The following is a 57,671-nucleotide window of genomic DNA, read 5'->3' as shown; positions in this document are numbered from 1 at the left end:
CGGATGATGGTAGGGGTGGCGACGGACGACTTTGCAGTTCAGCTAACCCAAATCGTCTTTGACGAAGCAACCCAACTCCAAGATTGAGATTCGATACATGAGGAAGTGGAATGAGGAAGGGATGAATAGCGATTTGATCCGCCCTCGGCGGACTTTGATATCTGGCATCGGCGTGGCGGTGACGATGAGCCTTATGGCCGCGGGGCAGGTTGCGGGGCAATACGCTCCGTCGCCGGAAGCGCAGGAAGCTCCGGTACCCGTCGGGCTGACAGGTCTCGTTCGCTCGGCGCTCGGGACGAACTACCAGCTGATCGGCGCTCGAGAGGCCTACGAGACTGCCCAGGAGCAGGTCTCCGAAGCGTGGAGCAGCGTGATGCCGTCGATCGACTTCAACGCGTCCTATCAGCGGAACATCGCTGCTGCGGTGAACTTTCTCCCGGCCATCATTTTTGATCCGAGCGCGGGACCGGACGATTTCATCCCGGTCCAGTTCGGAGCGGACAACGTCTGGAATTCGACGATCGTGCTCGAGCAGCCGATCTTTCGGCCGAACGTCATCGTGGCGCTCGGCGCGGCCAAGCGCTTTGAGGACCTCCAGAGCGAAACGGTCCGCGGGCAGGAGCAGTCCGTCGTGACACAGGTGCGGACCTCCTATTACACCGTGCTTCTCGCCCAGGAGCAGGCGCGCCTGACCGACAACTCGTTACGGCGAGTGCGCGAGTCTCTGGCTGAGACCCAGGCGCTGAACCGAGCAGGGCTCGCGGACGACTACGATGTGCTCCGCCTTGAAGTGGAACTCGCCAACCTGGTGCCGAACCTTCGCCGTGCACAGAACGCCGTGCTGCAGGCCCAGCGTGAGCTCGCCGTCCTCGTGAATTTCGACGATCACGAGGCCCTAGTCGTGGAGGGCTCACTCGCGGAGATGGACTTGAATGACATCGAGGCGAACTCACCACAGAATCTTTCGATTCTGCGGTTTAACGGAGCGCCGATCGATGGACTCGAGGGTGTTGAGGCCGCTCTGGAGAAAGGCTTGGCACGCGGTGTCGAGATGCGGTCTGATCTTCGACAGCTCGCACTGACCGAAGAGTTGCGTCGCACCGAGATGAAGGCAGAGCAGGCGACTTATCTTCCTGAAATTAGTCTCTTCGGGAACTACGTGATCAGCGCCCAGAGTAATGGATCGCCAAGCTTCTTCGGCGGTAGTGACGGGCAGCGAGCCGATTCGAAATTTGTCGGACTCCGGGTGAGCCTTCCGATCTTTCAGGGGTTCCGTCGGGATGCGCGAATTGACCAGAAGCGGGCCGGTATGCGTCAGGCTCAGGCCAATGCTCAGCAGGGAGTCCAGGTCGCGGAGAGCCAGATTCGCACCGTTATGGAGGCCGTAGAAGAAGCGTACCTCAGAGCTAACGGGCAGGGACTTGCGGTTCAGCAGGCGCAGCGTGGCTTCGAGATCGCGAGCGCGCAGTATGCGGAGGGACTTTCGAGTCAGCTGGAGCTGGCCGATGCCGAGGGCGCTCTCCGCCAGAGTGAATTCAACTACGCGCAGGCAGTTTTCGACTACCTCGTTTCCCGGGCCCAGTTCGACGAGGCCACGGGGCAGGTACCCCTCGTAGATGTACGCCTGTATGAGAGGGGGCAATGATGAATACCAACGACGACCAACGTGTGGCGATGTGGACTGTGATGGGGATGAACGCGGAGATGTTCGACATGAGAAGCAGAGCGATAAATGTGCTGGTGGTCGGGGCCCTCTTGGTTCTGGCGGGTTGCGGGTCAGCGCAGGCTGACTCGGCGGACGACGTTGCTGCGAGCGAGGAGTTCGTCCGAGTGATCAACGTCGAAGTCGCACTGATCGCGACCGAGACGTTCGTGGAGGAAATTCGCCTCACCTCGGTCGCGATGGCCAATCAGGACGTCATGCTTGAGGCAGAAGAGACCGGCCGTATCGTCCGCATTTATGTGGACCGAGGGGATCGCGTCGGTGCAGGGGATCGCATCGCAAAAATCGACAATCGAGTGCTCCAGGCCCAAGTAAATCAGGCCTCCTCCGCGGCGCAGCTGGCCCAGCAGACATGGGAGCGTCGAAAGCGTCTGTTCGAGGAAGAGCAAGTCGGATCTGAGATCGCCTATCTCGAAGAGAAGTTCGGGGCGGAACAGGCGGCCGCCACGCTTCAGGGGTTGGAAGAGCGGCTCGCCCGGACGGTCGTCCGAGCACCCTTTGCGGGCATCCTTGACGAGCGGCATGTCGATGTGGGCACGATGGTGGGTCCAGGGAAAACGGTGGGTCGTCTTGTGGACCTCGACCCGATCAAGGTCTTCGCTGGCGTGCCCGAGCGCTACGCGACGGACGTGCACGTGGGGGCCCGGGCTCAACTGGTCTTCGAAGCGGTGGGTACGGAGGTATATGCCGCGCCAATTCGCTATGTCGGCGCATCGATCGATCCGCGCAGCCGGACATTCCCAATCGAGATTGAGGTGCCGAACCAGGACCATTCGATCAAGCCACAGATGGTCGGCAACATGGCGATTACCCGCCAGGAGGTCGCTGAGGCCATCGTCGTACCGCAGGACGCATTATTGCGCGTCGAAGACGGATACGTGGTGTATGTCGCGATTGAGCAGGGTGGCCACATGGTCGCCGAGGTCCGCGGCGTCATCCTGGGGCCTACGCGCCGGAACCTGGTCGTGGTTGAGGACGGTCTTGTGGCTGGGGAGCAACTCGTGGTAGTCGGTCAGAAGTCGGTAGCGAACGGAGATCGCGTGAACGTCGTCGCGAACCAGGGGGGCTGACATGACCAACGATGAGAATGGCTCCCGCGACCATGTCGAACGTGGAGTTCTCGAGGACTTCAAGGAATTCCGACTGACGAGCTTTGCCGTCGATCACAGGACCTCGATCGTCGTGCTCCTTTTCATCATCGTACTCATGGGGAGCTTCGCGTACCGGTCCACCCCGAAAGAGTCGTTTCCTGAACTCGCGATTCCGATCATCGCGGTCAACACGGTCTATCCCGGCGTATCGCCCGCCGACGTGGAGAGCCAGGTCACGCGCGTGATCGAGGAAGACCTGTCGACGATCAGTGAGATCAAGGAACTGACGTCTACTTCGGTCGAAGGCTACTCGAGCGTGGTCGCGGAGTTCGAGGCGACTGTGAATCTCGACGAGGCGCTGGCCAAGGTTCGTGAGAAGGTCGACCTGGCGAAATCCGACCTCCCGCAGGACTCGGAAGAACCGAGCATCGTGGAGTTCAATTTCTCGGAGATTCCGGTCCTTCAGGTGAACCTGTCCGGTGAGTACGGACTGGTCCGACTCAAGGAACTTGCCGAGGACCTGCAGGATCGACTGGAGACGCTCCCAGCAGTCTTGCGCGCAGATCTTCGCGGGGGACTGGAGCGTGAAGTGAAGGTCGACGTCGATCTGTCGAAGATGAACTACTATGGCGTCGCTCTACAGGACGTGATCGACGCGATCCGAAACGAGAACGTGAACATCCCCGGTGGATCCATCGACGTGGGCGACACGAAATACCTCGTCCGAGTCGACGGGGAGTTCGAGGATCCATCGCTCATCGAAGAGCTCGTCGTCACGACCCAGGACGGACGTCCGATCTACGTGCGTGACGTGGCGAGTGTCGACTTCGGCTTTGCCGAGCGCGAGAATTTTGCACGGATGGGTGGTCGCTCCGTCGTGACGCTCGACGTGATAAAGCGCGGTGGTGAGAACATCATCGAGACGTCAGCTGCGATTCGGGCGGAAGTCGAGGCGATGGGGGCGGTACTGCCGCCAACGACGAGAATCGAGATCACATCCGATCAGTCCGAACAGATCGAGGAGATGGTTTCGAGCCTGGAGAACAATATCATCAGTGGTCTGATTTTGATCGTCGGGGTGTTGTTCTTCTTCTTGGGTGCGAGCACTTCGATGTTCGTAGCGGTCTCGATTCCGGCGTCGATGTTCCTCTCCTTCATAGTGTTGAAGGTGATGGGTTTGTCGATGAACATGATCGTGCTGTTCAGCTTGATTCTCGCGCTGGGCATGCTGGTCGATAACGCGATTGTAGTGGTCGAGAACATCTACAGGTATCTGGAAGAAGGGTGGGATCGAAAGACCGCTGCGAAGAAGGCGACGGGTGAAGTCGCCCTCCCGATTATCGCGGCTACCGCGACTACACTGGCGGCGTTTGCACCGCTTCTGTTCTGGCCGGGACAAGTCGGCGAGTTCATGGGCTTCATGCCCAAGACGCTTATGGTCACGCTGACGAGTTCACTCTTCGTGGCACTCGTCATCGTACCAACACTGTGCGGCATGCTGATGCGGGTCGACGGCACCCCGCCTGAACCGCTGACGAAGCCCGCACGTGTGACCCTGCTGGTCGGGGCGGTGATCTTTTTCATGACCACGACTAACGCCAACCCGGTGACGGGAGGGATGCTGGCGGCCACCATCGTGGGGTTGTGGCTCCTGCACCACTTCGTGCTGGCGCGAGCAGGACGGTGGTTCCAGGATCGTTTCCTTCCTCGCCTGATGGACGGGTACGAGGTGAGCATTCGATGGTCGCTCGGGCATCGAGCAGCTTTGATCGGGATGACGGTCGTCGCGTTCATCGCGACGTTCGCGATCTATCTGGCGACACCTCTGGGGAATGGATTGGAGTACTTCCCAGAAGACATGCCTCCGCCGCAGCTCCTGGTGGACGTAGAGACACCCGTAGGCACCCGAGCAGCCGTGACGGACTCAATCGTGCGCCGCATCGAGGCGGAGCTTTCTCAAGTTGCTGGCCGGAGTGACTGGGAATCAATCGTTGCAGTCGCCGGCGGCGGCGGCGGCGGCGGCAATCCCATGGGCGGCGGGCCCTCCGGCCCAGAGGGCGGGCGAGTGACGATCTCACTCATCGACTTCCAAGACAGAGAACAGAACGCCTTCGAGACGCTTGCGAATATGCAGGCGACGATCGGGACTCAAATAGCCGGTGCTACGATCACGGTGGGTAAGGTCGAGGACGGCCCTGTCCAGGGTGCCCCGGTCAGTATCGAGCTTATCGGTGAGGATGGCGATCAGTTGAAGCAGATGTCCGATGATGTCATGTCGATCCTCGAAGGTGCGCCGGTCTATCCGAAGTTGGCGGGTCTCGATAGCGATATGGACGCGGCTCGTCCGGAGTTGTCGGTTGAGGTCGATCGCGAGAAGGCCGCGCTGTATGACCTGAATTCTCAGAAGATCGGAATGGCCATCCGAGGAGCCATCAACGGCATGGAGGCGGCCAAGTATCGGACCGGAAACGACGAGTACGACATCATCGTGCGACTGGCTCCGGAGTACCGAGATGAGCTCGAAGGGTTGCGAGAACTGACGGTCATGGCCGAGGGCGGTGTTCAAGTGCCGCTCGTGGCCGTGGCATCATGGGATGTCGAGGAAGGCGCCGGCTCAATCCGTCGGAAAGATCAGACTCGGATGGCCACCATCACGTCCAACGTGGCGGCCGGGTACGCGAACAACGATGTATTGGCTGAGGTTCAGTCGACACTTGCCGGCTATGGTGAAACGCTGCCACCTGGCTACACCATGCGCTATTCAGGGCAGTCGCAGGACCAGGACGAGGCCACTGCGTTCCTCAGTGGAGCCTTCCTGACTGCCCTCATGCTCATCGGCTTCATCTTGATCAGTCAGTTCAACTCGGTCATCAAGCCGATCATCATCCTGACGTCGGTCATCATGTCGACGGCAGGCGTTCTGATCGGTCTTATGATTTTCCGGATGCCGTTCGGAATCATCAACACCGGTGTTGGCATCATCTCCCTCGCTGGGATTGTGGTGAACAACGCGATCATCTTGATCGACTACATCGACATTCTGAGAAATCGTGACGGCATGAATCGGCGTGAGGCGCTGGTTGTGGGCGGGAAGACCCGTCTGCGGCCTGTCGTATTGACCGCGCTGACGACGGCACTCGGCATGGTCCCACTGGCGATTGGTCTGAATTTTGACTTCTTCGGGCTCTACAGCACACTCAACCCGGATGTCTACTGGGGTGGTCAGCAGGCCGCGTGGTGGGGACCGATGGCGGTCGCGATCATCGCCGGAATCCTGTTTGCGACCTTCCTGACGTTGATTCTGGTGCCGGTGATGTACTCGCTGGTCGATGACTTCTCCGACCTGTTCAAAAAGTACTTCGTCTACGACAAGGGCGAATCGACCGAGTCCGCCGCCGAGTTGGTGGTCCGGGCGGACGCGCCCGTCCGGGGTCGGCCAGCTCTGCCTCTGGCGTCCGTGCCGCAGCCTGAGGCGAGTTAACCGTTCCCGGGCTAGAGAGCCTCTATTCGGTGCGGCCTGGCTCGGCGTAGTGCGTTTCGTGAGCCAGCGGGTTTGGAGTGATCGCTAACCTCTAGGCGGCGAACCTCATCCGCTCGCTCGTGTTCGAGGTCACCGGCGGGGACCCAGGTACGTTACTTAACGCAGGGGTTGGCGCATGTGCTGCGGCCCTTCTCGCCGGCGTGCTGTTCCCCGCCGATGCGGCTCGCACCAACCCGCTCGCGCGTCTCGGGCTTGAGTAGGGTTTGCGGTCAGGGCGGTCGGAAGGGCTACTTTGTCCGTTCATGACGTTCAACCTTGATGGAGAGGGAGGGCCCGTTTGAGAAGTTTTTTTCGCACCTGGGTGCTGATCCCCGTGATCTGCGCCTGCGCCGTCCTCCCGCGACCCGATGCGGCAGAGGCACAACGCTCGGCACAGGGCATGTTCAGCCTGGACGATGCCCGGATTTTCTACGAGGTCGTAGGCACTGGCGCCCCGATTATTCTGGTGCACGGGGGTCCCGGGCTTGATCACAACTATCCTCGACCCGGCCTGGACGTACTCGCGAACCAGAACTCACTCGTCTACTACGACCAGCGGGGCACCGGTCGGTCGACGGCGGATGTGACCGCAGACGCGATCAACCTCGACGCCTTCGTGGGCGACATCAAGCAGCTTCGGCTCACGCTCGGCTACGATCAGGTCACGGTCCTTGCTCACTGGTTTGGAGCGTTGATCGGACTCGAGTACGTCATACGGTTTCCGGACAACCTGCACGCGCTCATCCTCATGAACCCGGTTGAACCAGGACAGCGGCTTCAGGACCAGACCGCAGAACGGCAGCGATCACGTTCGCGAGCAGAAGACCGAACAGAGATGGCCGATCTCACCGGAAGCGAGGCGTTTCAGGCTCGCGACCCTGCGACCCTTGGGCAGGTCTATCGCGTCGCGTTCAGACAGGTACTGCGCGACCGCGATAAGATCGACGAGCTGAACCTGGATCTTGCTGGCGCCACAGCCCGCAATGGACAGGACGTCGCGGCACTTCTGGGGGCCAGCCTCGCGCCACCGATAGACTGGTGGGATCGCCTGGCTGGTGTTCGAACTCCGACGCTCGTCCTGCATGGTCGACACGACGCGCCGCCGCTCGACATGAGTCGGGAGTTGGCCGAAGCGCTCCCGGTCGGGTCGTTCGAGTCGTTGAACACCGGTCACTTTCCGTACCTCGAAGATCGCGAGGCACTGCAGCAGGCGATCGCCTGCTGCTTCGCCACACTTCGTTGAAAGACTCACCGCTCCGCCGGGTCGTGATGGTCCTCACGGTCTACCTCATCGTGGGGTGGGTGGTTCTCGGAGTCGCCGAGTGGGCTCGTCGGGTACTGGTACTCCCCGGTCAGTTCGAGACGCTGCTGAGAGGTGGCATGTTTTTAGGGATCCCACTGGCGGCACGCTTGGCATGGAAGTACCCGACACTCGGTCAGAGCGGGGCGACAGATGGGGCGGGTGGGGAGGAACGCGAGGGCGTCACTGAGTCGAGCGGTGAGTAACCTCGAATTCCGGCCCCTCATCGCCGCCGACTGGCCGGCCGTGCGCGAAATCTACCGCGAAGGGATCGCCTCAGGTGACGCCACCTTCGAGACGGAGGTCCCGGAATGGGACGTGTGGAACTCTTCGAGGCTTCCGTCCTGCCGTATCGTGGCGACCCGACGTGAACATGTCGTAGGGTTCGCCGCGGTCAGCCCGGTCTCAAAGCGCCCGGTATACGCCGGCGTCTGCGAGGTCATCGTCTATGTCGCCGGAGCCTTTCGTGGACAGGGGGTGGGCAAGGCCCTCATGTCCGAGCTGGTTACCCAAACCGAGACTGCCGGGATCTGGACGCTTCAGGCGAGCATCTTCCCCGATAACGTCGCCTCCCTCCGAGCCCACGAGCAGGCCGGTTTTCGCGTGCTCGGCAGAAGAGATCGGATTGCGCGTTTCCACGACGGCCGATGGCGCGACACCGTCATCCTGGAGCGGCGCAGCGATTCCGTGGGCACTTCTTAGTGCTGCTCAGGTCGAGAGACGGCGGAGACCCACCGGCCACCGCACTCAGGGCGTGATACTGACGGAGTAGCTCGTGGTGAATTCGATGAACTTCGAGATCTCGGTCATGTCCTGGCCCACAAAGCGAATCGTGTGAGCGTCGACTCGGTCGACGTTGGGCAGGTACGCCATCAACTCCGCAGGCATATAGTTCTTGAAGGAGATCTCGAGTTCGAGTGGGCCGTTCATGGTATAAGGCTCGAAGTCGTCCAGTCGACCGAGTGCGGCGCGAACCCGCTCACCGATTAGGGCATACGAAGCCTCGGGCATGATCGTCCGCGCGGAGTGGAATCCGAGATTCCATTTCGTGACCGCTCCCTCCATGTCGCCGATCAGTCCCTGCGCCTCCTCGACCACTGCGTCATCCCCGGAAATCATAACAATGGGGACGCCGAAGTCCCCAGCGATCGCCGCGCTGACGCTGGCCTCCATCATCTCGATACCATTCAGTCGCACGGCTGTCAGGTTCGCACTTGAGAACGTGTGGGCGCGGACGCCCCGCATGTTCGTCGTGCTCGCATGGTATCCAATGAGGAACGCGGCATCGAAGCTCTCGTCGATCCCCTCCATCATCATGAGGGGGCGAGGCCACGAGCGGATGAGCTGTATGTCCTGGGGGAGTTCCTCGATTAGCAGATTCTCGCCGTTCCCGTGTGAGTCGGACACGAGGATCTCGGTGGCACCCATCTCTCTTGCCGCAGCGATTGCAGCGTTGACTTCATTCGTCATGAATCTGCGAAAGCGCTGGTACTCGAAACCGGTAGGTCCGAGCTGATCACCCGTGACCGCACCGACCACGCCTTCCATGTCAGCCGAGATGTAGACCTTCAAGCCGTCCTGGCCCTGGGCCGATGTCGCACATGTGAAAGCCAGTGCAGCAGCGAAGAGAGAGGATCGGGTCATCGTGGTTCTCCGAAGTCGGGGAAAGCGTGGGGAGTTATTCGGGAGCAGCTTGGTCGGCGCGAACCGCATCTGCACATTCCTGAACGATTGATGCGGCTGATACAATCGAGTCGATTCGGGCTACCGATCGACCGGCCTGCCAGTATTCCGTGGAGCCCGTGGAGTCGAGCGCGGTGCGCTTGAGTGTGCGGGCTGAGCTAAGCCAGAAGAGACTCCGCATGAGATGCTTCGTCTTCCGGCCTTTGAGCATGCGTCGGGCGATGGGGCCCGCGTGGAGACCGAGCCGCTGAACGTAGGGGGTGTTGATCACCGCGACCGGAACACCTGTGAGCCGCTCGGTCAGTACGATGTCCCGTTCCTTCGAGTCTACGATGGCCTGCTTGTAGGGAGATGACGCTTGGCATTCTTTGGTCGCAATGAAGCGCGTCCCCATCTGGACGCCAGCGTAGCCCATGCGGAGAACCTCGGCGAACTCTGTGCCAGTCGCGATGCCGCCGGCACACACCACAGGGAGACCCAAATCGCCGACGTCGTCGAGGACCGCTTCGGCCGAGAGAGGGCCGGCATGGCCGCCCGCCCGTTTGTTCACTGCGATCAAACCCTGAACGCCGGAGTCCACTGCTTTTTGCGCCCACTTCCGTTCCGTGACGTCGTGGTAGACGACGCCCCCGACTTGAGAAACCCGGTCCACTACCCATTGTGGCTTGCCGAGCGATGTGATGAAGAACCTCACCCCCTCTTCGAGCGCGATGTCGATCCATGCGCTCATCCGCTTCAGGTACGTCTCCGAAGAGGCTTCGATGAGTGCGTTCATTCCGATCGGACGATCCGTGAGTGAACGGATCTTCTGGATCCCTTCGCGGAAGTCCTGACCGAATACGTACGTAAGCGTGACGGGCTGAAGCACACCTAGTGCGCCTGCGTGAGAGGCGGCCGCCACGAGCTCGGAGTTCGAGCACGGGTACATGGGACCACAGATGAGCGGGACGTCCGTACCGGCGTCCCGGGTAAGTGGAGTGTCGATGGCGGCCATCAGCGTGTTGGAACCGGTGAGAGGCGCCAGCGAGCAGCAACTGTGGCGACCACGTCGCCTGCGGCGTCACGGATATCCGCGACGACCGTGTGCTCGATGCTTTCCGTAACCTCGGGGATCTCGATTTCTACGTGAGCCTCCAGAGGCCCTCTGGCTTTTTTTCGGTATGTCACATCGAGTCCGGTAAGAATTCCGCGGATGTCTTCCCCCATGGCTCCGAGTAGTGCCAGGCCGGTCGAAAGCTCTCCAAGATTGGCCAGAGCGATCGCATGAAATGAGCGAAGATGGTTCCGGACCTTCCTGCGATCGGCCAGTGTGATTCTTACCTCCCCGGGCTCGAACAGCTCGACGTGTGCTCCGATCGTTCCGCTGTAGGGGACCATATGGCCCAAGAGCCGGGAGAAAAGCCAGCGACCGCCCGGCAGGGGCGAGAGCCGAAGCCACGCTGAGCGGAGCCGAGTACCTGGAGATTCGTTCGGTCGAGCCATGGAGTTCGTGTCCTGAAGGATTCGCGCGGTATCATCGGCATGCGTGGGTCGGTCGGCAACGCCGAAGAACAAACCAGCCACCTCGAGCGTAGGGAAGGTTACCTCGTACCGATCCGCATCCCGGAGGATGCCGTCCCATGATCCCCTTCCTGGAGACCGTCGTCGCGGCGATCGTCTGGTTAGTCGCGGACGTGGTCTACATTGATCTGAAGCGGTAAGGAGTGCGTGGCCCTACACGTTTCGCAGCCTTCTGGGTACGGACGCCGACGACCTGGATTCCCCTCTTTGCGATTCATGAGGGCGACACCCCCACCTTTGCCCCACCGCCGGACGATGAAGACGCCCTGTTGTTGGCCGAAGTTCGGAGGGATCGTGCGCTACGGGGGGGCGACATCATGCCTGACCTGCGTCCCGCTCCCGAGGAGAGCCTTCGGGATGACGACGATCCTGATCGCGACGATCGCTGGGACCATAGGCCTGCTCCAGAAAGGGCAAACGAGTAGTTCCTCCGGCCTGATGTCGAGGCTGGCCGGGGCCCTGGTGTGAGCGATCCGGCGACCAGGGCACTGCGGGTGCGCCTGCCGGCCTATCGTCCGAGCCGGGCCGATGTGCGTACTCTCGTTGCGCTCGCGGCGCCGGTCGCTCTCGTTCAGATCGGCCTGATGTCCATGGGTGCCGTGGACACCATCATGGTTGGGCGGGTCTCCGCCACCGATCTCGCGGCGGTCGCGATCGGAAATCTTTACTTCTTCGGCATGGCCGTCTTCGGGATGGGGGTGCTGTTCGCTCTCGATCCGGTCATCGCACAGGCGGTGGGTGCGAATGATTCCGTAGGGGTTGCGCGAGGCGTGCAGCGTGGCGGCGTGCTGGCCCTGGGGCTCAGCGTCATCGCCATGATCCTTCTTGTGCCGGCTGGGCCGCTACTCACCCTCGCGCGCCAGCCGGTGGACGTCGTTCCCGTTGCGGCTCAGTACGCGCACGGTTTGATCCTGGGGATTTTCCCCTTCTACGCGTTCGGCGTGCTGAGACAGAGTCTGCAGGCAATGACTCGGGTCCGGCCCATCGTCTTCACGGTCGTGGCCGCCAACCTGGTCAATTTCTTCCTCAACTGGGTGCTGATCTTCGGCAACCTCGGCGCCCCCAGCTTTGGGGCGGCGGGGTCCGCGTGGACGACCAGCGTGAGTCGTTGGTTCATGGTCATCCTTCTCACGGTCATCGCGTGGGGGGACCTGCGTCCGGCGCTTATTCCACTGAGGCGAGAGGCGCTCGCGCTGGCCCCGCTCAAGAGATTCATCAGGGTCGGTGCCCCGATCGGTGCGCAGCAGTGGCTGGAATATGGTGTTTTTGGAGCGGCCGGACTCTTGATGGGCCTCATGGGGACGATCGCTATCGCCAGTCATCAAGTCGCGCTGCAGTTGGCGGCACTCACCTTCATGATCCCGGTCGGGGTCGCCCAAGCTACCAGCGTAGTGGTGGGGCAGGCCGTAGGCCGTGGTGATCCCCCCGGCGCCCGTCGAGCGGTCGGGGCGGGCCTGATCACGTCAACCCTGTTCATGGCTGTCACTGCGGCAATGTTTCTGACAGCGCCCGGGCTGCTTGCCCGAATTTTTAGCTCGGATCCCCGAGTGATCACGGCGGCTGCGCTTCTTCTCCCGATCGCCGGCGTCTTTCAGATCTTCGATGGATTGCAGGTTGCTGGGGCGGGTGCCCTGCGGGGTGTCGGTGACACGCGAGTACCGATGATCATGAATCTCGTCGGATTCTGGTTCATTGGTCTTCCGGTGAGTGCCTGGCTTGGATTCCGTACGGAGTTGGGACCCCGTGGTGTCTGGTGGGGACTCGCCGTCGGTATCGGCGTTGTCTCGGTGCTGCTGTTGGCGCGGATTCGACGGCGGTTCGGGCGCGAGTTGCGCCGCCTCTTAATGGACGACGACTAGACCTGATCGAGTCGTTGCCCGTGCTTCCCCCGCTAGCGAGATTTGTCTACCGGTTGATTTAGCGAGACCGGTTCGTATAACGCTTTTACTAGGTGACATGGGCTTCTCCTTTCACCCTCTTCAGATTCGGGACGTGGTTCTGGTTCGCCCGGAACGACATCTCGACGATCGTGGGTACTTCAAGGAGATCTTTCAGGCAGAGGCTTTCACGGCTGCGGGGATCGACGCCCCGTTCGTTCAGGACAACCTGACACGATCCATGCGGGGGGTGCTCCGGGGTCTTCATTATCAGCTGCCGCCTCAGGCACAGGGGAAGCTCATCACCGTCGTCAGCGGCGCGATCTACGATGTCGCAGTCGACCTGCGCATGGGGGGGGGACCTACGGGCGTTGGGTCGGGCAGGCCCTCGACGTCGATACCGGAGACATGCTCTGGGTCCCACCCGGCTTCGCTCACGGATACTGTATCCTGTCCGAGACAGCCGATGTGCTGTACAAGGTGACGGCGCCCTACGAACCAGAGTTGAGCCGAGGGCTCCGTTGGAACGACCCTGCGCTCGGGATCCAGTGGCCGGTCACGGATCCGATTCTCTCCGATGCCGACCAGCGTCAGCCAACGCTCGACGGTTGCGACAACTCCTTCCGGATCACTGATCCTTGAAGGAGCATCAGATCCAGGTCCAGCGCACGGCGAGATACTGGACCCTCGGAGATCCTGCCGTTGCCGAGGAAGTGTGGGTCGTACTTCATGGTTACAACCAACTGGGACGACGATTCCTTCGCCGATTCGAGCCGATCAATGATGGCCGCCGGCTCATCGTGGCCCCGGACGCGCTGTCGCGTTTCTACGTAGCGCACGAGCCCGGGCGACACGGATCAGCGGCTCTCGTCGGCGCGACCTGGATGACCCGTGAGGACCGTCTGGCTGAGATCGCAGACTATGTGGGATACCTCGACCGTCTCGCGGACTCTGTACGGGAAGAAGTCCGACTCGCGGGTGGCCGTGACCTTCCTCTGACCGTGCTCGGGTTCTCGCAGGGGGTGGCGACCGCCGCGCGCTGGGTTACGCAGGGGAGCGCTCGCCCGAAGAATCTCTACTTCTGGGGAGATTTCACTCCACCGGACCTAGATCTTCCGAGGGCGCGTGAGGCCTTTTCGAGTGCCGACGTGGTCATGATTCGAGGCACCGAAGACCACGCTCTTGACCCCCTGCTAGGAAAAGCGGAGAAGGCCCGACTGGCTGAAGCGGAGATTGCCTATCGGACGGTCACCTATGCGGGCCGTCACGACATCGACGCCGAAGCCCTTCGGTCGTTGGTCGCGGGCAAAATCACGCCCTAATTCAAAATTCCCCGACGAAGGCGATCTCGGTTTCGAGTGTGTGCCCTGTTTCCCGCTTAACCGTCGTTTGGGCGAGGTCGATGAGACCCCGCACCTCGGCGGCCGTGGCACCTCCGAGATTCACGATGATGTTGGCGTGATTGTGGAAGATCCCCGCGCCCCCTGACACGTGTCCCTTGAGTCCGCACTCGTCGATTAGTCGCCCGGCCCCGATGCCTTCGATTTTTTGGAAAATCGATCCGGCGCAAGGATACAGCCACAGATCCGGATGCCGGTCATCTCGCCATTTGAGATTCTCGCGCATCACCCGCCGGAGTTCATCGATCGGAGCCTCCGTCAGCCGGAATGTCGCACTGAGCACGATGTCGTCACGGTGGTGCAGGATGCTCTCATCGTAGCCAAACTCGAAGTAGTCGACCCCAACCGTGGTGCGATCTCCCTCTTCAGTCAGGATGTCGGCGGACTCGAGGACCTCCTCGATAAATACGGTCCGCTCGCGGGCAGGCCCCGGTGACAGGAAGTGCAGATTCTGCCACAGTGCGCCGCCTACTGTGCTGGGGATGCCGACGAAGTGATGCAGGCCGCCTAACCCGCGCGCGACGGTCTGATCGATCAGATCGGGGAAGGTCTCCACTCCGGCCCCGGCACGGACACTCGTGTCGTCAAGGAAGTCGATGCCCTGGACTTGGTTGTGAACCACCAGGCCGCGGAAGCCACGATCGCTAACCAGAATGTTCGCGCCACGGCCGAGCAGGAACCACGGAATTCCAAGACTTCTTGCAGTGGATACCACGGAGGCCAGTTCATCCGGTGTCCGAGTGCTGACGAAAAAATCTGCCGGCCCGCCAATACGGAACGTGGTGAGAGGCGCGAGTGGCACATCGCGTCGCACGACAAGCGGGCCTAGGGCCGCTTTCAGTTTGTCCCCGATTCCGGCTGCGTCAGTGGTCATGCTCGGAAGATAGTCGGGGGCTAGGAGCGGTCCTAGCTTCCGGTGGACAGGCCCGTCAGAAGCGACCTAGCCCCCGTCTCTCGCTCGTTGTGAGGCTTTACCATGCGTGCTGTCGCTCTCTCTGACTGCTCTGACCCTACTCTCCGGCATGTCACCGGGCGCTCGAGTAGAGATCGTGTTTGAGAGCAGGGGATCGACGCACACGGAGTCCGTTCAACTTAGTCAAGACCAGACGCTTTCTGGCCGCTGGCTTCCAGAGGGAGCCGCGAGCGCCTCCCAGAGTGAGATGCGAACCGCGTGGTGGCTCGGGATGCGGTAAGGGCAATTTATGCGCAGGCGGTCAGTTCCGCCCGCGCATAAGCACCCTGCCACTTCGTACATCGTGATATTCACCGTCTTCCACCGCGATCTCGCCGTTCACCAAGACCCAGTCGATTCCGATCGGGTATTGATGCGGGGCTTGGAACGTTGCGCGGTCATTCACCGTTTCCGGATTGAACACGACCACGTCGGCGAACCAGCCTTCGCGGAGCTGGCCCCGCTGTCGTAGCCCGATCCGCTCGGCAGGCATCGTGGTCATCTTGCGCACGGCCTGCTCGAGTGTCAGTACGCCCTGTTCGCGGGCATAGCGGCCGAGCACACGAGGGAAGGTGCCATACCAGCGTGGATGCGGATGCCCGTCTCCATTCTCGACGAGCCGACCATCGGAGGCGATCATCGTTTGTGGGTGGGCCATGATCGCCGCGACGTCGTCCTCGGACATAGCGTGGTATATGCCGCTTGCCCCGCCCCGTCTCACTGCCTCGATGACCAAGTGGGCCCCGGTGGCAGGCGTTGGGTCGAGGCCGTCACGCACCGCCCAGTCGTAGAGGGTCTGCCCTTCAAGGGACCGATCCCAGGGGACAAGGCCGAACTGCACCCGCCTGAGGTCATTTCCTCCGCGGTCGTTGATAATGTTGAATTCGATGCCGGCCAGAACGCTGTCCGAGGTGGCGGGATCGTCTGCACGGGCGAGCAGTGCGTCGGTGCCACCTTCCATGGCCCACGCCGGCACGAGAATCGTGATTCCCGAGTAACTCGCCGTGTAGGGGTACTGGTCGATCATTGCGTCCGTACCTGCCGCTCGAGCGGAATCCACCATCGCGAGCGTGCTGGCTGACGAGCCCCACATGGGCTGGCCAACCACCTTGTGGTGGGTCAGAACGATCGGGATATCGGCCATCTTCCCAATCTCCAACGCTTCAGAAACGCTCTCCAGGAGGCCCAGGCCTTCCTCGCGCAGGTGCGACGTGTAGAAGCCGCCCCGGTCCGAGGCCACGCGTGATAGCTCGATTACCTCATCAACCCCTGAGAAGGCACCGGGCAGATACTTGAGTCCGGTCGAGATCCCATACGCTCCGTCATCCATTCCTCGAGCGATCATCGACTTCATTTCCTCGAGCTCTGCCGGCGACGGGGCGCGATTCTCGAGTCCTAAGACGGCTCGGCGCACTGTGTTGTGCCCGATCATATACCCGACGTTCAGGCCGACCCCGATCGCCTGCGCCTCTTCCATGTAGTCGCTCAGGGGCCACGGGGAACTTCCGTCTGGCCCGCCGAGGGCGGACGTCACCCCCTGTCGCACATGACTTTCCGCACCGGGAAGGCGCATCAATGGGTCCAGATGGGTGTGGATGTCCACGAAGCCCGGACTGACTACCATCCCCGTCGCATCAATGACGCGAGAAGCTCGCTGTGGATCGAGCGAGGTGCGGGACACTCTCTCAACTCGGTCTCCCACAATGGCGACGTCGGCCGAGAAGCCCGGTTCACCGGTCCCGTTTATTACAGTGCCGCCCTGGATCAGCACGTCCCAGTCAGCGGAACTAGATTGGCGGATGTATCGGCGGTCGAACGCGACACGCCACGTCCTGCCGGCATCCTTTGACGCCTCCCAAAACTGACGTACCTGGTCTGGATCTCCGTCTATTTTGGACCACGAGACCCGGTTGAGCGTCACGGTGCCGTTCGGCCCGACCGTCTCGCCCTGCATGATCATAGTGTCGCCCTCATACCCTCCCTCGAGGATGAGAAGGGCACCTCCGTTGTCCATCCAGGTCTGGTGCCAGACGGCGCGGGAAGCGTCCCAGGCGTTGAACGACTGTCCCTCATGGCCCGATGGCGTGGTGTAGTGCTCACGGAGCACACACTCGCCTAGGATCATCGAGATGGTGTTGTGGCCGGCGAGTGTACCGTTCCCAGCTCTGACCATCCACCGCCCCTCCCAGAAATCGAAGTGCCGGTTCGCCTCGGCCGAGCACGGTGCTGTAGCGTTTTGGGCGGAGAGCTCGGGCGAGTAAGACAGGGCGCTCAGGATGATCGCGAGAACGGCAACGGTGGGAAGGGTCCACTCGTGTGAGCGTGCCATAGGATCTCCGACGGGGTTGTGCTGAGGTGGTACGGGACGACCGGACTCTGCCCGACGAGCTACGTGATTACGGCCGGCTCGTCCAGTTCTTGTCTATGCGGCAACTGTTCGATATCGGGGCGGCTCGTCCCGAATGCGGCCTCTGGTAAATTTAAGAGAATACGTGAGGCAATCCAGGCACACTGGAACTGGAGAACCGTGGGGAAGAACAGGGCGCGCGTGCGCGCATGATAATCCCGATCGATCAGGAAGACTGAGGCACCTCCTATCCTCCGCAACTGTTCCGAGGCCCGTTGTGTCGACCAGTTCGGAAGAAAGGACCCGGCGATCAAGTGAGCTGTTTTCCTGACAGATCCGGGTGTGGGCGATCGGTATCGGCCGAATGTCGACACCAGGAGCCGTCGAGGTGGCCGACAAAAGCGGACCGCTCGCGCAGACTCGCCAGTAACGGCGCCGTAACGGAGCGGTTGTTTGGCGTTTCTAGTGTTGAGCCGTGGCACCAAGACCGTGACATTTCTTCAGCACCGCACCTTTGCGGTGAAGCATTTTCTCACGAATGAAGGGTAGACCGGACATGCGACGCTCTCGGTTGGCGATTGCACTCTTAATTCTCACGCTTGGGGTCCCGACCTTGGTTGAGGCCCAGACGGAGATTTCTGCGCGCGGTGCGAACCTCCGACTAGGTGGTCGTCTCCATACCCAATACTGGTCATCCTCTGTGGACGGTTCGGACTCCGACTTCTTCCTCCGTCGGGCGAGGCTCATTGTCGATGCGGACTTCACCGACTTCGTTACGGCCCGAGTCCAGACGGACTTCGCATCCAGTCGAGCTACGCTGCTCGACGCCTACGTTCGACTGAACTTCAGTGATGGCTTCCGACTGTCGTTCGGTCAGTTCAAACGCGCATTCGACCTCTTTGAGCTTTCCAGCTCGACGGACCTCTCGCTGGTTGAACGCACCGGAACCGTCGTCGGGTACGACACCTGCACCGGGGTAGGGCGCCTATGCTCATACAGCCGGATGACGGAGCGCCTCCTCTACTCGAACCGCGACACGGGCATCAAGTTCGATGGCTCGTTCGGTCGGTTCGGCTACCTCGCCACGATTACCAACGGAACGCTCCCGGCGGTCACGGACGTGAACGATGCCAAGTCCTACGCCGGTCGGGTCACCTATATGGCGACGGACAACATCCAAGTCGGCGCGAACGCAACGGCCAAGGACTACCTCGACCCGGACGACGAGACCGCATTCGCTTACGCGTGGGGCGCCGACGTTCAGGTAGGGACTTGGCGTGACGGCTGGCTACTCCAAGGGTCGTTCGTGGCGGGTGACAACTGGGAGTCCCTCGATGCGGTCACGACCCCCGGCGAATACATCGCGAATGATTTCGTCACCAGTCAAATCTCCGCTTCCTACTACTTCCCGCTCTCCAACGAACGGATCGTCGGCATTGAGCCCATTGGCCGGATCAGCGCCACTGACCCTGCCAAGATGATCGACCAGGACGGCGGGCTGCTGCTCACGCCTGGCATGATGTTCTACTTCCTTGGGAAGAACAAAATCGGGTTCAATTATGACTACTACGACCCGGCCATCGGGGACGCGGTTTCCACCTTCCGCCTCGCGACCTTACTGTACTTTTGACCGGTCGCATTATGGCGATTCATCGTCTGATGGACCGATGCATCTTTCGGCGTGCGCCGGCCTTCTGTTTTCCGGACAGGGAACAACCGCCACTACCCGGTGCATATCACCTCGGCAATCGGTTTTTGGGCTCCTGGATCGGGGCACGGTTCCGATTGACACGCTACGGGGGGTGAGGCAGCTTTACAGGCTGTCAAACTCTGGGCGGTGAAGCCGCTCCTCTGGCCCCCCGTGGGGCCGTTTTTTCGTTGAACCCACGGTACATATGTTCAAGACTCTCCGGGGTCGCCTCATTACCGTCGCATTCGTGATCGCGGTGGCTGGGTGGCAACTCTACGCGCACAAAACCGAGACCGGCGACTGGCTGAAGCTCGGATTGGACCTTCAGGGTGGAATGCACCTCGTCCTCGAGGTGGATGACCCTGATGGCACCATGACGACCGACGCCAAGTCGGACATGATCGATCGTGTGGAGCGGATCATCCGCAACCGCATCGACGAGTTCGGCGTGTCGGAGCCTCTCATCCAGAAGCAGGGTCGAGAGCGGTTGATCGTCGAACTGGCCGGGGTTCAGGACGAAGAACAGGCCAAGGGCATCATTCAGAGCGAGGCTTTCCTCGAGTTCAGTTTGGTTCTTCCTTCGGCCGACTTCGAGAACGCGCTGTCGCGGATGGATCGTGCAATCGTGACCACGCTCGGCATCGACTCGATCCGCGCGCTTGGTCGTGATGTCGTGGACGATAACAATGACCTCACGGACCTCTTGTTTAGCGACGCGGTGGACAATGTCGGGCCTGACAGTGCCTCAGCCGCGGCGGACAGTGCGGCTGCGGCTGTCGCGGACTCGGTCGAGTCGGCGGCGAATGCGCTGCGACCGTTTTCGTCGCTGCTTTTGATCGGCGACATCGAAGGCACCTTCCTCGTGTCGGCGGTGGACCGCCCGATTGCTGAGCACTTTCTGGACATGTCAGAGGTTCAGCGGGCCTTCCCACGTGATCAGATCGTACGTTGGGGGAGTGACCTCGAGGCCTTCGCGGCCACCAACTACTACCGTCTCTACGTTCTTCAGGAAGACTCTTTTCTGACGGGCGAAGATCTGGAAGACGCAACGGCTGGACGGGATCAACAGTTCAATCAGTCGCAGGTACAGTTTCAGTTCTCGCGTGCAGGTGGCCGACAGTTCTCTCGCTTCAGCGGCGCGAACGTCGGAAACTACCTCGCCATCGTGCTCGACAACGAAGTGATGAGTGCGCCGGTCATTCGTGACCGAATTGGTGCCAGAGGTCAGATCGACATGGGCCAGGGCACGCCACTCGAAGAGGCGCGCGACCTCGCGCTGGTGCTTCGTGCGGGTGCGTTGCCAGCTCGCGTCAGCATCATCGAGGAGCGGACCGTGGGCCCGTCCCTCGGCCAGGACTCGATCGACCAAGGTCGTATCGCCGGCATGGTCGGAATCGCGTTTGTCATCTTGGTCATGATCGGGTACTACGGCATTGCCGGGATGCTCGCAGTCGGTGCTCTGGGTGTATATCTGATTCTGGTACTCGGCGGGCTCGCGAGTTTGAACGCGGTTTTGACCGTCCCTGGCATCGCGGGCCTGATTCTGTCGATTGGAATGGCCGTCGACGCGAACGTGCTGATTTTCGAACGAATACGAGAAGAACTCGCACTTGGACGAGCGAATCGGACGGCGGTAGACGAAGGGTTCCAGCACGCACTTTCGGCGATCGTCGATGCCAACATCACGACGCTGATTACGGCGTTGATTCTCTACACATTCGGAACTGGGCCGGTTCAGGGCTTTGCCGTAACGCTCGGCATTGGGATCGTAGCGTCCTTCTTCTCCGCTCTCTTCGTGACCCGATCCTTCTTCTTGGCATACTTGTCAACGAAGAAGCCGTCGGATCCGATCAGCATCTGAGCCTGATATGAAATTCTTTCAGAATGCCGCCTACGCCTTCATCGAGAAGCGCCGTGCGGCCTATGTCGTCTCGGCGGTGGTCCTGGCGATTGGTATCGGCGCCATGGGGCGCAACCTCTATTCACTGGGGAGTTGGCAGAACTACGGCGTCGACTTCTTGGGCGGATCGCTGGTACAAGTGCAATTCGATCAGCCGATCATGACTGCGGAGCTTCGTGAAGCCCTCGGTGGTGCGAACGGGCCGTCGATCACTCAGTTCGGCGGAGACGATACCAACGAGTTCGTGATCCGCGCCTCTATCGACCCGAACGCGTCGATAGAGGAGGTCGGGGACGGGATCGAGTCGATGGTGACGGCGAGCCTGCCAGGGCGGACGTTTGAGGTCGTCCGCACTGAGTTGGTGGGTGCGAAGGTTGGTAGTGAGCTACAGACCAAGGCCCTTATGGCCGTCCTGTTCTCCTTCCTGCTGACGCTGTCTTACTTGGCGATCCGTTTCGAGCTTCGCTTTGGAATGGCGGCAGTAATCGCGACTGCGCACGATATTCTCATCACACTTGGATTCTTGGCACTCTTTCGGGTCGAGATCGCACTCCCGACTGTGGCGGCCATCCTGACGATCCTTGGTTATTCGTTGAATGACACGATCGTGGTGTTCGACCGTGTGCGTGAGAACATGCGCGCGAAGGGCGCCCGTAAACGCGACCCGGTCGAGCTCGTGAACCAGTCGATCAATGAGACCCTGCCGCGGACGATAATGACCTCAGGAACGACGTTGGCGGTGCTGCTCGCCCTGCTAGGCCTGGGGGGTCCGGTCATCCGTGACTTCACCGTAGTGCTGATTCTTGGGGTCGTGATTGGTACATACTCTTCGATCTTTGTTGCCGCTCCTGCACTGATCGAAATTCAGAAAAAGTTCGGAGTGGCCAGCACCGAGAAGAAAGAGCGGCCTCAGCCTGCGACGGTGTGATCGAGTACTTCGATAGTCACTGCCATCTGACAGACGCCGCCTTCCGGGATGACCGAGAGGCGGTGTTTCGTAGGGCCCGCGAGGCCGGCGTCACACGCCTCGTATCCATCGCGTCGAATCTCGAGGACGCACGAGCCGCACTTCGTCTCGCTCAAGATCCGCCGGATGATGGCCCTGCGGTCTGGAGTACCGCGGGGGTGCACCCTCATGCGGTAGGTGAAGCGGATCCCGGCGACATCGCCGAAATCAGGGCTCTGGCCGGAGAACATGCAGAGGTCGTTGCGATTGGAGAAACTGGCCTCGACTACTTCTACGACACCGCACCGCGGGCAGCGCAGCGGGAATCCTTCGAAGCCCACCTCTCGCTCGGCCATGACCTCGGCTTGCCCGTGGTCGTGCACGCACGGGAAGCGGACGACGATGTAGCGGCCGCACTCCAGTCGATGCCGTCCGGGACGTCCGGTGTGCTTCATTGCTTCACCGGCGGAGCGCTGGCGTTCGAGGAGGCGATGTCTGTCGGTTGGTATATGTCGTTCTCGGGTATCGCGTCGTTCAAGTCGTTCGGCCCGGTAGATCTACTTCGAGAGGTGCCTGAAGATCGGCTGTTGATCGAGACCGACTCCCCGTATCTGGCACCTGTGCCGAAACGTGGTCGACGGAACGAACCGGCCTTGGTCGCCCACGTTGCCGAAGCGATAGCCCGTCACTTGGGCGAAGAGCCTGCTGAGATCGCACGTCGGACGATGGAGAACGCCCGCCGATTCTACCGGGTAGCGTAGTCATCATGACTCGTCGCATTCAGATCCTTCCGGACGCGGTTGCGAATCAGGTCGCGGCAGGTGAGGCTGTGGAGCGGCCGTCGTCGGTTGTGAAGGAATTGGTCGAGAACGCTCTGGACGCCGGTGCGACCCGGGTCGATGTGGCCGTCGAACGGGGTGGGAAGCGAAGCATTCGTGTGAGCGACGATGGTTTTGGCATGGGCCGCGAAGACGCGCTGCTGTGCTTCGACCGTCACGCGACCAGCAAAATCGAAGTCGCGACTGACTTGGCCGGCGTTGAGACCTTTGGATTCAGAGGAGAGGCGATTCCCTCCATTGCCGCCGTGTCGCGCCTCACCCTTGAGACTTTCGACGGAGATGGTGAGGTGGGCACTCGTGTCCAAATTTCCGGCGGGCAGATCAACGACGTGTCCGACTTCGCACGCCGTGGTGGAACGACATTTGAAGTAAGAAATCTGTTCTACAACGCCCCTGTTCGGGCTCGCTTTCTGAAGTCAGTGAGTGCCGAGGTTCGGGCGATCAGTGAAGTCGTGACCGCGCTCGCCTTAGTGAATCCGGAAGTCGCTTTCGTGTTGACTTCGGATGAGCGGACACTCCTTGATTTGTCTGGTGCTGGCGGGGTAGCGGAGCGCATCACGCAGGTATGGGGGCACGAACACGGGGCGACATTGATCGGAGCTCATGGGAGCCGCGACGGGTGGGAGGTGCGAGGGCTGGTCCAGCGTCCCGACGCTGCCCGCCCTGGAGTCCGTAGAAGCCATCTGTTTGTGAACGGACGCCCGTTTCGTTCGCCGGCACTGGTGCGAGCGGTAGAGCGAGGATATCGAACCACCCTCCCGCAGGGGGCTCGCCCATGGCTCTTTCTCTACTTGGACCTTCCGGGTGTTCAGGTCGATGTCAATGTTCATCCTGCAAAGTTGGAGGTCCGCTTCCGGGATGAGAACAGAGTCGCAGACCTCATTGAACGGACTGTCCGCGATGCGCTGGACGGGGAGGCGAGTTCGGCCACCTTTGATCGACCAGTAGATACGGGACCTCTGGCTGTGCGGGAACCTCCAACACCGGGGCGGTCGCAGGACCATTTGGACAACAACGCGGCACCTGTCGACGCGTCTACTGCGTCGGATGTCCAGATGGCGCTCTTCATGTCTGGGGCCGACGTGAGCGCTGACTCGGACAAGGTTGCAGCTCCGACGGTAGCGCCCCTTCCAGATCCTGGGGCTCGGCGCCCGCGGCTCTGGCAGGTGCTCGACACCTATGTGCTTGTCGAGACCCGCGACGGAATCCTGATCGTCGACCAGCATTCAGCGCATGAGCGAATCCTCTTCCAGCGAATAATGGACGGATTCGAGGCCGGAGGGCAGGAGAGCCAGCGACTCTTGTTCCCGATGACGATGAAACTCACCGCTCCGGAGGTCGCCATGGTAGAGGACCTGCGGAGCCTGCTGAGTCGTTCAGGGTTTGAGGTCGAGGGTTTTGGGGGCGACACCGTGATCGTCCACTCGGTCCCCAATCCTCATCGGTATTTCGACGCCGAGCGCGCTTTTCGCGAAATGATCCATGAGCTGACCCAAGGGTCTGACTTGGTACGGGCTGCGCGCAATCAGCATGAACGCATCGCCATGACGTTCGCATGCAAGAGCGCGATCAAGGCGGGGCAGAAACTCTCCGAAGCTGAGATGCAGGAGTTGTTCGATCAGCTCTTCTCGACGGAACTCCCCCATCACGACGTGCACGGTCGTCCGACGATCGTTCGATTGACCGGTTCGGAACTCGAGCGGAAATTCGGCCGGTCGTGATTCGCTGCGGATGAGTGGTGAGCCTCCGCGCTTCGTCGCGATCACAGGGACCACGGCATCCGGCAAGACTGATCTTTCCATTGCGTTATCACATCGCCTTCCGGTGGAGATCATCTCGATGGACTCGCGGCAGGTGTATCAGGGCATGGACATTGGCACAGACAAGGTCGGGACCGACGAGCAGGCCGGGGTGCCGCATCATGGACTCGACCTGGTCCCGCCAGACCAACGCTATTCGGCCGGCCAGTTCGCACGGGACGTACGGGGGTGGATTGCCGAGATCGAGGCCCGAGGCCGGATTCCACTTCTTGTGGGTGGCACGGGCTTCTTTCTTCGTGCCGTCATGGAGCCGATTTTTTCTGAACCGAAGCTGGACGCTGTCCGCCTGAAGAGGCTGCGCAACTGGCTGGCTGAACAACCCCGTGAGGTGCTCGAGCGATTCGTATCCGCAGTCGACCCCGCCCGGGCCCCGCTTGCAATTGAGGGCGGACCTCAACGCATGGCTCGCGCGATCGAAGTCGCTCTGCTGTCCGGCACCCCGCTTTCCCGTTGGCACCAGCTGGCGCCCGCCGACGGGGACGGGGTGCCCGGGGTGGTGCTTCTACTGGGTATGCCTGTCGATGTGACGAACCAGAGTATCAACAATCGTGTGGCCCGAATGGTGGACCGTGGCCTGGTGAAGGAAGTCCGGGCGCTTCTGGCTGCAGGGTTTGTCGATTCCGACCCTGGCATGACCGGGACTGGCTATCGGGAGATGACGGCGTACCTGAGAGGAGAAACCACGCTAGAGGGTGCGATGGAGGACATCCGTGGCAGTACGCGCCGCTATGCCCGGCGACAACGCACGTGGTATCGCCACCAGCTACCTGACCACACCGTGACCATTGACGCGACGGCGCCCCTCGAAGATCAGGTGGCGATCGCGCTGAACGCGATGGCGGTTGGGGGGTTCACCCTCCCAGACTCCGCTCAACCCGAAATGGAGAGCTCCGATAAGGAGCCTGAGTTCACTTGAAGATTGGCATCACCTGCTATCCGACCTACGGTGGCTCCGGCGCGGTCGCCACAGAACTGGGACTCGCACTCGCCGATCGGGGACACGAGGTCCATTTCGTCTCGTATGACCAGCCGTTTCGGCTTGGTGGGTTCCGCGAGCGAGTTTTCTTCCACGAAGTGGAAATGGGGGACTACCCGCTTTTCGAGCATCCTCCCTACGCCCTCGCGCTCGCGGTCGCATTGCATGACACCGCGCGGAAGCATGAGCTCGATCTCGTCCACATGCACTACGCGATTCCACACGCCACGTCGGCGTATCTGGCGAGACAGATGCTCGCCCACGAACGGCCACTGAAGATTGTCACGACACTTCACGGCACCGACATCACGCTCGTCGGCCTTCATCCTTCGTTCCACGCGATTACGCGTTTCACCATCCTCGAGTCGGACGGAATCACCGCCGTGTCCGGGTACCTGAGAGACGAAACTGTGCGGGACTTCTCTGTGCCGTCGGAACGGATTGAAGTCATCCCGAATTTTGTCGACACCGAGCTTTGGGGTTCGGGGCGCGAACCCGGGCACCGGGCTAAGCTCGCTCCGGGGGGGGAGAAAATCGTGATGCATATCTCGAATTTCCGATCGGTGAAACGAACCGAAGATGTCGTCAACATTTTTGCACGCATGCAGAATTCGGTCGATGCCCGCCTGATCATGGTCGGGGATGGCCCGGATAGGCCTCGCGCCGCCCAGCGAGCTGCGGAACTCGGTCTCTCGGAGAAGGTGGTGTTCCTCGGTAAGCATCAGTCTGTGGAGGAACTATTGTCCTGTGCAGATCTCTTCTTGCTGCCATCGGAGACGGAGTCCTTTGGTCTCGCCGCTCTGGAAGCCATGGCGTGTGGAACACCGGTCGTTGCCTCCGATATTGGGGGGATTCCCGAGGTCGTCGGTGACGGTGAGACAGGATTCCTTTTCCCGGTGGGGGCGATCGACGACATGGCTGCGGCGGGGGGCCGCATTCTGACGGATGACGAGCTGCATCGCTCACTCTCGGCGGCAGGTCGAAGAGTCGCGGCAGAAAGCTTCTCGACATCTGCAGTGGTGTCCCGATATGAGGAGTTTTACGAGCGGATTCTGGCGGGAGAACAGGCGTGAGTCTTTGGGAATCAATCGTATTAGGGTTCGTTCAGGGCGCCACCGAGTTTCTCCCGGTTTCGAGCTCCGGCCACCTAGTCATGACACAAGCGCTGCTTGGGATCACGATCCCGGGCCTGACCTTCGAGATCGCAGCACATGTCGCGACGCTCGTATCCATCTTGATCGTTTATCGCAGTCGTGTTCTCGAGTTGATTCGGGGTGCGGTGAAGGGCGATCGGGATGCGCTCCAATACATAAGTCTGATAGTGGTAGCGACCGTGCCGGCCGGGTTGCTCGGAGTGCTTGCCAAGGATCGAATCGAGGCACTCTTCGATAATCCCTACGCGCCGGGGGTCGCTCTCCTCGTGACCGGCGGCATTCTCTGGAGCAGTCGATGGGCCCTCGACCGGGGGAATAAAAAACGTCCTACCTGGGCAGCTGCCGGCCTGATTGGAATCGCACAGGCGTTCGCGCTCATACCAGGGATCTCTCGCTCAGGCTCCACCGTCGTTGCCGCGATGTGGCTCGGACTCAATGCAAGAGAGGCGGCGACATTCTCGTTCCTCATGGCGATTCCCGCGGTGGGGGGCGCGGCCGTCCTTCAACTTCTCGATCTGGAGACAGCGGTTGCGGCTGGCTTGCCTGTTTCGATTCTGGTTGGCGGTAGCGTCATGGCCGGGATCACGGGCGTTCTGGCGATCCGGACGTTTGTCGTGATACTCGCCCGGCGTTCCTTCCACTACTTCGCCCCGTATTGCTGGGTCGCCGGCTTGGCCTACCTGGCGACGCTCGCCCTGAGATGAACCACGTGGAGACGTGGCGGGCGCTTGACCCCGGCGATCTGTCGCGGTCCTGGGGAGTGCCGCTGGTGGAAACGCACGTGACGATCGGCTCGACGAGCGATCGTGCGGCGGAATTGGCGGGAGAGGGTGCGCCAGCGTGGACGGTGGTCGTAGCCGACGCACAGACGGCCGGACGCGGAAGAAGGGGTGCGGTGTGGCAGTCCTCAACAGGAGCTGGACTCTGGATGTCGTGGCTCGGTGAAGACCATCCCGTGGCTCAATTGCCGCTCATCGTGGGCGTGGCGGTGGCCGAAGCCATTGAGTCGGTTACCTCCGGTGTAGGTGTGGCGGTGAAGTGGCCTAACGATCTCTTCGTGGGTGATCGCAAGGTCGGCGGGATCCTCTGTGAGCACCGCAGTGGACGCACCGTGATCGGGCTGGGGGTCAATCTCAGACGGCCGTCTGAAGGGTGGGGTGTTGCTCTCGACTCGGTCGCGATTTCTCTCGGGGAGTGCACCCGTGAAGTATGTTCGAGAGAAGTGTTGGCGGGAGCGGTTCTGTCGAAACTTAGAGTCGCCCTCGCTGAGGCTGAGCCTTGGGCGTCCACCGTTGAACGCTTCCAGAAGCGAGACGCACTATGCGGGCGTCTGGTGGTGACCGAGGCTGAGGGGAAGGGCATCGCAGCAGGGGTGACTGCGTCTGGCGCGCTGTTGTTGGAGCGGCCGGACGGCACCCGGGTAGAAGTGATCGCTGGGGGAGTGGAGATCGTGCCTGATCCAAGAATGAGGGCCTGAGATGCAACTCGTTGTGGATGTCGGAAATACAGAGACCGTGATTGGACTGGCATCGGGACCGACCGAGCTTGTCGCGGACTGGCGGGTGAGTTCCAGCGTGCCGAGGACCGCGGACGAGATGACGGCATTGATTCGAGCTCTTCTCACCGGGAGTGGTGTTGACGAGAACCGCATCGTGCGGGGTGTTGTGGGCTCTGTCGTACCATCGGTCAATTACGTCTGGTCGAAGACGATCAAGACGATCACGGGTGCCGATGTTGTTTCGGTCGGGCCCGCGACGGATCTCGGGATCCGACTGGAGGTCGAGGAGCCAATGTCCGTCGGCGCGGATCGTATCGTGAACACACTTGCTGCTCGCGAGATGTACCATCGCGATACGATTGCGGTGGACTTGGGCACGGCAACGACGTTCGACTGCATCACGGCCGATGGGGCGTTCCAAGGTGGCGTCATTTCACCTGGTCTCCGCGCCGGACTGGACTGGCTTTCGTCGCGGACTGCCAAGCTCCCAAGGGTCGAACTTCAACCCCCGAAGAGAGTGATCGGCCGTCGTACCGAGACCTGTATTCAGAGCGGGGTCTTTTATCAGGCTATTGATGCGGTCGACGGCATCGTTCGGCGGATCAAGGCCGAATGGGAGCGCCCGGATGCGCTCGTCGTCGCTACAGGCGGCTTTGCGAACACCATTGGCCCGTATTTGACGACCGTGGATGTCGTCGAGCCGTTCCTGACGCTCTATGGCCTGGCAATGGCCGGCGAGCATGTCGGGAAGTCGTGACGCAATGGCCGGAACTTCACTAGATTGACCGGCTTGAGCGTGCGTCCCCTTGGGGACCGCACTGCGTTACTCCAGCCTTGACCCTGAGCCCATGACCCTGTCGCCCGTCTTTCGTTCACAGCGCGCCGTCCAGCTTCTCGCGGATGAAGGCGTCTGGGACCGCCTGGCGCCAGATATGGAGGCACAGGCCGACGGGGTGCGCCGGGTCTACGCGGACTTCGAGTCCCTCATAGACGAGAGCTTCCGTACCGAGTCCCCTCACGTCCCCAGCTCCGACGAGGTCGCGACGACTGACGGGCTTCATTTTTTGCAGGAATATTTCTTCCTGATCTTGTTCCGATCGATCTTCGGTTCATTGGGCGTGCCAAGTGAGCGGCTTCAGTTATACACAGAACTCAATTTCTGCATAAAGGGCACGATTACCGCGGCGGACAATCTCTTCGATGATCAGGCAAAGAGCCTGTTGCCGCTCGCCGATCATTCCGGCGCCAGATTCATGTCGATCCTGCAGTTGATGTCGTTCGAGCGGCTCCTCCGTGCGGTCCTTGATCGTGGAGTGGATGAGAGCCTTCTGAGTGCGGAAGATCGCGTGGGCGTGCAGCGCTCGCTCTTGAACCGAATGGCTTCCATTGGAGTTCTGGAGGGCTCTGAAGAAGGCGGGGTCGACTCGATTCCTCATCCGGAAGTAATGGTCGAGGCTGTCCACCGGGTCAGGGGAGGTGCGCTGTTCGCGCTCGCGTTCGCCGCCCCAGCGGTGCTCGAATCCGGCGAGATGGCCGAGCGTGTGACCCGTGCGGAGGCAGCCATCGCGCGCCTAGGCACGGCCTTTCAGATGGTCGATGATCTGATCGACTTCGAGTTCGATGTGGGTCGTCGCACGCACAATTTACTCGTGGCGCAGGTGCATCACCTTGGTACCGAGGACGAACGCGCCGTCCTCGATCCGCTCTGGAATGGTGCGCCTGTTCCGAAAGGGGTGGTTGAGGAGGCGTTCGGCGCCTCGGCTCGAGCCGTGCTTGAGCGTGCGTATTCCGAAGCTCGTGGTGCGTTTGAGAACCTCTCTGAGCTCGGTCACTGGTTTGATCCAAGGCTGTCCGAGGAGGTGGTTCACGCCATCGTTGGATTGGACGGCGTGGCCCGCATGGATATCCTCACCGAAGGGCTCTGATCAGGTGATTCGGATGGTTGACCTGCCCCGTGGCCGGGTACAGATTTATGGCTCATTAGCACTCGTGTATGTTGAGTGCTAATCGCTATTCCAAATTAAGACTGGCCCCAGTATGCCAGAGGAGGTCCGATGGGTGCAAAAAAGGTTAAACCGCTTTCAGACCGTGTCGTGGTGAAGCCGCTAGACGAGGACGAGCAGATGCGCGGTGGTCTCTATATTCCAGACACGGCCAAAGAAAAGCCGTCTCAGGGTGAGATCGTCGCCGTCGGTCCCGGGAAGCTGTCTGACGACGGCACTCGTCTCGACATGGACGTGTCCGTGGGCGACAAGGTCCTCTACGGCAAGTACAGCGGTACCGATGTCACGCTGGAAAGTGAAGAGTACCTCATCCTTCGTGAGTCTGACATTCTCGCGATCGTACCGTAACCGCTAACGCATTCGACAGGAGATAAACGAATCATGGCAGCTAAAGAGCTCGGATTCGATGTCGAGGCGCGCGCGCGCCTCAAGGCGGGAGTCGACAAGCTCGCTTCCGCTGTAAAAGTCACGCTCGGCCCGAAGGGTCGGAACGTGGTGCTGGATCGCAAGTTCGGTTCGCCGACGGTCACCAAGGACGGTGTGTCCGTGGCCAAGGAACTCGAACTCGCAGACCCCGTTGAGAACATGGGCGCTCAGATGGTCAAGGAAGTCGCGACCAAGACGTCCGACGTTGCCGGTGACGGCACGACGACGGCGACTGTGCTTGCTCAGGCGATCTTCGGCGAAGGCCTGAAGAACGTCACTGCCGGTACGAACCCGATGGGTATCCGTCGCGGTATTGACGCTGGTGTCGCCGTGGTAATTGAAGAGCTGCAGGCGCTCTCAACCGAGACCCAGGGCAAGAAAGAGATCGCACAGGTCGGCGCGATCTCCGCGAACAACAACGCCGAGATCGGTGCGTTGATCGCGGATGCGATGGAGAAGGTCGGTAAGGACGGAGTCATCACGGTCGAGGAAGCACGCGGCCTGGAGACGACCCTCGAAACCGTTGACGGCATGCAGTTCGACCGCGGCTATCTCTCCCCGTACTTCGTGACGGACCCGGAGCGGATGGAAGTGGTTCTCGAGGATCCGATGATCCTCATCCACGACAAGAAGATCGGTTCGATGAAGGACATGTTGCCGATCCTTGAGAAGGTTGCGCAGACCGGTCGTCCGCTCCTCATCGTCTCTGAGGACGTCGAAGGTGAAGCGCTCGCCACGCTCGTGGTGAACAAGCTCCGCGGTACGCTTAAGGTTGCGGCCGTGAAGGCGCCGGGCTTCGGTGATCGTCGCAAGGCCATGCTGCAGGACGTCGCCGTCCTGACCGGCGGCCAGGTGATCTCGGAGGAAGTCGGTTTCAAGCTCGAGAACACTGTCGCTAGCGACCTTGGTTCCGCCAAGCGTGTCGTGATCGACAAGGACAACACCACGATCATCGACGGCGCTGGTGAGGCGAAGCTGATCAAGGGCCGCATCGAAGAGATCCGCGTTGCCATCGACAAGAGCACGTCCGACTACGACCGCGAGAAGCTCCAGGAGCGTCTCGCGAAGCTGGCCGGTGGTGTTGCTGTCATCAATGTCGGTGCTGCGACCGAGACCGAGATGAAGGAAAAGAAGGCTCTGGTCGAGGATGCCCTGCACGCCACGCGTGCTGCGGTTGAAGAAGGCATCGTCCCGGGTGGTGGTGTTGCGCTGCTTCGTGCGCAGGCCAAGCTCAACGATCTCAAACTCGACCGTGAGGACGAGCAGATTGGTGTGCAGATCCTGTTCCGTGCACTCGAGCACCCGATTCGCCAGATCGCTGCGAACGCGGGTGTCGAGGGCAGCATCGTAGTCCAGACGGTTCGTGGAGGTACGGGCGGCTTCGGTTACAACGCTCAGACGGACGAGTATGAGGACCTGATCAAGGCCGGAGTCATCGATCCGACGAAGGTGGTGCGCACCGCGCTCCAGAACGCCTCGTCGATCGCTGGGCTTCTCTTGACGACCGAGTGTGTGGTCGTCGACGTGCCGGAAGAAGCTGGTGCGGCAGCAGGCGGCGGCATGCCTGACATGGGCGGCATGGGCGGCATGATGTAGTCCAGACCACTTCGGTGGTATGAAGCGGCCCGGTCACCATTACGGTGGCCGGGCCGTCTTCTATTCGGACGGTCTCTTGTTTGGGTCGGACGCACGGACCTACATCAGGGGCTCTGACTCCGTGCAGGGTGACACCCTTCGCACGTGGTCCGGATGTCTCCGAACAGTTCGATTCGGTCCGTGACACCGTGGGGCCTAGGTTGCGTCGGTCCCGAGGGCCCAGAATCGAGCCCCCGCGCCCGCTATGTGGCTCCGCGAGAACTCTTCCGGCGCTAGCTCCTCGGCAATACACAAAGCTCGGTCAGCCCCTCAACTCTGGTGAGCTATCTACACTCCGACCAGACCGTCCCATAGCAACCGCAACCCCCATGCGAGTCCGGAGATGAGTCGCTCCGGTGTTCCCGCTAGTGGCGGACAGCGCCATGTGATGTTGTGGGGAGAGCGGCTTGGCGTACTTCCCAACACTGGGTCGGTCGAGGCGAGCAGCCGGTGAGGACTGCAGCGACCGCAAAGGCGAGGTGGAGGGTGGCGAACGCCCGGATTGTGCGAGGCTCCAGCTTGAGGCGCCACCAGAGAACATGGCGTCCCTGGCTACCCCCACATACTCCGGGATCGACAGTACTGCGCCGTCAAGGAATCACGGTGCGACATGTCAGGCTAAATCCCAGGAAGCGTGCTATCTCCCTGGCTTGTACACCCGCTGGGCGTGCGCCTCGATGTCTTCCGGGTAGTAGTACACCGGCCGCAGATCTCCATCCGCGTACCGCTGTGCCTGATCGTTGAAGTGAGGCGAGGCCGGGTCGCCACTTTCTCCTCCCGCCGTAATGGCCATGGCTCGGACGCGCTCCCCGAACTCGACGACCGCGACGAAGCTGTTTCCGCTCGTCCCGTAGCGTCGCACGGTTCCCGGGTAAGGACGCGCTCCGAAGGACGCCAGCGATCCCCAACGACCGGAATGGAACCCCACGGGGAGGCTCGGCTCGCTGTCATTGAAGGGCTGGACCATATCACCGTTCAGGCGCTGATACCGATTGATCTCGCCCCACGGTGTCCGCCAGTCTCCAAACTCCGCCGCGAGCTGATCTGAAGCCGCCTTGAGCGACTGCAGGTGCTGTTCTGCGGACGCGCCACGAGCGATGTAATCATTCGTCGACATTCCCGCTGACCGGGCAGAGGCTGCGACACGCTGCATCATGTCCTCGGCCCAGTAGGTGGCGACGGAGGTTGCGACGGACTCAAGCCCCCAGCGGTAGTCCCAGCCGTTGATCAGCGCCATCTGCTCCGCGAGTTCGCTCTTCAGCGGGTGCGAGGCAGACGTCCCAGCATAGGCCTCGATCAGAGCGGGGACTATGGGCTCGAAGCCGGGCATCTGAGTGTCGTAGGCGGCTTCGATCAATGTTTCGATCGTGAAATTGTTCCGACTCTGAAGCACTCGCTGAGCATGAATGCCTCGGGCGTTCTCGCCCCCGCGCTGGAAGTATGACGCGTAATCCGACTGCTCCGGGCTGTCTGGGCCAGCGGCACTGAAGGGCCAGTTGTTCGTGTTCTGGAGCCAGCCGATGTCCGGGTTGAAGACGTTTGGTGTCTCTTCGACGGAGTGTGGCTGCCCCCAGTTCGTCGCGCTCGAGCTTCCATCCACGGGCCGGGACCAGTCGAAGCTGGCGTCGCGTTCCGGCACGAAATTGGAATGCCAGTAGGCGATATTGCCGTCCGAGTCCGCGTAGAGGGTGTTGTTCGACGAGTTGGTGTGCATCGCCATGTTCTCGTGGTAGTCATCAAGGGTGCGTGCCTTGGTGCGACCCCACGACTGCTGCAGGGCGGATAGCGGCTCCTCCATGAGCGCGGTTGCGACCCACTGACCATCGAGGCTCCGAACGACCGGGCCGTGATGCGTCCGATAGACGGTGAAGGTCCGCTCCTCCATTCCCGAGTCGGTTCTGTAGCGGATCGTGACCTCCCTTGTTTCCATCGGGCGGCTCTCTCCGTCGTGTGCGTAGCTTACACGACCCTCCCCGACCTGCGGCTCCAGGAGATATTCGTCGATGTTGTCGACGCCACTCGATGTGTGCATCCACCCGGCATCCTCGTTGAAGCCCTGGTACACGAAGAATTGGCCCCACGTCGAGGCGCCATAGGCATTCAGGCCCTCGTCACTCGACATGTGCAGTTCAGAGCGGAAGAAGAACGACGTGTGGGGATTGATAAGGAGAAGAGCGTTCCCGTTCTCCGTGTTCTGTGGCGCGACGGCGAAGCCGTTCGAGCCCTGGGGCTCACTCCAGTCCACAAGCGGTTCTTGGATGACGATCTCAGCATCCCGCAACACCGCCGGGTCCAACGCTGCCACGATGGGCGAGACATTCGCGTCGGCGGCCACGCCGGCCATCTTGAGAGCTTGGGGAAGGGCCCCATAAAACGCTTCCAGCTGACCCATGTTCACTCGCTCGATGTCGCCTCCGATGCTCCCCTCGCTGAAGGTGAGCGCCATCCACGGCTCGAATTGGTCCAGCACGCGCGGGGTCACTTCCGGATGCGTATGTAGATAGTAGTTGAGGCCATCGGCCCAGGCGTTCATGAGCGATTTCAGCCATTCCGGACTCTGCACATACAAGTCCTGCATTTCGACAGGATCTATGAACAGTTGCATGCGGAGGTCGCGCCAGATCTCAGCTTCTCCCTCGGCCTCTGCCAGCCGGCCCTGTGAATTGAGAAAATTGACCTCAATTCGATTGAAGTCGTCCTCCGCCTGGGCGTAGATCATGCCGAAGACCGCGTGCGCATCCGTCGGTCCGTGGATGTGAGCGATGCCCCAGTCATCCCTTGTAATCGTGACATCGTCCGCCATAGCCTCCCACCTCGCGACCTCAGGGGTCTGTGGTGCACATGCGATGAGGGCTAGGGCCAAGAGCGAAAAGAGCTTATGCATGGTGTGATCGGGTTGGTGATGACGTCGCTGTGACACGGACGCTTAGGCGTTGACGGGTAGGCGGCATTCTAGGCCGAAGAAGAGGCCCGGACCATGTCTAGGCCGACAAGTAGACCGGGTCTCTTCGAGGATCTGCAACCGGAGCCATGAATGCGGGACGTCATCTCGGCGATCGAAGGGGAATACCGACGCTATCGGACACTGGGGCGAGGTGCGATGGGTCAGCTCAGTGGCGGGCAACTGTGCACGCGCGTGTCCGCGGAGAGCCTTTCGGTCGCGATGATCGTCTGGCACCTCAGCGGAAATTTCAAGTCACGCTTCACCGACTTTCTCACAACTGATGGTGAGAAGGCGTGGAGAGAGCGTGACGACGAGTTCTCCGTCCGCACCGTCACAGGGGACGAGGTGATCGCTCGTTGGGATGAGGGATGGGATATCCTTGTGGAGACGCTTGGCGGGCTCACGGACGAGAAGCTCTCCAGGGTGGTGCTGGTCCGCGGAGTGGAGTTGACGGTGGTCGAGGCCCTCGAGCGTTCACTCGGCCACACGGCCTACCACGTCGGACAAATCACGTTTCTCGGGAAGATGCTGACCGGGGAGGGCTGGGACTATCTCTCGATTCGTCCGGGTGGCACGGCTGCCTACAACGCTAATCCCACGCACGAAAAGATGTGAGTTCAACCCGGAGCAACAGTCCGGCCCACCCGTTGCACGCTTCTACGTGCGGAACCACGACCAAGGCACCGTGCCTTGGTGTGCATCGACCTGAACCAGACTGGCGATTACGAAGAGCATTCCGAGTTGTTCTGCCATGGCGGCGATGCCGTGTCGCCAGCCGGTGTGATTCAGCTGCGGGTCGTGTATCCGTAATTCCGGCGCTCATGCGACCTGCGATGGGCAACAGAAGGTATGTCCGGACCGTGCGCTGCGTCGCGCCGGGCCCTAGGATTGCCTCCTCGGATTGATACGAAGCCCCACAGGATTCTTCATGCGCACTAATACTTCCTTCGCTGGCGCCGCAGTCGCGCTCTTGGCGGCTGCACCCGCCCTTTTCGCTCAGACCCCGGACCAGGTCGCTTCGGTCGCGAACGCCCTTGAGTGGCGCGAAGTCGGCCCGACCATCGTCGGGGGTCGGATCTCCGATCTGGCCGTGGTGGAGAGTGACCCCTCTGTCTTCTACGTAGGGACGGCAACGGGTGGAATCTGGAAGACGGAAAATGCCGGCATCACCTTCGCCTCGATTTTCGACAATGAAGTCACCTCGTCCGTGGGGGATGTCACGGTAGCCCCCTCGAACGCGAACGTCGTGTGGGTGGGTACAGGAGAGCCTCAGAACCGGCAGAGTTCGCCATGGGGAAACGGTGTCTACCGAACTACGGACGCAGGGCGCACCTGGACGCACCTTGGGCTTGAGAACACCCACCATATCTCCCGGATTGCGGTGCACCCCAGAAACCCCGACGTCGCCTATGTCGCGGCGATGGGGCACCTCTGGGGCTCAAATCCGGAGCGCGGCGTTTACAAGACGACCGACGGAGGTGTGACCTGGGAGCACGTCTTCTACATTGATGACAACACCGGTGCCATCGATATGGCGATGGACCCGAATGACCCACAGACCCTCTTCGTCGGCATGTATCAGCGCCAGCGGAAGGCATGGGGGTACAACGGTGGCGGGCCCGGGAGTGGCATCTACCGGACGACGGACGGCGGAGCCTCCTGGATTGAGATGTCGAACGGGCTGCCGGACGGTGATATGGGAAGGATCGGGCTCGACATCTATCGCCGTGACGGGAACCTAGTCTGCGCCCTCGTAGAGGCGGATGCTCGGGGTCCGGGTGGTCGCGGCGCCGCGCCTCAGGGTGATCAGGTGCAAAACGGCGTGTACTGTTCGACGGATCGTGGCGAGAGCTGGGAACAGAGGTCCACGACGAACAATCGACCCATGTACTACTCCCAGATTCGTATCGACCCCAACGACCCGGAGCGTATGTATCTGGGTGGTTCCGACCTGTTTCGGACAAGCGATGGGGGGCGGTCGTTCACCAATGACGCGGCCGAGGGCGTCCATCTCGACCACCATGCGTTGTGGATCAACCCTGGGAACTCGGACCACCTGATTCTCGGGAGCGACGGCGGGGTCTCGATAAGCTGGGATCGCTCCGACAACTGGTATCAGTTCAGGAATCTCCCACTTGCTCAGCTCTACGAGGTCGGCATCGATATGCGCGACCCGTATCACGTTTGCGGAGGGCTGCAGGACAACGGGTCTTGGTGTGCCCCGTCGGACACCTGGTCAAACCAGGGGATTCGCGCGCGCGACTGGTACAACGTAGGCAGTGGGGACGGCTTCTTTACGGTCATGCACCCGACCAACCCCGACGTCATGCTCGCGGAGTCGCAGGGCGGCAATCTGAGCCGGGTCGATCTCATCTCCATGGAGCGTGCTCGTCGTCGCCCGACCGCTCGATTCGATCCGGACGGCGAACGCCAGGATCCTCGTTGGAACTGGGACACACCGGTCCTGATCTCTGCGCACGACGACAACACCGTGTATATCGGGTCGAACGTGCTCTACAAGTCGACTGACTTGGGTGATTCGTTCGAGCCGATCAGTCCTGATCTCACGTGGGCGATCGACCGAGACACACTCCCGATCATGGGCATCGTCGGCGGCACGCCTCAGATGTCCCGCAACGACGGACAGTCGTCCTACGGCAACCTCACTGCAATCGGTGAGTCGCCACGAGATGCCGCCCTGATCTACACGGGTTCTGACGACGGGCGCGTACACGTGACCCGCGACGGTGGAGCCACGTGGACGGATATCACGGATCGGTTTGAAGACCTCCCGGCGTTCACCTACGTGACTCGAATCGTTGTGTCAGGGGAGGCCGCGGGCCGTGTGCACATCGTTTTTGATGGACACCGCAACGATGACTTCAATCCATACATCTACTCCAGCGAGAATTCCGGCCAGGATTGGGAGCCGATGACTTCGGGCCTCCCCATGTCCCCCATAAGCGCCCTGACGGAACACCCCGACAAGGCGAACCTGCTGTTCGCCGGAAATGAAATGGGTGTCTACGTCTCCGCGGATGCCGGTCAGAATTGGGTCAGGATGAAGAACAATCTTCCGACGGTCCCGATTGATGACATAAAGATTCACCCCAGAGAAAACGACCTCGTCCTCGGTACGCATGGGCGCGGTGTTTGGATCATGGAGGACATTACCCCGCTCGAGCGTCTGGATGCGGGCGCGGTTGCCGCCAACGCGTTTCTGTTTCCGATCCGCAGGGCCACATCGTACAACTCCTATAATCCACAGGGCTGGACCCCCGGTATTTACGCCGCGCCGAACCCACGCGCGGGAGCCAGAATTCGCTATCACCTCGCTACTTCGGTGGACGACCTCACTTTACGGGTCAAAAGTGCGACCGGCGGGGCGATTCGGGAACTCGACGCACCGGGTAGCTCGGGCCTCAACGAGGTCATCTGGGACCTCCGCCTGGTTGAGGACGATGCCAATGGCAATGCGATGGATCCGGGCCCCCGGGTGATGCCGGGCACGTATCTCGTGGAGTTGGCGACGGGGACAGATGTAGTGCAGACGGAGGTCGTGGTACGACTCGATCCGCGCGTCGAACTGGCACGTCGTCCCATGCGGACACGCTATCTGGCGATGCTGGAGTCGTACCGAATGTCCGGTCCAGTGTCAGATGCTGAGGAGGCCGTCGATGCGATGCGCGATGCAGTCGATGAGCTGGAGGCTCTCGTCTCGGCAGATGACGAGGCCATTAATGGTCAGATCGCCACAGTACGGGAAGAACTCGACGTTTTGGCCGACGATCTCGACGCGGCTTCACTCGGGGCGGGAATCTGGGGAGCGATCCAATCTGTCACGGGCCCGGCGTCTGCAGACCAACTCTGGATGATCGAACACTCGTGGGATACCGCGCCGGCCGTCATCGGCCGCATCAACCAGTCGCTGACCGGCACCGTGCCGACCCTTCTTCTTCTGGGCTACACGGCCGCCGCGATGCCGAAACTGCCGGATCCTGTCGCGCCCCCTCAGCGCGGAGGATGATCGTCGGGGGGCGCTGCGTAGATGACGTTCCTAGTGGAACCCTTTCTGTTTCTCTGGCTGATCACGTGGGTCGCAGTAATCGTGTTCCTGGTCGGGTTGGTGTTTGGGCTGTGGCCTTCGCTTGATCGCTGGGCGCCACGGGGGTGCTCGCGGCCTGAACTCCGGTCAGCGCCATTGACCGCCTCCGTCGCTCTCCCCATCGTGTGATCGCACCAGCAATGGAGAAATGGTGAACGCTTGCCGAACGACCACGACGACCACCACCCGGGAGACTGGGTGGGGGGCTGTGCTTGTCGGTTAGCTTGAGCTGAAACCGGACTGAGGCGCGGCCCCCGAACCACGGGCGCCGCGTTTTTTTATGCCAGTGGGCACGTGGACGGAACGTCTACAGTGAAACGACTCACGGACTTTTAACCAGACCAGAACCATGTCCAGCGAACACATCCGCATCACACTCCCCAACGGCGACGTCCTCGAGCTCCCTCATGGCTCGACCGGTGGTGATGTCGCTGCATCCATTGGACCGGGCCTCGCAAAGGCTGCCGTCGCGGCGGTCGTGAACGGCGAGACGATCGGCCTCATGGAGCCCATCGAGGGCGATGCGACCATTTCGATTCTGACCGAAAGGGATCCGGCAACTCTCGAGGTGCTCCGTCACTCGGCCGCCCATATCCTCGCGACGGCGGTGCGCGAACTGCGACCGGGCGCAGGGATCGGCTTCGGGCCGGCGATCGACGAAGGTTTTTATTACGACTTCGAGGTGGATGAACCGTTTACCCCGGAGGATCTGGCCGCCTTCGAGAAGCAGATGGGCGAGGTCATCAAGGCGGATCAGCCGTTTGAGCGACGACAGGTCGACAAGGCCGAGGCGCGCGAACTGTTCAGTGATGATCCGCTGAAGCTGGAGCGACTCGAAGAGTTCGATGACGACGAAGTCATCACGGTGTATGAAAACGGCCCTTTCCTGGACCTGTGTAAAGGGCCGCATGTGCCGAGTACCGGGAAGCTGAAGCACTTCAAGCTGCTCTCAGGCGCGGGCGCGTACTGGAGAGGCGACGAGAAGCGGCAGATGCTGCAGCGCATCTACGGGACTGCCTTCCACAAGAAGGGGGCGCTCGAAGAGCATCTGAATCGTCTTGAGGAAGCCAAGAAACGCGACCATCGCGTGCTGGGAAAGGAGCTTGACCTCTACTCAATCCAGGAAGAGATCGGGCAGGGCTTCATTCTTTGGCACCCGCGGGGCGCCATCATCCGCCACACGGTCGAGGAGTTCCTGAAGGATACGCTCCTGAGCCATGGGTATGATTTGGTGTACTCTCCGCAGATCGCGAGTGAAGAGCTTTACAAGATTTCGGGCCACCTTGAGGTGTTCGAAGACAACATGTTCCCGGTCATGGAGGATGAGGGCACGCGCTTCCGCATGAAGCCCATGAACTGTCCTCATCACTTCATGATCTATAAGACACAGACCCGTTCGTATCGTGATCTCCCGCTCCGTTTCGCGGAACTCGGGACCTGCTATCGCTACGAGCGCTCGGGCGCGCTCCACGGAATGCTTCGTGTCCGGTGCTTCACCCAGGACGACGCGCATATTTTCGTGCGTCCGGATCAGATCGGAGTCGAGTATGACAAGCTTCTGGACTTGGCAGACTACCTGCTGAAGATCTTCGGCTACGAGTACAACGTGTCGTTGGGTACCAGGCCCGAGAAGGCGATCGGAGACCCTGTGGTATACGACGCGGCGACGGAGACACTCCGGGATGTGCTCGAGCGGCGCGGCATGGACTACGTCGAGGAAGAGGGTGGCGGAGCGTTCTATGGACCCAAGATCGACGTAAATGTGGTCGACGCGATCGGGCGGGAGTGGCAGGGTGGCACGTTCCAGCTCGACTTCCTTATGCCCGAGCGTTTCGGGCTCCAGTACGTTGGGTCGGACAACGAGCGTCACAACGCCGTGGTCATACATCGAACGCTGCTCGGGTCCATGGAGCGGTTCGTTGGCGGGCTAATCGAGCACTATGGCGGCGCATTCCCAACATGGCTTGCACCTGAGCAGGTTCGCGTGATGCCAGTAGGTGAGCAGTGGGACGCCAGTGCGCAGGAGCTACGGGCCGCGCTCGTCGCAGCTGGCGCCCGGGTTACAGTCGAATCTCGCGAGACTCTCGGATATCGGATTCGCGAGGCCGAAACACTGAAAATCCCCTACATGGCGGTCGTCGGAGAGCGCGAAGCCGCAGACGGCACCGTCGCGGTGCGGAAACGGGGTGCGGGCAAGAAGCAGGAAGTCATGAGTCGTGAGGACTTCATTGCGCTTATCACGGATGAGATCGGGACGAAGGCGCTCGGTTGAAGAGAATGTTCGAGAGATGGTCTGGGCGTTGACCCGGGCCGCCTCTCGGAGCATCTTTTTAGACCACCCTCGGGTGGGCGAAAATCAGGAAGTGAGTCGCAGTGACCGGCGGCTCCACCTTCAGGGCTCCTCAGGGGCCGACATGAGGGTCGCAGGGGTCGACGCCCGGAGCATGACTCCGTCCGTCTATCCCGGTTGCGGCCCGAGACTTGTCTCGGGCTTTTTTATTGATGAGTGCCGGAAGGTGCTCGCCATACACTCCATCGGAGGTAGCGAAAAATCGACAAGCGTACTCGCGTCAACGACCAGATTCGGATCAGCCCAGTACGGCTCATCCAGGACGATGGTGAACAGATCGGTATCGTCTCGATCGACGAGGCCCGGGAACGGGCTACCGTGCGAGGAATGGATCTGGTAGAAGTAGCGGAAGAGGCTCGACCCCCCGTGGTCAAGATGATGGACTACGGGAAGGTGAGGTATGAAGCGGATCGAGCTCGTCGTGAGGCGCGGAAGAAACAACACACGATCAGAGTCAAGGAAGTGAAGTTCCGCCCTGGAATCGAAGACCACGACTACAAGTTCAAGGTCGGTCATGCGAAGCGATTCCTCGAAGAGGGTAACAAGGTAAAGCTGACGATGATGTTTCGGGGTCGTCAGGTGACACATCCCGAGATCGGTCTCGAGGTTCTGTCCAGAGTGATGGAAGAACTGCAGGACATCGCAAAAGTGGAATCAAACCCGAACATGGAGGGGAGGATCATGTCGATGGTCCTCGCTCCGCTAAAAGCCTGACGAACGCCCCGACTCAGTGGGGAGAACGGAGTATCAGATACAATGCCGAAGATGAAGACGCACCGTGGTGCGGCGAAGCGGATCAAGAAGACCGGAACCGGAAAGTTGAAGCGGATGAGGGCCTATAAGAGCCACATCCTCACGAAGATGACTACGAAGCGTAAGCGTCGTCTTCGGAAGGCCGATCTCGTGTCTAAGGCTGATGCGAAGAAGCTGAACAAACTTCTCCCCTACGCCTAAGGAGGCAGTACCATGCCAAGAACCACCTCTGCCGTCCCGCGGAATAATCGAAAGAAGAAGATCTTCAAGGTTGCCAAGGGTTATTTTGGCGGCCGGAAGAATCTCTACCGGACAGCGAAGGACGCAGTTGAGAAGGGCTGGGAGCACGCGTATCGGGACCGCAAGAACAAGAAGCGGAACTTCCGCAGGCTCTGGATCGCCCGTATCAACGCCGCGACCCGTGAACACGACATGTCATACTCGGTCTTCATCAACGGCCTGAAGCACGCCGGGATTGAGCTGGATCGAAAGGCTCTGGCGGATCTCGCGGTCCGTAACCCCGATGCCTTCGGTGCCGTCGTTGAGCAAGCACGCGCAGGATTGGCGTCCAAGGCTGGCTGAGCCTGATCGGTCGGTCTCGATCGGTGCACCGGACGTTTAAGGGCTCCGTAGCTGATGCTGCGGGGCCCTTTCGCGTAGCTCGCGAAAGGAACTCATGAACCGGGACCACTTCCGGGCCCTCGAGCATATGTACCTTCAGGCTCCCATCAACGAGTTCTACCGACCGACTATCGGAGTCGAACACGAAGCAGCCACGATCCAGATTGAGGTCCATCCGAAATATTTCCATCCCGCGGGAGCCATCCACGGTTCCGTCACCTTCAAAATGCTCGACGATGCGGCTTTTTTCGCGGCTTCATCGATCGTGGAGGACGTATTCGTGCTGACGACATCCTTTACCACGTACCTGACACGCCCGGTGTCCGAGGGCCGTTTGAGGTCCGTGGGGTGTGTGGTAACCCAAAATCGCTCCCAGATCATCGCGGAGGCGATAGCCTATGATGCCGAAGACCGGGAAGTGGGCCGAGGCAGTGGCGTCTTCGTCCGAAGCAAGGTCGCGTTAGCCGGTATTCCCGCGTACCGTCAGTAGTCCACAGCGGTTCGGCGTTGTAGTTTTCGCTCTTCGGCTCCGGTGGCCGGCCCCAACGACTTACGACCATTCACCTGAATGAGTGATTCAAATCCGATCGAGGCTCTTGTGGCCCTCGAACGTGAGGCGCTCGACGCGATCGCGTCGGCGGCGGACACGGAAGCTCTTGAAGCCGCCCGTGTGACCTATCTGGGGCGCAGTGAGGGCCGAATCTCTGGAATCCTGAGGGGAGTCGGCCATATGTCGGCCGAGGATCGCCCACGGGTCGGCCAGAAGGCAAATCAAGTGAAAGGGGCGGTTACCACCGCACTGGACACCCGGGCATCGGATCTCGCCGGCCCAGCGGTCACTGGCAGTCTCGATCTTTCACTGCCTGGGCGTGCGAAGTGGAAAGGTGGGCTACACCCGATTACCCAGGCGGTGGACGAAATTTGGCACATTTTCCGCGATTTGGGCTTCAGTCGAGCTCGGGGGCCGGAGGCAGACACCGAATGGTATAACTTCGAGGCGCTCAATACCCCACTCGACCACCCCGCGGCAGATGAGCAGGATACCCTGTATCTGGTCGACTCGGTGCTGCTACGCAGCCACACGTCTCCGGTCCAGATGCGGACCATGGAGAAATTCGAGCCGCCGATTCGCATTCTTGCGCCAGGTTGGGTCTATCGACGCGATACTTACGACGCGACGCATACGCCCGCCTTCATGCAGATCGAAGGACTCGTAGTGGACGAGGGAGTCACTTTCGTCGACTTCAAGGCTACCCTGGCTGAATTCGCTCGTCGTTACTGGGGTCCGGACACTCAGGTCCGTTTCCGTCCGTCGTTTTTCCCGTTTACCGAGCCGAGCGCTGAGGTGGACGTGAAACGCGTCATTACTCGGCCTGACGGCACCAGGGAAGAGACCGACTGGCTGGAGATCATGGGCGCAGGGATGGTCGATCCCAATGTGCTCGCGAACGCTGGCTATGATCCAGAGCGATACACGGGATGGGCGTTTGGCATGGGGCCGGCACGAATCGCCCTGTTGAAGCATGGAGTGAGTGACCTGAGGACCTTCTTCGAGAACGATGTGCGATTCCTGGAGCAGTTCTCTTGAACGTGTCCACACGATGGCTGAAGGACATGGTTCCCGGGCTCGCCGGAACACCGGAGGAGCTCTCAGTCCATCTGGCACTCCGAGGCGCACCGGTCGAGGAGATCTCGAGCCCCGGAGATGGATTAGGGGACATTGTGATAGGGAAGGTGCTCAAGGCTGAGCAGCACCCCAACGCGGATCGACTCAAGGTTTGTGAGGTCGATGGCGGCGACGGCATCGTTCAGGTCGTCTGTGGAGCCCCCAATGTGACCGCAGACACATACTATCCGTTCGCTCCCATTGGCTCGCTGCTCCCCGGCGACTTCAAGATCAAGAAAGCGAAGATTCGAGGTGAGCTGTCTCAAGGTATGCTATGCTCTGCCAAGGAGTTAGGTCTCGGGGTGGAGCATGATGGGATTCTAGAATTGAGTGGATCCTTCACTCCGGGTGAGGCATTCGTGCCGGCCCTCGGCCTGGATGATGCGACACTCGACGTCGAGATCACATCGAACCGGGGCGATCTCCTTTCACATGCCGGGATCGCCCGTGAGTTGGCCTCTGAGGGGGCGGGCGAGGTTCGACTCGTGGACGTGCCTGGTGCGGACGAATCCGAATTCGCCTACTTGAGTGATCCAGCCGAGGTCACAGGGTCGGGCGTCACGATCCGAATCGAGGACCCGGACCTTTGCTCTCGGTATCTCGGTGCTGTTATTCGCGGGGTGAAGATCGGTTCGTCGCCGGCGTGGTTACAGGAGCGTCTGCGGGGCGCGGGTGCCCGTCCGATCAACAATGTGGTCGACGCCACGAACTACGTCCTGCTCGAACTCGGGCAGCCGATGCACGCATTCGACATGAATCGCCTGGGTGGATCTGCCATCAACGTGCGCCGGGCTTCCGCCTCGGAGGCGGCACTCACCACTCTCGACGGTGAGTCGCGGACGCTCACGTCCGATATGCTGCTGATCTGCGATGCTGAGCAGCCGGTCGCAATCGGAGGCGTGATGGGCGGACAGAACTCCGAAGTGGAGGATGAAACCACCGATTTGCTGCTCGAATGTGCGCTCTTCGACCCCAAATCCATCCGGAAAACGCGAAAGGCGCTCGTCATGTCGACGGATGCTTCGTATCGATACGAGCGTGGCGTCGATCCGGACGGGATGCGGAAGGCGATGGAGCGTTGTATCGCAGTCGTGCTCGCGACGGCTGGTGGGGAAGTGGACGGGCCGATTCTCGATTGTTGTCCGAGCCCCTTTGAGACCCAACTCGTCGACCTGCGGCTCTCTCGGATCCAGCACCTGCTTGGTATTCCGTTCGAGAGTGCGTATGTGCGCGAACTCATCGAGCCGCTGGGATTCGTGGTCGAAGGAGAACTCGATGGCGTTCTGCACGTGCGCGTGCCCGGATTCCGTAGCTACGACGTGACCAGGGAGGTCGACCTCATCGAAGAGGTTGCCCGAACGCACGGGTTCGATCGCTTTCCGGAGACACTCGGTCCACAGAGGCCAGGGAACGTCCCCGACCATCCCTTGTTTCTCCTGGAAGACCAGCTTCGCGCTTCGCTCGCGGCGGCCGGCCTCTTCGAGGCGCACACGCCCGCGTTTGCACCGCCGGGAGAGGGTGATGTCGAGGTTGCGAACCCCTTGGCCACCACGGAGCCCTTCATGCGCTCCAGAATGCTTCCCGCGCTGCTGCGACGCCTCGAATACAACCTTGCGCACGGGAATCGGGACGTTCGGCTCTTCGAGATCGGGACGACATTTCGCAGCGCCGGGAAGGGGAACCCACCTGGGGAAGCGACTCACATCGCTGCGGTGCTGACCGGACTCCGGGAACCGTCCCACTGGTCACGAGAAGACGAACCGCTCGCGATCTGGGACCTCAAGGTGCTGGTCGAGGACACGGCAGCGATCGCCTACCAGGAGGGGCCTGAGGTCGCCCCCGCCTCGACCCTTCAAGCACCGGGCCCCACGGCAATGGTGGCTCCACCGCAGCTCGACGGAGCACAGACGTTGGTGGTGCGCACAGGGGGAGGTCAGGTGGTCGGGCATGGCGGAAGGGTTCTGGCAGGTGCCGTGGATCTTCCCGTTTGGGCCGGCGAAGTGTGGGGGCTCGAAATCGTGCTTCCCGCGGAGCCCGCTCCGGCGAACGCTCCCACGGACGTGCCTCTGCCCCAGTTCCCGGCTTCTGAGCGCGATCTCGCGCTGCTGGTGCCGCAGACTCTGGCTGCAGGCGATGTCACCGCACGGATCAAAGAGGTCGGGGGCAAGGATCTCGAGGCAGTAGATCTGTTCGACGTTTACACCGGGGAGGGCGTGCAGGCCGGTGTCCGCTCCGTAGCATTCCGCTTGCGCTTCCGCTCTCCAAAACGAACCCTGAAGGACAAGGACGTCGACAAGAGCGTGAAGGCCGTTCTCAAACGCCTCGAGGAGGATCTCGGTGTCAGAGCCCGAGGATAACGGAGTGGCCGCCGACAAGGCCGCGTTCAAGAGACTCGAAGGGGCCGTGGGTCAGCTCTTCGACAAGCTCTCTGAGGCTCGGCAGCGCACCAAGGCGGCCGAAGCCAAGACCGTGGAACTGGCGGAGCTGGTGCGCAGGTTTACCGGTAACGAGGCTGAGGCGGGTGAACTCATGAACCGTCTGAAGGGCCTCGAAACCGAGAACGTCGAGCTGAGGGGTCGCCTCGAGGCGGCCCGGGCCGGCGTCGATCGAATGATCGCGCGTATCAAGTTCCTGGAGAACCAAGGATGAGCCCGAAGACGTCGGTCACCGTGCGTATCGCCGGGGAAGAACACACCATTCGTGCGAGCGCCGAGCCAGAGTACACCCGAAGGTGTGCCACGATGGTCGATGACCGGATTCACGAGATTCGAATGGCGGCGGGCCTGATCGAGGGGCACAAGGCGGCGATCCTGGCGGCGTTGTCTATTGCGGACGAATGCTTCCAGGCGAGGGATGACCTCGAAAAGCTGCGAGCCGACCTCGCACGTCAGGTTGACGCGCTTGCCGAGCAGGTGGAGCGGTCGATTCCGTCCTGACGTCGGCTTGCGTGCGGGTTTACCCGTACCCTATCCTCAAATTGAAATCTACGCTCACCTCGGCCATACCCGGTCGATTTTGGAGTTACATATATGATCACCCCGCCTACTATGGTGGCGGCGGCGGTCGGACTCGTTCTCGGAGCACTGCTCGGTTTTATTGTCTCACGGAATCGTGAAAGAACACGGCAGGAGCTGGAAAAGCAGGCAGGACAGGACGAAGCCTCTCGCATCCTCAAGCGGGCTGAAAGCGAAGCAGAGAATGCCCGGAAAGCTGGTGAAATCGCGGGGCGAGAAGATGGTTTTCGCTTCCGTGAATCGTGGAAAATCGAGGAGAACCGTCGCAGGGAAGAGGTCGAACGGGCCGAACGCCGGGCAGAGGAACGCTCGGACGCCTTTGATCGACAAGCCGATCGCCTGAATTCTCGTGAGCTGGAGCAGGACGCCCGGACGGCGTCGCTGCACACGCGCGAGCAGGGTCTGGAGAGTGAAGCGAAAGAAGTCGCAACCCAAAGTGCCCAAGCCAGGGGTCGGCTCGAAAAACTCGCGGGCATGAGTCAGGAAGAGGCCAAGACGGAGCTCATGGCGGACCTCGAGGACATCGCGCGGGCTGAGGCCGCCAATTCTCTTCGTGAAATCAAGGAGCAGGCACAGCGCGAGGCCGAGAAGGAGGGCAGCAAGATTGTTGCTCTCGCGATTCAGCGAATGGCCGCTGATCTGACGGCTGAGACGACCGTCTCCGTGGTTCAGTTGCCCTCGGATGACATGAAAGGTCGCATCATCGGCCGAGAGGGGCGCAATATCCGCTCTTTCGAGCAGGCCACTGGAGTCGATGTCATCATCGATGATACGCCGGAAGCCGTTGTGCTAAGCGCGTTCGACCCCGTTCGACGCGAGACCGCCCGCATCGCTCTTGAGAAGCTTGTGGAAGACGGCCGGATTCACCCTGGACGAATCGAAGAGATCGTGGAGAAGGCCGGGGAAGAGGTCGAGAAGGGAATGGTCGAGGCCGCGGAGGAGGTCCTCTATGAACTCGGGCTTCACAACATCCATCCGGAGATCGTGCGCACGCTCGGCCGGCTGAAGTATCGTACCTCATACGGTCAGAATCAGCTGCAGCACTCCCGAGAGGTGGCGCTCCTGGCTGGCTCGATGGCAGCCGAAATGGGACTCGACGTTCAGGGGACCAAGCGAGCGGCGATTATGCACGACGTCGGTAAGGGGATGACACACGAACACGAGGGGACCCACGTCGAGCTCGGCTATCGTCTGTGCAAGAAGCACGACGAGACCCCGCTCGTGCTCAACGCCATCAAGGCGCATCACGACGCAGAGCCGCACTTCTTCGCCGAGACCTTCCTGGTCACAGCGGGCGATGCCATCAGCGGATCTCGGCCAGGTGCCCGCCGTGAGATGTTCGATGGGTATGTGAAGCGACTGGAGCGGCTCGAAGAACTGGCCATGGAGCAGGAGGGAGTCGCTCGCTGTTTTGCGATCCAGGCAGGCCGCGAGCTCCGGGTGATGGTGGAGCCAGAAAAGGTCACGGACGGAGAGATGGCTCAGATTTCCGATACTGTCGCGCGGCGCATCGAGGCAGAGCTTCAGTATCCGGGGCAGATCAAGGTTGTCGTCGTGAGGGAGACGAGGACAGTGGACTTCGCTCGATAGTTGGATTTTCCCACATCTAGGCACCTCTTAGTACTCTGTTAGATTCTCCGTTTCGGGGTCGCCTTGGCCGGATTTCCCAGCCTCGGCACGATCCTAGTCGAGCGTAGAAAGCATCCCAATTCCGGGGGACCGATGAGCACACAGATCATCTCTGGCCGCGATATCTCCAACGAGATCCGCGGGGAGCTGAAAGACGAAGTCTCCTCACTGACCGTCGGGTCAGGCATCGTGCCTGGACTCGCGACGGTGCTGGTTGGCGCCGACCCGGCCTCCCAGATGTACGTGGGCATGAAGAACAAGGCCGCCGCTGCGATGGGAATCCATTCCCAGCAGATCACGTTAGACGCGGACACCTCCGAAGACGAGTTGCTGGGCGTTGTCGAAGGGCTGAACGCCGATCCGTCGATCCACGGCATCCTGGTCCAGCTCCCGCTCCCGGACCATATCGATGAAGGAAAGGTCATCGAGGCCATCGATCCTTCAAAAGACGTCGATGGATTTCACCCGGTTAGCGTGGGCAGGCTCGCCACGGGCTCGGGTGACTTCTTTGCTCCGTGCACTCCAGCTGGGGTCGTGGAAATGCTCGTCCGCAGCGGTCACGACCCCAATGGAAAGCACGTGGTGATCGTGGGTCGCTCCAACATCGTCGGAAAGCCGCTCGCCTCGCTCCTGATGCGGAAGGCTCCGGGCGGAAACGCGACGGTGACAGTCGCACATTCGCGAACACCCGACCTCGGCGCGGTGACACGCACGGCGGAGATCCTGGTCGTGGCCATGGGTCGTCCGGAAATGGTCACCGCGGACATGGTAGCCGAAGGCACTGTGGTCATCGATGTGGGCACCAACCGGGTCGATGACGACACCAAAGAGAAGGGCTACCGCGTCTGTGGTGACGTGCTGTACGACGAGGTCAGCGAAAAGGCAGCGGCGATCTCCCCAGTGCCCGGAGGTGTGGGCCCGATGACGATCACCATGCTCCTGGCGAATACGGTCAAGTCGGCTCGGATTGCCGCCGGTCAGTAAGACGGTCCGCATAGGCGGCGCGGCGCGAGGGTCCGACCAATGAGCGACGACACGTTCGACCTGTTTGATGATGATGAGGTTGGTGGAACCGATGCCGGCTGGGATGACACGGATGAGGTAGAGGACCTCGACCCAGAGCCCGAGTCTATCGACCGGGCCCCAAAGGTCTGGTCGGTCTACCAGGTGAACAAAGCGGTGAAGGGCCTTCTCGACAGCAGCGTCGAACCACTCTGGGTAGGTGGAGAGATCGGCAGCTGGACACGGTCTCGCCCAGGTCACTGCTACTTCACCCTGAAGGACGATCGCGCTCAGATCGGTGGAGTGATGTTTGCCGGTGACTCGGCCAAGCTGCCGGCAGACCCGGATGTCGGGACCAAGGTCCGGGTCTATGGCGACCTAACGATCTACGAGCAGCGAGGGCAGTTTCAGGTCATCGCGCAGAAACTCGAGGCCGAGGGCGCGGACGGACTCTGGAGCAAAGCCTTCGAGGCGCTCAAGCAGAAGCTCGAACTGGAGGGTCTCCTCGGGATCGAGAGAAAGCGACCGCTGCCGGCTTACCCGGGATGTATCGGTGTCGTAACATCGCCGACCGGTGCGGCCCTCCACGACATCACGTCGGTTTTACGACGACGCGCTCCGTGGACACGGGTCCTGCTCTCGGGCAGTCGGGTACAGGGCGAAGGTGCCTCCACCGACGTCGCGGCCGCTTTGCGACGTCTTGCAGCTACGGGCCTCGCCGATGTGATCATCGTCGGGCGTGGAGGAGGATCACTGGAGGACCTCTGGGCCTTCAACGAAGAGCCGGTGGCCCGTGCCATCGCCGAGTGTCCTGTCCCTGTCATCTCTGCGGTGGGCCACGAGGTCGACGTCACGATCTCCGATCTGGTCGCGGACGTCCGGGCCCCCACACCGAGCGCCGCTGCGGAGACCGTCGTCCCCGACGGGCCCGCACTGCTTGGACACCTCCGGCGGAGTCCAGAGCGCCTCGGTCGTGCACTCCGACGGACCGCCGCTCGCCCCGGCGTTGAGGTCGCCGAGCGCATGGGACGACTACACCACGCGATAGAGCGAAGACTCGTTCCGGCACGCCAGTCACTCGATCTTGGAGCTGACCGGCTGGAACGGGAGACGAACGATCTGATCCAAGTGCGGACGATCACTCTTCGGGGCCTCGCTGGGCGACTCGAAGCTCTTTCGCCCCTGTCCACTCTGGCACGCGGGTATTCAGTCGCAAGGACTGCCGATGGTCGGGTGCTGCGAACACTGGAAGACTTTTCACCCGGCGCACCCTTTCAATTACGCGTCAGTGGCGGCACGATCGACGCTGAAACGCTGAGCACTCACAACAACGACGACGCACAAGCATGATCGACGAAGCGATAGACCCTACGCTCGAGGAGCGATTGAGCCGCTTGGAAGAGATTCTCGCTCGAATGGAGTCCGACGAGGTCGAGCTCGAGGAGGCTCTCAAGCTGTTTGAAGAGGGCGTGTGTCATGTGCGTGCAGCAGAGAAGGTCCTGTCCGAGACAGAGTTGAAGGTCGAGGAACTGCTCGCGTCGGGCGAAACGCGAGATATCCCCGTCGACGCCGAGTGACTAACTCGACGTTCCCAGGCCTGGACGCTTACCTGGACAGCGAGGGCGGCCCGGTGGAGCGAGCGCTTGAGCGTGCGGTCGTCACTCTTGAGCAATGCGAGGCCCCACTTGAACCCGAGGTCCTCGGTGCAATTCGCCATGGTGTGATGGGTGGCGGGAAGCGACTGCGTCCGATCCTGTTCGCGTCGGCATACGAGGCGTGTGGGGGAGAGGCGAAAGAGGCGTCCTACGACCTCGCGGCATCCTTGGAAATGATCCACGCGTACTCCCTCATGCATGATGACCTGCCGTGCATGGACGACGCCGCCCTGCGTCGTGGGCGGGCGACCACGCATCGGGTGCACGGCGAGGAGGTCACGATCCGAGCCGGCGCTGCACTGATTCCAGCCGCCGCTCTTCAGGCTCTCGACGCCAGCGGGCGGCTCGGATGTGAGCGAGTGCAATGTCTGATCCTCGTGCGCACGCTGATGGCCGCCGCCGGCGCCGGCGGCATGGTGGGTGGGCAGTGGATGGACCTGCTTGGAGAGGGCCTCGCTCTCGGGACGGAAGATCTGGATGCACTGCATCGGATGAAGACCGGCGCTCTCCTCACGGCATCCCTAGAGATGGGCGCTCTGGCAGCGGATGCGGACAAGGACACCCGGGATGCACTTCGCATGTACGGTCAGGCGACCGGGCTTGCGTTTCAGATCGCCGACGATGTGCTCGACGCCACTGCCTCCCCCGAGACGCTTGGAAAGAACCCGAGCGATGCGGACCTGGACAAGTCGACCTACGTCGCGTTGTATGGCCTCGAAGAGGCGCGTCGGCGGGCGCGCGACCAGGTCGACATTGCGGTCTCGGCGCTAAATGTGGCGGGAATCGACTCGCCCGCACTCCTGGCGCTTAGCAGATACGTGGTGGAACGAAGTAAATAGCGGACCAGGCTGGACCGCTTGGAGGTTTCAATCACACATAGCTCCGGGATGTGCGGCACGGTCCATGCCTCTATCTTTCCACAACGGTGACCCGCCCGTCACCCCGCACTGCTGAGTAAAGGAGATCCGGGTGTCTCTACTGGATCAGATCAAATATCCGGCCGACCTTCGTCGGCTCAAGAAATCTGACCTACCCAAGGTCGTGGATGCCGTCCGCGAGCGGCACATCGACGTGGTTTCCCAGAAGGGGGGGCATTTTGGCGCCTCCCTCGGCGTGGCGGAGCTCACCGTGGCTCTGCACTACGCTTTTGAAACCCCGCGTGACCAGCTGATCTGGGACACCGGCCACCAGGCGTACATCCACAAGATTCTGACCGGTCGCAACCAAGATCTCCCAACAATTCGCACCAAGGATGGCCTCGCGCCGTTCTGCCGCCGCGATGAATCCGAGTACGATGCCTTCGGTGCGGGTCACGCAGCGACCTCGATCTCGGCTGCGTGGGGCATTGCCGTCGGGCGCGACCTCACCGATGAAGACTTCGATGTCGTAGCGATCATCGGGGATGGTGCGATGGGCTGCGGACTGGCCTATGAGGCGTTGAACAACGCCGGACACACCGGTCGAGACTTCATCGTCGTGCTGAATGACAACGACATGTCGATCGCGCCCGCTGTCGGTGCGATGAACAAGTACCTGACGGGAATGATCACGAATCCTGCCTACAACAAGGTCCGCGGACTCGTGAAGGAAGCGCTGCACCGGACTCCAACCGCCGTCGGCGATGTGATGGAAGAATTGGCTGGGCGCATGGAGGAGAGTCTCAAGCACCTCTTCACCCCCGGTCTCATCTTCGAAGAACTAGGGTTCAAATACGTCGGTCCGATCGACGGCCATGACGTCGAGGAGCTCGTGGACACCTTCCAGCGGGTCAAGGAAATGAAGGGCCCGGTGTTGGTCCATACCCTGACGCAGAAGGGGAAGGGCTTTACGCACGCAGAAGACGACCCGTGGAAATGGCACGCGCAGGGGCCGTTCGACAAAGTCACGGGGCAGGGTGGTCCCAAGTCCGCAGGGCTGCCTCGGTATCAGGCGGTCTTCGGAAAGGGCCTCATCGAGATGGCCGACGCGGATCCTCGCGTTGTGGCGATCACGGCTGCCATGCCCGACGGAACCTCGACAGACATGTTCCAGAAGGCGCATCCCGATCGCTACTTCGACGTCGGCATCGCCGAGGGGCACGGAGTCACCTTCTCAGCAGGCCTCGCGACCCAGGGCGTGAAGCCGATTGTGGCCATCTACTCGACCTTCCTGCAGAGGGGCTTCGACAATATCGTCCACGACGTGGCGCTTCAGGGGCTATCTGTCGTCTTTGGTATGGACCGGGCCGGTATCGCAGGGGAAGATGGGCCGACGCACCATGGGGTGCTGGATATCGCCTATATGCTCATGATTCCTGGAATGACGGTTACCGCTCCTAAGGATGGTGCCGAAATGCTGGGGCTATTGAGATTGGCGACCGAGGCCGATGATGGCCCGTGGAGTGTGCGCTGGCCGCGAGCGGCTGTTCCGGAGAAGGTCCCCCATCTGAGTCAAGTTCCGGAGATCTCTCCTCACACGTGGGAAGTCCTCCGAAACGGCGGCGATTGCGTGCTACTTGCGACGGGGACGATGGTCCTTAGTTCGATGGCCGCGGCTGAAGAGCTCGACGTAGAGGGGATTCACTGCACCGTAGTGAATTGTCGCTTCCTCAAGCCCTACGATCGTGCCGTTTTCGAGGAGATGGTGCGTAGCCACCCGACCGTCATCACTCTGGAGGAAGGTCAGGTTTCCAACGGGTTCGGTGCCTATATGGCTCGTGAGATTGCAGACCTCGAATTAGAGGTCTCTCCCCGGATTGGAACGCTGGGCGTGCCGGACAGGTTCATCCAGCATGGCGGGCGGGAAGAACTTCTCGTGGAAATCGGCCTCGATGTAGCCGGAATCGCGGCCCAGGTAAAGAATATCGTCGCACGTGGCGCGACACTGGAGCCGGCATGACGAAAGGAGGCAGCCACCCACCAGGCGAGTCTCGGCCCGGCAGATTTTCTGGGTCGGTGCGACGTCTGGGTGTCGTCTACCGTGAGCACACTCCGGACGTCCTGGGAATCGTCGATCGCCTCAAGGTCTGGGCGGCCGCTCGAGACATTTCGGTCGACGTAGAGACGGAGGCTGGGCACGGACTGGGGACGACACTCGATCTGATCGAGAACCCCGTCGACCTGGTCGTAGCATTGGGTGGCGACGGCACGTTCCTGCGGGCCAGCCGACTGGCCGTCGGGACGGATATCCCAGTCGTCGGGGTGAATCTGGGTCGTCTGGGCTTCCTCACCGCGATTCCCGACGTCCATCTCGAAGAGGGACTGGAAAAGGTCGTTTCCGGAGATGCGGTCATCGAGCATCGATTCCGTCTTCATGCTCGGATCGAGATGGAAGGTGTAATCACAGGCGAGAAATTCTACGCACTCAACGACGTCGTCGTGCATACCACGGGCGCAGCCCGTGTGACGCCACTCACTTTGTCTATTGGTGCCGCTGCGTCTCGCGTGGACGAGGACGAGTACGACCTCGATGGCATGGAAGATGTTGGGAGTTTCGCTGCAGACGGCGTGATCATATCAACCCCGACAGGCTCTACCGCCTACTCCATGTCCGCTGGGGGACCGATCATCGTCCCTGAGGTCGAGGCAATCGTTGTCACTCCGATCTGTCCGCACTCGCTGGCCGTCCGGCCGCTGGTGGTGCCGGCTCACGCAACGCTCCGCGTGGGGTCGCTCGACCCCGGTGGCGATCATCAGGTCACCGTCGACGGACGGGTCGTGTACAAGCTGGATCCCGGGCAGCAGGTCATCGTGAGTCGCGAATCTCGACCGATGTCGTTGGTGCGTCTGCCCGAACAGACGTTCTTCAATACGATGCGGCGCAAGCTCAATTGGGCTGCACGCCCACCTGAGCGGACCTAGTTCGACGGATTCGTCCCGATCGCCCATTGAGCCACCCTGGCCTCGCGACGTAGGTTCTGCTCCATGCTCGTTGAACTCCGCATCCGTGACTACGCCGTGGTCGAGGACCTCACCCTCCAACTAGGGCCGGGCCTCAATGCTTTGACTGGAGAGACCGGGGCGGGCAAATCGATCATTGTTGGTGCGTTGTCTCTGTTGCTCGGTGAACGCGCCTCCTCCGATGTGGTCCGGGTCGGTGCTGAGCGGGCCACGGTGGAAGCAGTCTTCGAAGTCGGCGAGCTACCCACAGTGAAGCGATTGGTCGATGACCATGGCTTTCGGCTCGAGGATGACCTCCTCATTCTCCGGCGCGAGGTCGCGTCGGAAGGCAGGAACCGGGCTTGGGTCTGCGGATCCCCGGCCACCGCAGGTGTGGTCGGTGCTTTAGGCACTGCGCTGGTTGACCTCCACGGGCAGCATGAGCATCAGACGCTGCTGCGTTCCCGAGACCAGCGAGCCATCCTTGATGCCTACGGTGGCTCTTATGAACTGGCACGTGCAGTGTCTCAAGGCTACACAGGTCTTCAGGCCCTCCGGACGGCGCTCGAGGCCCGTGAGGAGCGGCGCAGGGAGATTGAAAGTCGAGCTGATTTTCTCCGTTTTCAGCTGGATGAGATCGACGAGGCCGGACTCGGGCCGGGCGAGGACCAACGGTTGGAGAATGAAGCCGGTCGTCACCAGCACAGCGAAGAGCTCGCGAGGGGGGCCCGGTCCGTTCACAGCAAGTTGTACGATGGCGAGAAAGCGATCTCCGATCATCTGGCGGAGGTGCGGCAGCAACTCGAGCGGCTGTCGGAGTTCGACCTTGGGTTGCGGGAGGAGGTCGAGCGCTTGACTGAGGCCGCGGTCATCGTCGATGACGTCGGCCAGAGGATGGGAGATTACTCGACGTCGGTTGACCATGATCCCGAACGCTTGGACGAGATCCGATCCCGGCTGGATTACATCTTCCGATTGAAACGGAAGTACGGTCCGGAACTCGCCGATATACTTGCGAATGCACAGCGTGTTCGCACGGAGCTGGCGGACCTTGATGACGCGGACCATGACCTCGGTCGTATACGGGCACAGATGGAGTCCGCTGCGTTCGAACTAGGCCGGGTGGCGGCGGAGCTGAGCGCGGCGCGTAGAGCTGCTGCGGAGCGGCTCGGAGAAGCTATGGCTACGGTGTTACCTGAACTCGGTCTCAGTGGCGCCGCCTTTGTTGTAGGACTGTCGTCGCATGAGTCCGTTTCAGCCGGCGGGGCGGAGAGCGTCGAGTTTCGGGTCGCGCCCAATGAGGGATTCGATCCGATGCCATTATCCCGGATCGCGAGCGGTGGTGAGCTCTCACGTATCATGCTCGCGCTCAAGTCGATTCTTGCGACGGTCGACCGCGTGCCGGTGTTGATCTTCGATGAGATCGACTCCGGTGTGGGCGGTGTCGTAGCTACCTCTGTTGCGGCGAAGCTCGCCGAGGTGGCGGGCCGGCATCAGGTTTTCGTCGTGACCCACCTTCCGCAGGTAGCCTCACGGGCGCACTCACATTTGCTCGTAGAAAAGGAGGCGGGCCAAGGTGTCACCACTACGATGGTGCGCACTCTGTGCGGTGACGACCGGGTCGAGGAGGTAGCTCGGATGTTGGGCGGGGATCCGGAATCCAGAGCGTCACGAGATCACGCTCGGGAGCTACTCGAGGCTGCCGGCCACGGAGCGGCCTGAGCCGACCAGTCGC

Annotated in this window: 48 protein-coding genes (1 of these 48 running past the window's edge); 42 read left to right on the top strand and 6 right to left on the bottom strand. The window is 61.3% G+C overall.

What is annotated here, in order from left to right; genetic code table 11:
* From OSA81_02115 to OSA81_02085, 7 genes are all read left to right on the top strand, one after another.
* Positions 1–87, top strand: partial view of a TetR/AcrR family transcriptional regulator gene (locus tag OSA81_02115; protein MDE0897789.1) — the 3' end only. The gene continues 552 nt to the left of window position 1, outside the view; 87 of the gene's 639 nt are visible here — the last part of the coding sequence; its start codon lies beyond the left edge, outside the window; its stop codon occupies positions 85–87.
* Between the two features lie 34 nt (positions 88–121).
* The gene (locus OSA81_02110; GenBank protein MDE0897788.1) at positions 122–1,645 is read left to right on the top strand and encodes a TolC family protein; all 1,524 of its coding nucleotides are present in this window, start codon (positions 122–124) and stop codon (positions 1,643–1,645) included.
* The gene (locus OSA81_02105; protein MDE0897787.1) at positions 1,642–2,793 is read left to right on the top strand and encodes an efflux RND transporter periplasmic adaptor subunit; all 1,152 of its coding nucleotides are present in this window, start codon (positions 1,642–1,644) and stop codon (positions 2,791–2,793) included. The genes OSA81_02110 and OSA81_02105 overlap by 4 nt, the downstream gene beginning before the upstream one ends.
* A gap of 1 nt (position 2,794) precedes the next feature.
* A complete protein-coding gene (locus tag OSA81_02100) occupies positions 2,795–6,295 on the top strand; it encodes an efflux RND transporter permease subunit (GenBank protein MDE0897786.1) in 3,501 nt (1,166 codons plus the stop codon).
* A gap of 337 nt (positions 6,296–6,632) precedes the next feature.
* Positions 6,633–7,577 carry an alpha/beta hydrolase gene (locus tag OSA81_02095; protein MDE0897785.1) on the top strand — a complete coding sequence of 315 codons (945 nt, stop codon included), beginning with the start codon at positions 6,633–6,635 and terminating at the stop codon, positions 7,575–7,577.
* Positions 7,574–7,840, top strand: a complete 267-nt coding sequence (locus tag OSA81_02090; protein ID MDE0897784.1) for a hypothetical protein — start codon at positions 7,574–7,576, stop codon at positions 7,838–7,840. The genes OSA81_02095 and OSA81_02090 overlap by 4 nt, the downstream gene beginning before the upstream one ends.
* Positions 7,833–8,336, top strand: a complete 504-nt coding sequence (locus OSA81_02085; GenBank protein MDE0897783.1) for a GNAT family N-acetyltransferase — start codon at positions 7,833–7,835, stop codon at positions 8,334–8,336. The genes OSA81_02090 and OSA81_02085 overlap by 8 nt, the downstream gene beginning before the upstream one ends.
* 45 nt (positions 8,337–8,381) lie before the next feature.
* Here the strand turns inward: OSA81_02085 and OSA81_02080 are convergent, their stop codons facing one another.
* From OSA81_02080 to OSA81_02070, 3 genes are read right to left on the bottom strand one after another with little or no spacing between them, the layout of a single operon-like run.
* A complete protein-coding gene (locus OSA81_02080; GenBank protein ID MDE0897782.1) occupies positions 8,382–9,278 on the bottom strand; it encodes a M55 family metallopeptidase in 897 nt (298 codons plus the stop codon).
* A 34-nt stretch (positions 9,279–9,312) separates the two neighbouring features.
* The gene (locus OSA81_02075; protein MDE0897781.1) at positions 9,313–10,311 is read right to left on the bottom strand and encodes a nitronate monooxygenase; all 999 of its coding nucleotides are present in this window, start codon (positions 10,309–10,311) and stop codon (positions 9,313–9,315) included.
* Positions 10,311–10,799: a hotdog fold domain-containing protein gene (locus OSA81_02070; protein MDE0897780.1), complete on the bottom strand. Its 489-nt coding sequence runs from the start codon at positions 10,797–10,799 to the stop codon at positions 10,311–10,313. Before OSA81_02070 ends, OSA81_02075 begins: the two co-directional genes overlap by 1 nt.
* A 608-nt stretch (positions 10,800–11,407) precedes the next feature.
* Between OSA81_02070 and OSA81_02065 the strand changes: the two genes are divergently transcribed.
* The 3 genes from OSA81_02065 (at position 11,408) to OSA81_02055 (ending at position 14,076) form a co-directional block, all read left to right on the top strand.
* Complete coding sequence (locus tag OSA81_02065; GenBank protein MDE0897779.1) at positions 11,408–12,736, top strand: MATE family efflux transporter; 1,329 nt, start codon at positions 11,408–11,410, stop codon at positions 12,734–12,736.
* A 255-nt stretch (positions 12,737–12,991) separates the two neighbouring features.
* Complete coding sequence (locus OSA81_02060; protein MDE0897778.1) at positions 12,992–13,396, top strand: dTDP-4-dehydrorhamnose 3,5-epimerase family protein; 405 nt, start codon at positions 12,992–12,994, stop codon at positions 13,394–13,396.
* The gene (locus OSA81_02055; GenBank protein ID MDE0897777.1) at positions 13,393–14,076 is read left to right on the top strand and encodes a hypothetical protein; all 684 of its coding nucleotides are present in this window, start codon (positions 13,393–13,395) and stop codon (positions 14,074–14,076) included. Before OSA81_02060 ends, OSA81_02055 begins: the two co-directional genes overlap by 4 nt.
* Before the next feature lies 1 nt (position 14,077).
* Here OSA81_02055 and murB read toward each other — a convergent pair whose 3' ends face one another.
* Positions 14,078–15,028, bottom strand: coding sequence for a UDP-N-acetylmuramate dehydrogenase (gene murB / locus OSA81_02050; GenBank protein MDE0897776.1), 951 nt, complete (start codon positions 15,026–15,028; stop codon positions 14,078–14,080).
* A 340-nt stretch (positions 15,029–15,368) separates the two neighbouring features.
* Positions 15,369–17,435: a D-aminoacylase gene (locus OSA81_02045; protein ID MDE0897775.1), complete on the bottom strand. Its 2,067-nt coding sequence runs from the start codon at positions 17,433–17,435 to the stop codon at positions 15,369–15,371.
* Positions 17,436–18,009: 574 nt separating this feature from the next.
* On the opposite strand from OSA81_02045, the gene OSA81_02040 reads away from it, so the two are divergent.
* From OSA81_02040 to groL, 13 genes are all read left to right on the top strand, one after another.
* Positions 18,010–19,083, top strand: a complete 1,074-nt coding sequence (locus tag OSA81_02040) for a porin (GenBank protein MDE0897774.1) — start codon at positions 18,010–18,012, stop codon at positions 19,081–19,083.
* A gap of 265 nt (positions 19,084–19,348) precedes the next feature.
* Positions 19,349–21,004 carry a protein translocase subunit SecD gene (gene secD / locus OSA81_02035; protein ID MDE0897773.1) on the top strand — a complete coding sequence of 552 codons (1,656 nt, stop codon included), beginning with the start codon at positions 19,349–19,351 and terminating at the stop codon, positions 21,002–21,004.
* A 7-nt stretch (positions 21,005–21,011) separates the two neighbouring features.
* A complete protein-coding gene (gene secF / locus OSA81_02030) occupies positions 21,012–21,971 on the top strand; it encodes a protein translocase subunit SecF (protein ID MDE0897772.1) in 960 nt (319 codons plus the stop codon).
* Positions 21,968–22,750: a TatD family hydrolase gene (locus OSA81_02025; GenBank protein ID MDE0897771.1), complete on the top strand. Its 783-nt coding sequence runs from the start codon at positions 21,968–21,970 to the stop codon at positions 22,748–22,750. The genes secF and OSA81_02025 overlap by 4 nt, the downstream gene beginning before the upstream one ends.
* Positions 22,751–22,755: 5 nt before the next feature.
* A complete protein-coding gene (mutL, locus tag OSA81_02020) occupies positions 22,756–24,549 on the top strand; it encodes a DNA mismatch repair endonuclease MutL (GenBank protein ID MDE0897770.1) in 1,794 nt (597 codons plus the stop codon).
* 10 nt (positions 24,550–24,559) lie between these two features.
* Complete coding sequence (miaA, locus tag OSA81_02015) at positions 24,560–25,564, top strand: tRNA (adenosine(37)-N6)-dimethylallyltransferase MiaA (GenBank protein ID MDE0897769.1); 1,005 nt, start codon at positions 24,560–24,562, stop codon at positions 25,562–25,564.
* Positions 25,561–26,697: an N-acetyl-alpha-D-glucosaminyl L-malate synthase BshA gene (gene bshA, locus OSA81_02010; protein MDE0897768.1), complete on the top strand. Its 1,137-nt coding sequence runs from the start codon at positions 25,561–25,563 to the stop codon at positions 26,695–26,697. The genes miaA and bshA overlap by 4 nt, the downstream gene beginning before the upstream one ends.
* A complete protein-coding gene (locus tag OSA81_02005) occupies positions 26,694–27,482 on the top strand; it encodes an undecaprenyl-diphosphate phosphatase (GenBank protein ID MDE0897767.1) in 789 nt (262 codons plus the stop codon). Before bshA ends, OSA81_02005 begins: the two co-directional genes overlap by 4 nt.
* A gap of 5 nt (positions 27,483–27,487) precedes the next feature.
* Positions 27,488–28,255 (top strand): biotin--[acetyl-CoA-carboxylase] ligase, encoded by a 768-nt coding sequence (locus tag OSA81_02000; GenBank protein MDE0897766.1) that lies wholly within the window; start codon positions 27,488–27,490, stop codon positions 28,253–28,255.
* Position 28,256: 1 nt separating this feature from the next.
* A complete protein-coding gene (locus OSA81_01995) occupies positions 28,257–29,033 on the top strand; it encodes a type III pantothenate kinase (GenBank protein ID MDE0897765.1) in 777 nt (258 codons plus the stop codon).
* A gap of 91 nt (positions 29,034–29,124) precedes the next feature.
* Positions 29,125–30,201, top strand: coding sequence for a class 1 isoprenoid biosynthesis enzyme (locus tag OSA81_01990; protein ID MDE0897764.1), 1,077 nt, complete (start codon positions 29,125–29,127; stop codon positions 30,199–30,201).
* 129 nt (positions 30,202–30,330) lie between these two features.
* A complete protein-coding gene (gene groES / locus OSA81_01985) occupies positions 30,331–30,627 on the top strand; it encodes a co-chaperone GroES (GenBank protein MDE0897763.1) in 297 nt (98 codons plus the stop codon).
* Between the two features lie 33 nt (positions 30,628–30,660).
* Entirely contained in the window at positions 30,661–32,301 is a 1,641-nt protein-coding gene (gene groL, locus OSA81_01980) for a chaperonin GroEL (GenBank protein ID MDE0897762.1), read from the top strand.
* A 676-nt stretch (positions 32,302–32,977) separates the two neighbouring features.
* On the opposite strand, the gene OSA81_01975 is transcribed toward groL, so the two are convergent.
* Complete coding sequence (locus OSA81_01975) at positions 32,978–35,224, bottom strand: penicillin acylase family protein (GenBank protein MDE0897761.1); 2,247 nt, start codon at positions 35,222–35,224, stop codon at positions 32,978–32,980.
* A 150-nt stretch (positions 35,225–35,374) separates the two neighbouring features.
* Here OSA81_01975 and OSA81_01970 point away from each other — a divergent pair, with 150 nt between their 5' ends.
* The 19 genes from OSA81_01970 to recN all read left to right on the top strand — a co-directional run bounded on the left by OSA81_01970 (position 35,375) and on the right by recN (position 57,658).
* A complete protein-coding gene (locus OSA81_01970; GenBank protein ID MDE0897760.1) occupies positions 35,375–35,899 on the top strand; it encodes a DUF1572 family protein in 525 nt (174 codons plus the stop codon).
* A gap of 313 nt (positions 35,900–36,212) precedes the next feature.
* Complete coding sequence (locus tag OSA81_01965; protein MDE0897759.1) at positions 36,213–39,311, top strand: hypothetical protein; 3,099 nt, start codon at positions 36,213–36,215, stop codon at positions 39,309–39,311.
* A gap of 427 nt (positions 39,312–39,738) precedes the next feature.
* Complete coding sequence (gene thrS, locus OSA81_01960) at positions 39,739–41,661, top strand: threonine--tRNA ligase (GenBank protein MDE0897758.1); 1,923 nt, start codon at positions 39,739–39,741, stop codon at positions 41,659–41,661.
* Between the two features lie 279 nt (positions 41,662–41,940).
* Entirely contained in the window at positions 41,941–42,453 is a 513-nt protein-coding gene (gene infC, locus OSA81_01955) for a translation initiation factor IF-3 (GenBank protein ID MDE0897757.1), read from the top strand.
* 42 nt (positions 42,454–42,495) lie between these two features.
* Positions 42,496–42,693, top strand: coding sequence for a 50S ribosomal protein L35 (gene rpmI / locus OSA81_01950; GenBank protein MDE0897756.1), 198 nt, complete (start codon positions 42,496–42,498; stop codon positions 42,691–42,693).
* Positions 42,694–42,705: 12 nt separating this feature from the next.
* Complete coding sequence (gene rplT, locus OSA81_01945; GenBank protein ID MDE0897755.1) at positions 42,706–43,074, top strand: 50S ribosomal protein L20; 369 nt, start codon at positions 42,706–42,708, stop codon at positions 43,072–43,074.
* 94 nt (positions 43,075–43,168) lie between these two features.
* Positions 43,169–43,603, top strand: a complete 435-nt coding sequence (locus tag OSA81_01940) for a PaaI family thioesterase (protein MDE0897754.1) — start codon at positions 43,169–43,171, stop codon at positions 43,601–43,603.
* Between the two features lie 78 nt (positions 43,604–43,681).
* A complete protein-coding gene (pheS, locus tag OSA81_01935) occupies positions 43,682–44,701 on the top strand; it encodes a phenylalanine--tRNA ligase subunit alpha (GenBank protein MDE0897753.1) in 1,020 nt (339 codons plus the stop codon).
* A 2-nt stretch (positions 44,702–44,703) separates the two neighbouring features.
* Positions 44,704–47,136, top strand: a complete 2,433-nt coding sequence (pheT, locus tag OSA81_01930) for a phenylalanine--tRNA ligase subunit beta (GenBank protein ID MDE0897752.1) — start codon at positions 44,704–44,706, stop codon at positions 47,134–47,136.
* Positions 47,117–47,428, top strand: coding sequence for a hypothetical protein (locus OSA81_01925; protein MDE0897751.1), 312 nt, complete (start codon positions 47,117–47,119; stop codon positions 47,426–47,428). The genes pheT and OSA81_01925 overlap by 20 nt, the downstream gene beginning before the upstream one ends.
* Complete coding sequence (locus OSA81_01920) at positions 47,425–47,715, top strand: cell division protein ZapA (protein ID MDE0897750.1); 291 nt, start codon at positions 47,425–47,427, stop codon at positions 47,713–47,715. Before OSA81_01925 ends, OSA81_01920 begins: the two co-directional genes overlap by 4 nt.
* A gap of 93 nt (positions 47,716–47,808) precedes the next feature.
* Positions 47,809–49,383, top strand: a complete 1,575-nt coding sequence (gene rny / locus OSA81_01915; protein MDE0897749.1) for a ribonuclease Y — start codon at positions 47,809–47,811, stop codon at positions 49,381–49,383.
* Positions 49,384–49,515: 132 nt separating this feature from the next.
* Positions 49,516–50,406, top strand: a complete 891-nt coding sequence (locus tag OSA81_01910) for a bifunctional methylenetetrahydrofolate dehydrogenase/methenyltetrahydrofolate cyclohydrolase (protein MDE0897748.1) — start codon at positions 49,516–49,518, stop codon at positions 50,404–50,406.
* Between the two features lie 39 nt (positions 50,407–50,445).
* The gene (gene xseA / locus OSA81_01905; GenBank protein ID MDE0897747.1) at positions 50,446–51,774 is read left to right on the top strand and encodes an exodeoxyribonuclease VII large subunit; all 1,329 of its coding nucleotides are present in this window, start codon (positions 50,446–50,448) and stop codon (positions 51,772–51,774) included.
* Complete coding sequence (gene xseB, locus OSA81_01900) at positions 51,771–52,001, top strand: exodeoxyribonuclease VII small subunit (protein MDE0897746.1); 231 nt, start codon at positions 51,771–51,773, stop codon at positions 51,999–52,001. Before xseA ends, xseB begins: the two co-directional genes overlap by 4 nt.
* Positions 51,998–52,918, top strand: coding sequence for a polyprenyl synthetase family protein (locus tag OSA81_01895; protein ID MDE0897745.1), 921 nt, complete (start codon positions 51,998–52,000; stop codon positions 52,916–52,918). The genes xseB and OSA81_01895 overlap by 4 nt, the downstream gene beginning before the upstream one ends.
* A 130-nt stretch (positions 52,919–53,048) precedes the next feature.
* On the top strand, positions 53,049–54,956 hold the full coding sequence (dxs, locus tag OSA81_01890; protein MDE0897744.1) for a 1-deoxy-D-xylulose-5-phosphate synthase: 1,908 nt from the start codon (positions 53,049–53,051) through the stop codon (positions 54,954–54,956).
* Complete coding sequence (locus OSA81_01885) at positions 54,953–55,918, top strand: NAD(+)/NADH kinase (protein MDE0897743.1); 966 nt, start codon at positions 54,953–54,955, stop codon at positions 55,916–55,918. Before dxs ends, OSA81_01885 begins: the two co-directional genes overlap by 4 nt.
* Positions 55,919–55,981: 63 nt before the next feature.
* Positions 55,982–57,658 carry a DNA repair protein RecN gene (gene recN / locus OSA81_01880; protein MDE0897742.1) on the top strand — a complete coding sequence of 559 codons (1,677 nt, stop codon included), beginning with the start codon at positions 55,982–55,984 and terminating at the stop codon, positions 57,656–57,658.
* Positions 57,659–57,671 lie beyond the last annotated feature (13 nt).

The sequence above is a fragment of the Longimicrobiales bacterium genome (assembly GCA_028823235.1).
Taxonomy (GTDB): Bacteria; Gemmatimonadota; Gemmatimonadetes; order Longimicrobiales; family Gaopeijiaceae; genus UBA2589.
This window is presented reverse-complemented; position numbering and strand designations above follow the sequence as displayed.

Bases quoted from the DNA above. Each gene is read 5' to 3' on its own strand.
- pheS (MDE0897753.1), top strand. From the start codon at position 43,682: ATGAGTGATTCAAATCCGATCGAGGCTCTTGTGGCCCTCGAACGTGAG.
- secD (MDE0897773.1), top strand. From the start codon at position 19,349: ATGTTCAAGACTCTCCGGGGTCGCCTCATTACCGTCGCATTCGTGATC.
- groES (MDE0897763.1), top strand. From the start codon at position 30,331: ATGGGTGCAAAAAAGGTTAAACCGCTTTCAGACCGTGTCGTGGTGAAG.
- OSA81_01990 (MDE0897764.1), top strand. From the start codon at position 29,125: ATGACCCTGTCGCCCGTCTTTCGTTCACAGCGCGCCGTCCAGCTTCTC.
- OSA81_01965 (MDE0897759.1), top strand. From the start codon at position 36,213: ATGCGCACTAATACTTCCTTCGCTGGCGCCGCAGTCGCGCTCTTGGCG.
- OSA81_02045 (MDE0897775.1), bottom strand. From the start codon at position 17,435: ATGGCACGCTCACACGAGTGGACCCTTCCCACCGTTGCCGTTCTCGCG.
- rpmI (MDE0897756.1), top strand. From the start codon at position 42,496: ATGCCGAAGATGAAGACGCACCGTGGTGCGGCGAAGCGGATCAAGAAG.
- recN (MDE0897742.1), top strand. From the start codon at position 55,982: ATGCTCGTTGAACTCCGCATCCGTGACTACGCCGTGGTCGAGGACCTC.
- OSA81_01940 (MDE0897754.1), top strand. From the start codon at position 43,169: ATGAACCGGGACCACTTCCGGGCCCTCGAGCATATGTACCTTCAGGCT.
- OSA81_01970 (MDE0897760.1), top strand. From the start codon at position 35,375: ATGCGGGACGTCATCTCGGCGATCGAAGGGGAATACCGACGCTATCGG.
- OSA81_01910 (MDE0897748.1), top strand. From the start codon at position 49,516: ATGAGCACACAGATCATCTCTGGCCGCGATATCTCCAACGAGATCCGC.
- OSA81_02105 (MDE0897787.1), top strand. From the start codon at position 1,642: ATGATGAATACCAACGACGACCAACGTGTGGCGATGTGGACTGTGATG.
- murB (MDE0897776.1), bottom strand. From the start codon at position 15,028: ATGACCACTGACGCAGCCGGAATCGGGGACAAACTGAAAGCGGCCCTA.
- mutL (MDE0897770.1), top strand. From the start codon at position 22,756: ATGACTCGTCGCATTCAGATCCTTCCGGACGCGGTTGCGAATCAGGTC.
- OSA81_01975 (MDE0897761.1), bottom strand. From the start codon at position 35,224: ATGCATAAGCTCTTTTCGCTCTTGGCCCTAGCCCTCATCGCATGTGCA.
- OSA81_02100 (MDE0897786.1), top strand. From the start codon at position 2,795: ATGACCAACGATGAGAATGGCTCCCGCGACCATGTCGAACGTGGAGTT.
- OSA81_02075 (MDE0897781.1), bottom strand. From the start codon at position 10,311: ATGGCCGCCATCGACACTCCACTTACCCGGGACGCCGGTACGGACGTC.
- OSA81_02110 (MDE0897788.1), top strand. From the start codon at position 122: ATGAATAGCGATTTGATCCGCCCTCGGCGGACTTTGATATCTGGCATC.
- rplT (MDE0897755.1), top strand. From the start codon at position 42,706: ATGCCAAGAACCACCTCTGCCGTCCCGCGGAATAATCGAAAGAAGAAG.
- thrS (MDE0897758.1), top strand. From the start codon at position 39,739: ATGTCCAGCGAACACATCCGCATCACACTCCCCAACGGCGACGTCCTC.
- rny (MDE0897749.1), top strand. From the start codon at position 47,809: ATGATCACCCCGCCTACTATGGTGGCGGCGGCGGTCGGACTCGTTCTC.
- secF (MDE0897772.1), top strand. From the start codon at position 21,012: ATGAAATTCTTTCAGAATGCCGCCTACGCCTTCATCGAGAAGCGCCGT.
- OSA81_02070 (MDE0897780.1), bottom strand. From the start codon at position 10,799: ATGGCTCGACCGAACGAATCTCCAGGTACTCGGCTCCGCTCAGCGTGG.
- miaA (MDE0897769.1), top strand. From the start codon at position 24,560: ATGAGTGGTGAGCCTCCGCGCTTCGTCGCGATCACAGGGACCACGGCA.
- OSA81_01920 (MDE0897750.1), top strand. From the start codon at position 47,425: ATGAGCCCGAAGACGTCGGTCACCGTGCGTATCGCCGGGGAAGAACAC.
- OSA81_01885 (MDE0897743.1), top strand. From the start codon at position 54,953: ATGACGAAAGGAGGCAGCCACCCACCAGGCGAGTCTCGGCCCGGCAGA.
- groL (MDE0897762.1), top strand. From the start codon at position 30,661: ATGGCAGCTAAAGAGCTCGGATTCGATGTCGAGGCGCGCGCGCGCCTC.
- OSA81_01995 (MDE0897765.1), top strand. From the start codon at position 28,257: ATGCAACTCGTTGTGGATGTCGGAAATACAGAGACCGTGATTGGACTG.
- OSA81_02040 (MDE0897774.1), top strand. From the start codon at position 18,010: ATGCGACGCTCTCGGTTGGCGATTGCACTCTTAATTCTCACGCTTGGG.
- xseB (MDE0897746.1), top strand. From the start codon at position 51,771: ATGATCGACGAAGCGATAGACCCTACGCTCGAGGAGCGATTGAGCCGC.
- OSA81_02080 (MDE0897782.1), bottom strand. From the start codon at position 9,278: ATGACCCGATCCTCTCTCTTCGCTGCTGCACTGGCTTTCACATGTGCG.
- xseA (MDE0897747.1), top strand. From the start codon at position 50,446: ATGAGCGACGACACGTTCGACCTGTTTGATGATGATGAGGTTGGTGGA.